Below are 57,671 nucleotides of genomic sequence, written 5' to 3' on the forward strand. Positions count from 1 at the left end.
AACAGCAAAGTGAGCCAGAATATTGGCGGGGCTATGCTACAGGTCAAGGGCTTGAAGGTGTCGTACGGCGGGATCCAGGCGGTGAAGGGCGTGGACCTGGAGGTGCGCGAGGGCGAGTTGGTGACGTTGATCGGCGCGAACGGGGCGGGCAAGACCACCACGATGAAGGCGATCACGGGGATCAAGAGCTGGGCGGGCGGCGATATCGTGTATCGGGGCGAGTCGATCAAGGCGGTGCCGTCCTATGAGCTGCTCAAGCGCGGCTTGGCGATGGTGCCGGAGGGCCGGGGGATCTTTGCGCGCATGACGATCCTGGAGAACATGCAAATGGGCGCGTACTTGCGCAACGACACGGACGAGATCCAGAAGGACGTGGAGCGCATGTTCGGGTTCTTCCCACGCTTGAAGGAGCGTGCGGCGCAACTGGCGGGCACCTTGTCGGGGGGCGAGCAGCAGATGCTGGCGATGGCGCGCGCGATCATCAGCCGGCCCAAGCTGTTGTTGCTCGACGAGCCGTCGATGGGGCTCTCGCCGATCATGGTGGAGAAGATCTTCGAGGTGGTGCGTGAGATAGCCAAGGAGGGCTTGACGGTGTTGCTGGTGGAGCAGAATGCGCGCCTGGCGCTCAAAGCAGCTACCCGTGGCTATGTGATGGACTCGGGGCTGGTGACCATGTCCGGTGATGCTAAAGACATGCTCGATGATCCCAAGGTGCGCGCGGCTTACTTGGGCGAATGAGTGGGCGAATGAGTGGGTGAGTTGGTGAACAAGTACGTAAATGCGTCGGCGTATGAGTGAGTCGCTAAATACGTAGATGAATGAGCCGGTGTAAGAGTAGACGAAGGAGTAAAACATGGAATTGCTCGACGACCGCACACCGCCCTACTCGCCTGCGTATTCGACCACGCCGTCGACTACGCATCCTGCTGCAGCGAAACCGTCGCCTGCAGCGAAGGAACATGCAGCGATACCAGCGACCGAACCGGCCGCATCCCAACGCGACGCCACCTCCACCGCAGTATCTCAGGGCAACGCGTCCTCTAGCCTGTCGGTGAAAGCGACCTTGCGGCTGGCCTTCGCCAGCCTGTTGGTCGGCACCGTGTTGATCGGCAGCATTGCGCTGGTGCAGATTCATAGCATCGGCAGTTCGACGCAATTGATCTACGACCAAGGCTATATCGCCAGCACCGCCGCCGAGGAAGCGCGTGGCTACGTGCTGCGCGCCAGCCGCGCGCAAAAATCGTTGCTCACGGCGTCCACGGCCAAGGAGCGCGACGAACTGGGCGCCGAGATTTCCGGCGACCTGAGCAACATCAATCAGCAGCTCGCCACGATCCAGGCACTGTCACGCGACGCCGACAACATCGATCTGGACAAGCAATTGGCCAAAGCGGTGGGCGGCTGGAGCACGGACCTCAGCGCCTTCGTCAAGCTGGTGAAGGATCAACCGCTCGATCTCTCGCAGATGAACTGGCAGGTCGGCATGATGGATGTGTCCTTGCTGGTGGAAACCGGCAAGCTCGAAAAGATCGTCGATCAGTTGGTGGCCAAGCGCGGCACCGCGGCCAAAGGAGCGCTCAATAGCGCCAATCAGATCTACGGCACCTCCTTCCTGTTGATGGCGGTGATGACCGGTGTGTTGATGGTGCTCACCTACTTCGTCAGCGCCTGGGTCGGACGGCGCTTGACGCGTCAATTGGGTGGCGAGCCGATTTATGCCAAGAAAATCGCAGGACACATCGCCAGCGGCAACCTGGCGGGCGAAATCGCGCTGGGGCCTAAAGACCAATCGAGCATGTTGCATGCGCTCAAGCAAATGCAAGTGGGCCTCTCGACAACGGTAGGAGAAATTGCCGCGAGCGCCGAGGCCATCGCACTGGCTTCGAGCGAGATTTCGACGGGCAACGTCGACCTATCGGACCGCACCGAACAGCAAGCCGGTTCACTGGAAAAGACCGCGGCCAGCATGGACCAGCTCACCGCGACCGTGCGCAGAAACGCGGACAATGCGAAACAAGCGAGCGTGCTCGCCAGCAACGCCTCGGACATCGCAGCCAAAGGCGGCGTCGTGGTGAACCGCGTAGTCAGCACCATGACCGAGATCAACGACAGCGCGCGCAATATTCGCGACATCGTGGGCGTGATCGAAAGCATCGCGTTTCAGACCAATATTCTTGCGTTGAATGCCGCCGTGGAAGCGGCCCGCGCCGGTGAACAAGGGCGCGGCTTCGCCGTGGTTGCGACCGAAGTGCGCAACCTGGCACAACGCAGCGCCACCGCCGCCAAGGAAATCAAGACATTGATCGGGACCTCGGTGTCGCGAGTCGCGAACGGGTCCACCTTGGCCGAAGAGGCCGGGCGAACCATGAGCGAAGTCGTGGCCGCAGTGGCGCATGTCACGGCCATCATCGGCGAGATCTCGGCGGCTTCGACCGAGCAAAGCGCCGATATCGACGAAATCAACCACGCCATCGTGCAAATGGACGCAAACACGCAGCAAAACAGCGCCCTGGTCGAGCAAGCCGCAGCGGCGGCGCAATCGCTCGACGATCAAGCCAGGATACTGAAGCGCTTGGTCGGTAAATTCCAGCTCGGGGCACGGCAATAGGGTTGAAACAGCGGCCGTCGCACTACGTCATCACGAGGGCTTCCCAAACGGCTTTCTCTTTGGTAGAATCGCTGGCTCTGTCGTAAGGCGTTTTTTTACGGCGGGAACGGTAAGCCGAAGTAGCTCAGACGGTAGAGCAGCGCATTCGTAATGCGAAGGTCGGGGGTTCGATTCCTCTCTTCGGCACCAGTAGAATTAAACACTTAGCCCAGCCATCGAGCTGGGCTTTTTGTTTTCTGGAATCCGCGTAATCGCTGTGATGCCTACCCGCGCTGTGATGCCTACCCGATTACCCCGTCGACTTGACCGAGGAGTCCCATGCCTCGCGCGTGTCGCGATCGATGAGCGGTGCCAGCGCCGGCGCGAGCGACTTGAGTAACTGCACGGCAAGCGCACTCGTATAATCGTAGCGCGCCGCATAGGGCTCGTGCACAGACGCGGTAATCACGCCAAAGAAACGGCCGCCGATCACGAAGACGAAGGTCGCAGTTCGGTTGACCTTGCGCGATTCGATCAAGCGTCCGCCGCGCGCGAAGATGCCGAAGCGCTGATCGCCAGTCCCGGTCTTCCCGTACACCTCAAGCGTGCGGCCGTTCGACATCGGCATGCCATCCGCCAGCCGTTTCGCGGTGCCGCCAAGCACGACATCGCGCAACAAGCCGTGAACCACATCGACAATCTCAGGTGGCAGCATTGCGGGCCCGGTGTCGGGCGATCGCGCGAAATGGGTCTCATAGGGCGTACTCTTCGCGAACTCCAACTCTGTGACCATCTGCGACGGCAGCATCTTGCCGCCGTCCGCAATGATGCCGATCAGTTGCGCGAGAGCCGCAGGCCGGTCACCCGACGCCCCGATCGCCGCAGCATACGATGGCGTCACGGTTGCAAAGGGATAGCCGAGTGCGCGCCACGATTTGCCGATTTCATCAAACGCGCGCAGTTCGACCATGCGTTTGATTCGGCGATCCTGCGTTGCGTGGTAACGCGTCTTGAAGAGCCACGAATACGAAGCGAACCGCACATCGCCGCTGGCAGTCTGCACTTCCTGCTCCGTCACGCTCGGATGATCGCGCAGGTAGTTAGCCACCCACAGCTCAAGCGGATGCACGCTTGCGATATAGCCACGGTCGTTCAAATTGAATTTATCGACGCCGTATTTCACATACAGCTTTGCAAGGTCCTCGGGCGACAGTGACGCCGCCGGCGTGCCTTTCAACGCGGCGCGCATATGAGCGTCGAACCACGCCTCGGATTCATCAGGCGCCACGCTGCGCAGCACCGTGGCTATCTTCGGCGGCGACTTGCGCACATTCACCAGCAGCGCGGCAAGCGCTCCGTCCGGTGTCTTGCCGTGATATTTGGCGTAGAACCGATGCACATACACGCGGCTTTCCTGATCGGCAAAGCGCGTGAGATAGGTGCGCCGCGACGCGGGGTCGTCGAGCCATTGCGATGTGGGACCCGCGGTCTGGATCATTTCGTAATGCACGATGTCGCGCATCAGGCGCACGAACACCAGGTTGACCGAATGTTGGAACGCACGATGCAAGGTCAGGATGCGGCCATTGTCTGTCGCCTCGAAATTGGTGAAAGCCTGCGCACCGCCGCCTGTATAAAACGTCTCGCCGGCACCTGCAGAATACTTGCGCTCGACGGCCGCTTCGAGCATCGCGCTCAGTGTACGGTTCGACGTGTGCGACAAATAATCGAGCGCCCAGCGCGTCAATAGGTCCAGCTTGTCGGGTTTGACGGCGCGCAGCTCATCGACGCTCATCGCCGCATAGCGCTTGTGCAGCGTTGTCATGATTTGCAGGTAGGTGATCAGCGTGCGCAGTTTTGCGGTTGAACCGAGATTCAGGCGCGCTCCCTGGTTGATATCGAACGGCTGATTCACGCTGTCGGTTTGCACACGTACGAGGTTTGCGCCGTCGTGCCGCTCGAACAGCGTGAAGCTGTACGCGATTTTCGACGTGTCGTCCTTGGTACGCAGCATTTCGTAGCCGTACAGGCCCGCCGCTCTCGCGCCGCCGGGTGTGGTCGCGAGTGCAAGCCGTTCGCTGACTGCCTGCTGCACGGAGTCGTCAAGCGCCGCCCGGGCGGTGAGGTCGAGGCGGTCGAGCGCGTAGAAGCTCTGCACGCCGAGCGCGGCAAGCAGGTTCGCGCGCACTGCCGTGACCGCCTTGCGCGTGACGAAGGACGCTTCCGGGGGCGCAGGCGTCGTACGCTTGAGCTCAAGATGGGCTGCCAGTGCGGCGTCGCGCAGAGCCGGCGAAATGATCCCGTTCGTGGCGAGCAGGCGTAGATAGCTGTTTGTCGAGCGTTCCAGCGCAGGGTTGCTATGGCGCAGAAAGTACGACGGTGCGCGCTGCGCGACGATCAGCGACAGTACCTGCTTGAATGCGAGCGCCTGGGCGTCGAGGGTGCCGACGGGGGTGTCGGCAGAAGCGGGTGCCATCAGGAGGCGGTTGATCTCATCGAAGTCACGCCCATACCAAGCGGAAAGGCCGTCGCCCAAACCGGCGATTTCACCGATGCCGGGCTGCGCGGCCAGCGGCACCGAGTTCAGGTAATGCACCACGATCTGCTCACGCGCCGGCATCGTTTCCGCTCCACCGAGGTAGGCGCGCACCGATGCAGAGGCGATTTGCCGCAATTTTTCCGATGGTGACACGGTGCGTCCGCCCGGCGAATGGCGGAATTTTTCGAGTTGGGTGGCAAGCGTGCTGCCGCCTGGCGTGGACTGCCGATTATTGACCAGCCGCGCACCTTGGTCGAGCAGCGCATGGCCAAAGCGGCCCCAGTCGATTGCCGGGTTGCGGTTGGGCTGATCCGCATCGAGTAGATTGCGGTCTTCAATGAATGTCAGCGCGTTGACGATCAGCGCAGGAACCGCGTCGAAGCTACCGTAGATCCGCGCCGGATAACGTGCGTCATAAAGCAGCGCGCCGGTCTCATCGAAGAGCCGAAGGCCCGCCTGATCCTTTTCGTCGTACGGTAGAAAGAGGCCTTTATCGGCCACGGACGCCATCGTCGCGGAATCATGCGCTTGGGCGGTTACACCGAGGCCACGTTCGAGCAACCGCTTTTCGAAGATCGGTAACGACGCATAGCCCAGACGCTCGTCGTAGGGCCCCTCTGCTGAGGGAAACCGGATGGTGTCGCTGGGGCCGTCGGCGACGGCGAAGTTAATGTCTTGCCCCAGTTCGGACAGATAAGTCGCCTGCAGCCGGGAGGTTTCAACTTCGATCTGGACGAGTCGGCCCGCGATCACAATGGCTGCCAGGAAAGCGACGAGCAATACCCATTTGAGCCACCACAAGAGTGGCACGGTGCCTATGGTGCGAAGCGGAAACCGGACCGATAGCCGATTCATGATGTGTTGCCTCGAGGCAGCTAGACCCAAGCCTTTTCCAGTCTAGCGCTTCCGCTCAGCGAACGACTACGGAATTTCCCTTGTGTTGTCCCAAAAACACTGTATTGATCCGGCCCCCTGCTGCGTGCCGGCTTTCCAGGCTATGCGAATCAATCGCTGAATGAGCGTGAGAATGAGGTGAGACGGGTCTGGGCGAGCTCGCCTCGCCTGTCACGCCGGCTCCATGCCGTGGGCAAGCTTGGCGGAGTCCGCCTGGGATGAAGCCAGAAACGAGAGCAGCGCCTGCGCAGCTTCTTGCTGCTGAGACGTCGCGCATAGGGCCCCCGAGAAGACGGTGATGATCTGGATCTCAGGCGGCAAAGAACCAATGACGTCGATTCCTGGCAGGTGCATCAACTCGCTCAATTGCTGGAAACCGAGTTCGACATCCCCTCGCGCTACGAGTGCCCCGACCGGAACACCAGGCGGCGCCTGTACGATACGCGGCGCGATGGTCTCGGCGATGCCCCAGTGCTCGAACAGGCGAGTCAGATGCACACCGCTGGGCCCGGTTGAATACCCAATGCTGCGCGCAGCCAGGACGGTGTCCCGCATCGCCGCTTCAGTGTCGATAGCGGGCCGCGGCGCGCCGGCGGCCACCGCAATCGCCACGCCCGAACGGACCAGGTCGACTCGGCTGCCCGGAACAATCTGGCCAGCTGCGTCCAACTTATCGATCGCGTCGGCGGCAAGCACGACGATATCGAAGGGCTCGCCGCCCTGAACGCGCCGAGCCGCCTCGACGCCGCCGACCGATTCGATGACCACTCGTTGTCCTGACGACCGTGCATATTGTTCGACCAGCTCAGTCAGCACAGCGCGAGTAGCCATCGACGAGATGCCGGTGACCGCCGTACCTGCGACTTGATCGTTGACCATGCTTACACCCCATTTAAAATGACCGATTCGATTACCTGCCTGATCCCACGCTGGCCATAAAAGCCATAAGCGGCAGCGCCGCCGCCCTTCTAGAAGGTGTGCTGTACGCCAACGCCGTATGTACTGCCCGATGGGTTACTCGTCAGCTTATCGTAGGAGTAAACCACATACACCTGCGTGCGCTTGGACAAAATGTAATCGTAGGCGATGCTGCCGGTATTGCGCACATTGCTGCTGGCGAGCAGTGCGGTATTTTTCGTGCGCGCCCATTCGGCAAGAATCACCGCAGACGGCGAGAGCGGCACGGATAGGCCCAGTTCATAAGTATGCGAACCGGTATCCACCGTGTTGTTACTGGTCGTTTGCGCCGCGCCGTAGACCTTGGCGAACCCGGCATCGTACGCGGCACCGAGCAGGTACAGGTACTGCCCGCTCGAAGGCGCGATCGCGGCCGTACGGTCACGCTGTGCGGAGAAAACGGCCGTCAGCGGTCCATTCACGTAAGTCAGATGGAGACCCAGATCGTCGCGTCCCTGCTGACCCACCGTGGTGCTCACGCCATAGATGACCGTACCCGTCAGGCCACTGTAATTGGGCGTCACATACTCGATGGCGTTTTGCCATACCGAGTCGCCGATCTGCGTATTGCTATAGCTCGCCGTGTACGACTGCACGATCAATGGCGAAAACACCACCGACGAGCCGAACGGGTTGACGAACTGCTGGTTGAGATAGGTCGGATTGGTCTGCTCGCCCAGCTTGAGCGTACCGTATGCGCCGGTCAGGCCGACATATGCATTGCGCGAAAAAAAGCCATCGGTCGTGTTCCGTCCCATCTGCCCCGTGTTCGGTCGAAAAAAGCTTTCGAGCGAGAAGATCACCGCATTGCCGCCGCCGATATCCTCGCGCCCGCGTATGCCCCAGAACGACGTCGTCAGCCCCCCACCGCCTAACTGCACGGTGCTCGAACGTGTCGAGCTGAGTTTTGAGTTATCGACATACGAGCCGATCAAGCCATACATCTGCACCGACGATGTCGACATCGTCGCAGCGCCTGCTGCCGCCTGTGAAGACTGGGCGTGCGCGACGCCAGTGGTCGCCGCCAGCCATGCCGCTGCGGTACAGGCTGCAACACAGGCGGTATTGAAACGCGAACCGTGTCGCGGGCCATTATTTTTTTTATATTTCAAGTGCGTCTCCAAGCGAGTTATTTTTTTTGGGCGCAAGTGTCTCCGCTGCGTGCCGGGATTGCACACGCAGACTGCGGGACCCTCATACGTTTTTTGGGTTGGCTAGCCGGTCACCCCGTGCGTCGACGTGACATCTCGGCATTGAGCTTCGAACGATCGAGCTCGTGTTCCCATGCGGACACCACCAGCGTTGCGACGCCGTTACCGATCGTGTTGACGATCGCGAGCCCCGTCCCCATGAAGCGGTGAATGCCGAGGATCAGCACCATGCCGGACACGGGAATGAGCGGGAACACCAGCAGTGTCGACGTCAGCATCACGAATGCCGCGCCGGCGACGCCGCTCGCGCCTTTGGAGGTCAGCATTGCCACGCCGACCAAGGTCAGTTGCTGCGTCAGACTGAGTTCGATATTGAACGCTTGCGCAATGAACAGCACTGCCATCGCCAGATAGATGTTGGTACCGTCGAGATTGAACGAATAACCGGCTGGAATCACGAGGCCCACCACCGATTTCGAACAACCCAGCCGTTCGAGTTTTTCGAGCATCTGCGGCAGCGCAGCCTCGGAGGAACTCGTGCCCAGCACGATCAGGATTTCTTCGCGGATATAGCTCATGAAATGCAGGATGCTGAAACCGAGCAGCCGCGAAATCAAGCCCAGCACGACCAGCACGAAGACGACGAGCGTCACGTAGAACGAGCCGATCAGCTTGAGCAAAGGCAGCACCGCGCCGATGCCGTAGGTGCCGATCGTGAACGCAATCGAGCCGAAGGCGCCGATCGCGGCCACCTTCATGATGATGTGAACAATGCCGAAAAACGTGTGGGCAATACGATCGATCATCGCGGTAAGCGGGCGCCCCCGCTCACCGGTAGCCGCCAGCGCGGCGCCGAACAGTACCGAGATCAACAGGATCTGCAGCACGTTGCCGCTCGCGAACGCACTCGTGACAGTGTCCGGAATCAGGTGCATCAGAAAATCGACGGTGTTCTGCTGCTGCGCGGCCGTGGTGAACCCGGTCAGCGCTTTCGTGTCGATCGTCGCCGGATTCAGGTTGAAACCGGCGCCGGGCCGGAATATATGTCCGGCCACGAGTCCGATCACGAGCGACAGCGTCGAGACAACTTCGAAATACAGTAGCGCCTTGCCGCCGACACGTCCGACCTTCTTCATGTCACCCATCCCGGCAATCCCGGTAACGACGGTGCAGAAAATGATAGGGCCGATCACCATCTTGATCAGCTTGATAAACGCGTCGCCAAGCGGCTTCATCTTCACCGCGAGCGACGGCGCAAAATGGCCGAGCAACACGCCGAGAATGATCGCGACGAACACGTGGAAATACAGCGTCCGGTAGAAGGGCTTCTTCGCGACGCCCGCAAGCGGCGTCATGACTGCACTGTCATTCATGACGCCACTCCTGGACGCATGGCGTGGTGGTGCATGTACATCATCGTTGTCTCCTGACTTTGGGTTGTTGGCGCAAAGACGGTCTATCCCGGCTTTGCGCCTGCCATCTTGGCGTGGCAGTTCGAATGTTGCGATGTTGCTGTTCCGATGGGTTCGCTCAGAACCCGTAAAGGCGTGCCGGGTTGATTACCAATAGTTTCTCGCGCAGCGTGGCGTCGGGACAGAAACGGAACAGCAGATCGACCAGTTCACCGTCGTTGGGCATATCCTTGGTGATGTTCGGATGTGGCCAGTCGGTGCCCCACAGCACGCGGTCGGGCGCGGCCTCGATCAGCGCGCGCGCGAAGGGAATCGCATCGTCAAACGGTCGCTGGCCGGCGGATACCCGCTCGGCGCCGCACACCTTAACCCATGCGAGCGGATTGCGCATCAGTTCGAGCAGTTGCTTGAACGGCTGCTGATCCAACCCCGCTTCTGCACGCACGCGGCCCATGTGGTCGATCACAAACGGCACCTTGATGCGTGCGATCCGCTCCGCGTATTGCAGGATGTCTTGTGCGTCGAGATGCAGCACCACATGCCAGCCGAGCCGCTCGATACGTTCGAGCACACGGTCGAATACATCGAGATCGGGCGCACCGCCCAGATGCGCAACGAAATTGAAGCGCACGCCGCGCACGCCGCGTGCGTCGAAGTCAGCCAGTTGTTCGTCGGTGACGCTGCCATCGACGATCGCGACGCCGCGATAGCGCCCGTTACCGCGCGCGATCGCGTCCAGCATCGCGGTATTGTCTGTGCCGTGGCAGCTTGCCTGCACGATCACCCCCCGGGGCGCGCCCAGAAAATCATGCAGGGCGACCAGGCGCTCGAACGGCGCGTCGGGCGGCGTGTAGCTGCGATCCAGCGCATACGGGAAGACGTCGGCGGGGCCAAATACGTGGCAGTGCGCGTCGCACGCGTTGGCGGGCAAGGTTTGAACGGGCCGAACGGGATGGGGATCGGGCGGTAAGCAGGATTTCATCGAGCGTTGTCTCTTTGTGCATGGACCGCGCAACGCGGTTTCTATTGGGTGGGTGGATTGTGGCTGTCGATGGGTTCGGCTACAATCGCCATACCAAACTAGCTGATATGTAAATTTCACATAACTAAAGAAATGGACCTCAAGCAACTTGAGGCGTTCGTTCATGTCGCCGAACTTGGCAGCTTTACGCGCGCCGCCAATACGATGGACACCAATCAGCCGGCGTTAAGCCGGTTGGTACGGCATCTGGAAGTCGAATTGCGCCACACGTTGCTCGAGCGCAATGGTCGTGGCGTCACGCTCACCCAGGCCGGTCAGCGGATGTTGGCGCATGCGAAGGGCATCCTGCAGCAGGTGCAGCGCGCATCGCAGGATCTGGACGAATTGCATGGCGTGCTCGGCGGCCATTTCGGCATAGGCATCACACCCAGCTTTGCCAAGGTCGCAACGAACGAGCTCGTGCGCGGCTTTCGCACCTCGTTTCCGGGCGCGACCATCTCGGTCGCTCAAGGCTTGTCCACCTATCTGATCGAATGGCTGATGATGGGCCGCATCGACGCGGCGGTACTGTACGACACGTTCGATACGCCGTTGATCGACAAGCGAACCATCTTCACTGAAGAACTGTTCTTGATCGGTCCGCACACCGGCGACGACACCAGCGCCGTTGCCAACGTCAAACACGAAGAAGCCGCGCCCTCGCCCTTGACGGCCATCCCGTTGCGGGAAATCACGCGTTATCCGCTCGTGATCCCGGGCCGCATGCACGCGATCAGGCGGATGGTCGAAGCGGCCGCAGCGGAGCAAGGCGTGAGATTGCGCATCGAGCTGGAGGTCGATGCGGTCACATCGATACTCGATCTGGTTAGCGAGGGCATCGGCTATGCGGTACTGTCGCTCAACGCGACCGCCGGCGACGCGCTCAAGCGGCGCTTCCAGGTCACGCGTATCACCGAGCCGACGCTCTTGAGTCGCCTGGCGATCGCGACCAGCAGCAAGCACCCGTTGTCGCAATTGGCCATACAAGCGATCGCGATGCTCGAATCGAAAGTACTGCCGCTTTACGGCAACGCTGCCTGAGTCCGCAATGCCGCCATTTCGGCGAGCTTCGACCAGGCGCTGGCGGCCGTCACTTTTGCCGAGAGCATTTTCAGTGAGGTGTCCCGTTGCGCCTCGACGCTGACAAACCGCCCTATCGCCAAGCCCACGATGCTGAGGATCGCGACAAGCAGCAAGGCGGTAACAAGGGGTTTGTTTGACGTAAGCCATCGACAAGGCGATGGATGGCGGAAGGCAGCAGGAGTCGAACCTACCTGGGAGCGGCTGACGCCCCCAACTGGGTTTGAAGCCCAGCCGCACCACCGGATACGAATGCCTTCCTCTGCTTCGGGCCGGTGTTCGCGCCGGTGTTCACTGAGTGGACACGATGGCTTTTGCGACCGGCTACTTATCGCTTTGCTACCGCTGGAACCCTTGTTCTCGGCCCCCGGTATCAGTTCGCAGCCAGTGCAAATCGCTGTAGAAACGAGTATAGGCGACCCTGTCAAAGAACTCCAAGATCTGGATCGCGCGCTTGCGACCTAGCCCTGTGGCGTCACGAAACGCAATCGCACTAACGCCGCTTTCCCGCTGTGCCGCGAGTTGCGCAATGATGTCGGCCAACCTACCCACCGCGTCAGGACTATAAAACAGGTCGCGCACCACCTGAAACAGCTCGCCCTGACGCGTAAGCTTGCGCAAGGTCTCGCGTACCGCGTCCTCGCCTGCACCGCTCGTGCTCGACAGATCCCGTACCCACGGCGGATCAAAGCCGCCCGCGACGAGCAGCGGCAGCAGCGTATCGGCAAGCGCGCGCTCGGCTTGACTCAGCGTGGGCAGATGCTCGGGTAAATGCAGCCACGGACCGCCGCGCTGCACGGTGCCCTGCGCGAGCAGCGCATCGAGCCGCGCGCGCCAGATCGGCTCGGGCAGCAGCGGCGCAACGATACGATGCAGCCTGGCGCTGGCGGGCCCGAGCTCATCAGGTGAGCGCGTATGAAACTCACTTAGTGCACCGACAATCTCGGCACCGAGCGCCTCCCAATGTGCGGGGAGAAACAACCAAGCATTGGCGCCGTCGACCACCGTTTGAGTATCGGCAGGCAGGTTCAGCCGCGGCGCCGGCAAGCCGCTCAGATGCATCGCCAAGTCACGCGACAATCCATGAGGTGCCACCTGCAACAGCGGTGTGAGCGAGCCGTGCTCGAGCAGCGCTGCAAGTGCATCGAGCCAAGCCCGTCTAGCCGGAGTGCGACGCCTGCGAGCCGGCCCAAAAGGATCGAGCACGCGCCCACCTCCAACCGTACGTGTCGCTTGCGCGTTGCGCGCGATAAAGCGATCGCCAGGCTGGCAGCAAAGCGGCGTTTCAAACACCAATTGCACGCGCGCGGTTTGCCCCGGCACCAACACGTCGCCGTCCAGCAGTGCGACACGCGCCAGATGATGCGCGGCACCCATGTGCACATGCAGTTGCGCCCAGTGACCCAGCGGTGCATGGGCATCGTCCAGCAACGTGAAGTCAGTATCGATGCGGGTCGAAGTGGCCGCGGCCCGCTGATCGACAATCCAGTCGCCCCGAGCGATCTGCTCGCGCTCGATCCCGCTCAGGTTGAGCGCACAGCGCTGGCCGGCGTGGCCGCTTTGCGCGGCGCGGTTTTGTGCATGGATGCTGCGCACCCTGACCGGCAATCCGGCCGGCGCGAGCACCAGCATATCGCCCTGCTCGACGCATCCGGCCAACACGGTGCCGGTAACCACCGTACCATGCCCGGCCAGCGTGAAAACGCGATCGACAGCGAGGCGGAACAACCCGTCGTCGCGCCGCTGCTGTGCGTGGCCCGCGGTGTCGTCCAAATACGCCCGCAATGCGGCGACACCGGGGTCCTGCGCTGCGCTCGCGTTCAACGCGAAACGCGGCGCGGCGGCTAATGCGCTGCCGGCAAGGAGCGCGTCGAGCTGTGCATGGACCTCCGCAAGCCGTGCGGCATCGACGCGGTCGGTCTTGGTCAGTGCGAGCGCGCCTGCGCCGACGCCCAGCAGTTTCAGGATGGCCAGGTGTTCGACGGTTTGCGGCATCACACCGTCATCGGCTGCAACCACCAGCAGCGCGAAATCGATACCGCTGGCGCCCGCCGCCATCGCGTGGATGAAACGCTCGTGCCCGGGCACGTCGATGATGCCCAGCACCTCGCCGCTGGCAAGCGGCGTGTAGGCATAACCAAGCTCAATTGAAATGCCCCGTGTCTTCTCTTCCTTCAGACGATCGGTATCGACGCCGGTCAGCGCACGCACCAGCGTGGTCTTGCCGTGGTCGATATGACCGGCCGTACCGATGATCATTGCGACAGCTTCGACAGTTGCCCCAGTTGCGCCAGTTGTGCCGCAAACTCGGCTTCTTCGTCAGCCTCAAGGCAGCGCAGGTCGAGCTGCAATGCGTTGTCGGCGATGCGACCGATAACCGGACGCGGCAGTGCGCGCAGCATGGCTTCGAGCCGCGACAGCATGCGCCCGCCCGGCTTGCCGTCGGCGCGCCGCACTACCAAGCCGGCGCTGGGCAATTGATCGATCGGCAGCGCACCGCTGCCGATCTGACTGAACATGGCCACGCTTTCCACCGCGTAATCGCTACCCAGCACCTGCTGCAACGGCGCTTGCAGGCGCGCGGCCGCAGCCTGCATCTCGGCAATCGGGCGGGTCAGCAACCGCAGCGTGGTGAGCCGTTCGCGCAGGAGTTCGGGTGCGCGATATAACTGCAGCACCGGTTCGAGCGCGGCCAGCGTCAGCTTGCCTACGCGCAACGCGCGTTTGAGCGGGTGTTTCTTGATCTTGGCAATCAAGTCGGCGCGGCCGACGATCAGGCCCGCTTGCGGGCCGCCCAGTAGTTTGTCGCCGCTGAAGGTGACGAGGTCGGCACCGGCCGCGAGAGTATCGCGCACGGTGGCTTCGCGCGGCAGCCCGTAGTCGCCCAGGTCGACCAGCGTGCCGCTGCCCAGATCGACCGCCAGTGGCACGCCGTGTTCGCGCGCGAGCGGCGCGAGCTGCTCGATCTCGACGCTGTGAGTAAAGCCCTGGATCGCATAGTTACTCGTGTGCACCTTCATCAGCAGCGCGGTGCGCGAACCGAGCGCCTCTTCATAGTCGCGCAGATGAGTGCGATTGGTGGTGCCGACCTCGCGCAGCTTCGCGCCCGCGCGCGACATGATGTCGGGAATGCGGAACGCGCCGCCGATCTCGACCAGCTCGCCGCGCGACACGATCACCTCGCGGCGCGGCGCAAGCGCAGCAAGCATCAGCAACACCGCCGCAGCGTTGTTGTTGACCACGGTCGCAGCCTGCGCGCCGGTCAGCTCGCACAGCAGCTCCCCTACCAAGTCGTCGCGGTCGCCACGCGCACCGCTGGCGAGATCGAATTCGAGGTTGACCGGGCGTGTCAGCACATCGACCACCGCTCGCACCGCCTGCTCGGGCAACAACGCGCGACCGAGGTTGGTGTGCAGTACCGTACCGGTCAGGTTGAAAACGCTGCGCAACCGCGGCCGGGCGCGCTCCTGCAAGAGGCTGCAGGCGCGCTCGGCCAAGGTCGGATCGTCGGGCACGACGGATTGCGCGCCCGAGCGCAGTGCGCCGCGCAGTGCCTCTAGCACGGCACGCACCGCCGCGAGTGTCTGCGTGCGTCCGTAGACCTCGCTTAATTTTCGGCACGCCTGCCCGGACATGAGCCGCTCGACCGACGGTAAGTGCGCCAGCGTCGACGCTGGCGCTGGCGCAGCCGTAGCCGCTGTCGTAGTCGTAGTCGTAGCCGCACCCGCAGCCGCCGTCACCGGCATCGGTGCGACATCTCCGACACGCGTATCGACCTTGCTCATGTCTCGTCTTCCTGCCCGGCTGCGGGCCACAAGAATGGATGCGGCGCGCTGCGGCGGTAGCCGGCTTCGTTCATCAGCAGATCGAGCGTCAGGCTCGCGAGGTCGTCCGAGTAAGGCTCAACATCGAACGCCTTGTCCTGGTAGAAAATCTTGCGATAGGTATGACAGTGTTCGCACGATTCCGCTTTGGCCCAGTCGGGCTGGCCGTCGATCGCGTGATAGAGGATGCCATGGGTCGAATCGCAGTGCGTGCATTTGACGCGGACCACGTGCGATTCGGTTCCGCACAGTCCGCACGCGACGAATCGGTAGCCCTGGTAAATGCCGCCGACGCGCACCACGCTCGCGACCGGCTGTGTACCGCAGACAGGGCACAGGCCGACGGTGTCGAGGTAAGGCACCTGCGCTTGCGTCAAGCGGCTTGCCAGATCGGTCCACACCACTTGCAGCGCGGCCATGATGAACGGCGCGCATGCGTTGTCCAGCACTTCGCCACCGGGCATGAGCAGTGCATCAGCCTCGCGTTCGAGCGCGCTTTGGTCGAGCGCTCGCAGTCGCGCGAACGCAGCGGCGAGCGGCGGCGGGATCTCACTGCTCGCTTCCAGATGCGACAGCAGCGACGCCAGCACATCGCGCCAGGCGGGATCGCGTTGCGTAGTGCGTGCCGGCAGGATGGGCATCGAGTGCTGCTGGGCGCGCGTGATCGACTGCGCATCGACCGCAGGCGCAGTGAATCGGGCTAGCGTGTCATGCTGAGCCTGCGCCAGGTTGGCCATCAGCCGCAGGTAGTCGCCGATCGGATGGGTGTCGGTTGCCAGCGTGCGCAAGCGCTGCGCGCGCGAAGCGAATAGGTCGGCGCGCTGCGGCAGCCGTATTCGCGGGATCGCCGAGTGGTCGATTGTCTGTATTTCGTTGGGTTCGAGAATACGCTGCAAATCAGCCCCCACTCAAAAGCTGTACTAATCACGCGGCGACGACCTGACGATGGAGCGGAACCAACGCCGATGATGCTTGCGCGCCCAGCCAAGCGTCACGGTGCCGCGTACCATCGCGCCTATCGAACCCTTGACCCAGATCCCCGCATAGATGTGGATGATGATGCTCGCGATCAGCACAAAGGCCACAGCCGCGTGGACCACGGCCGAAAAGCGGATCACGCCAATCGGGAAATACGCCGAAAAATAGCGCCGCCAAATCACAATGCCGCTGGCAAGCAACAGCAGCAAGCAGACGATCAATACAAAGAATAGCAGCTTCTGGCCGGCGTTATACCGGCCCACTTCCGGTAGATCGTCTTCGCGGTTGTTCACCACGTCGCCGATCTGCCGGAGCCACTGGACATCATCGCGATCCAGCACGTTGTGACGCCAAAAGCGCAGCGCCAGCAGCGCGAACGACACGAACATCACCAGCCCGATAAACGGATGAAGAATGCGTGTCCACTGACCGCCGCCGAACAACGCGGACAGCCAGAACATCGCCGGATGGAACATCGCGAGGCCGGACAAGGCGAGCAACACGAAGCTGATTGCCGTGATCCAGTGGTTGGTGCGTTCGTTGGCGGTATAGCGCTCGATCAGTTCGCGGTGTTCGCGATCGTACTTAACGTTGTACTTAGTGTCGTCCTTATGCATCGTCGTGCTCCCGCTCATGCTCCCGTTCACGCTTCGCCTCGTCTTCCGCGGCCTGCTCATCGACCTCATCGACCTCGTTCGGACCGATCCGGGTGTAGTGGAAGAAACCCGTCAGCGCAGTCAACGCCAGGGCGGCCAGCGCAAGCGGTTTCGCCACGCCCTTCCAGATCCGCACCATCGGGCTGATCCGCGGGTTATCCGGCAACCCGTGATACAGCGAGGGCTGGTCGGCATGATGCAGCACGTACATCACGTGCGTGCCGCCGACCCCCTGAGGATCGTACAGGCCGGCATGCTCAAAGCCGCGCTCATTGAGGTCGACGATCCTGTCCTGCGCCTGCTGCGTCATGTCCTCCTTGGTGCCGAACATGATCGCGCCGGTCGGACAAGCCTTCACGCAGGCCGGCTCCTGGCCGACCGCGACGCGATCGGAACAGAGCGTGCACTTGTACACGCGATGGTCCTTCTTCGAAATGCGCGGCACGTCGAACGGGCAACCGCTGATGCAATAGCCGCAACCGATGCAGTTTTCCTCGTGGAAGTCGACGATGCCGTTTGTGTACTGGACGATCGCGCCCGGCGAAGGGCACGCCTTCAGGCAACCCGGGTCTTCGCAATGCATGCAACCGTCCTTGCGGATCAGCCATTCGAGGTTCCCATTCGGGTTCTCATACTCCGCGAAGCGCATCACGGTCCACGAATGCTCGCTGAGGTCGCGTGGGTTATCGTAGACACCGGTCGTGATGCCGATTTCATCGCGCAAGTCGTTCCACTCCATACAGGCGGTCTGGCACGCCTTGCAGCCGATGCACTTGGAGACGTCGATCAGCTTGGCGACCGTGCCGGTCACCGGCTCGCGCACGACGGGAGGTTGCACCGTAGTGGCCGACATGCGCTTGATATCCAGCGATTGCAGAGCCATATCCTGCCTCCCTCCCCTTATGCCTTCTCGACCTTGACCAGGAACGATTTGAATTCCGGGGTCTGCGTATTGCCGTCGCCCACACACGGCGTGAGCGTGTTGGTGAGGTAACCGGGCTTGGTCAGGCCTTTGAACCCCCAATGCAGCGGCATGCCGACGGTCTGCACCTTTTTGCCATCCACCATCAGCGGCTTGATGCGTTTGGTCACCACCGCAACGGCGACAATAAAACCTCGCTTGGACGAGACCTTGATCATGTCGCCCGCCACCACGCCCACCTCGCGGGCAAGGTCCTCGCCAATTTCGACGAATTGCTGCGGTTGGATGATCGCATTCAAACGCGCATGCTTGGTCCAGAAGTGGAAGTGCTCGGTAAGCCGATAGGTGGTGGCGGTATGGGGGAACTCCGCGGCTTTGCCGAAATTCCCGCGATCGTCGGGGAACACGCGCGCGGCCGGATTATTGATGGCCTCGGGATGATCCAAGTGCAGCGGGTTATAGCCCAACGGCGTCTCGAACGGCTCGTAGTGCTCGGGGAACGGTCCTTCTTCCATATGAGCGCGGGCAAAGAAACGCGCCACGCCTTCCGGGTTCATGATGAACGGTCCCATACCCAGGTCGGGTGCCTCGTCCGCCTTGTAGTCGGGAACGTCCGCGCCGCTCCAGGCGGAACCGTTCCAGCCGATCAGCTTGCGGCTCGGGTCGAACGGTTTGCCTTTGGCGTCGCAGGACGCCCGGTTGTACAGAACCCTGCGGTTCGCCGGCCACGCCCATGCCCAGTCGAGGGTCTGGCCGATGCCGGTCGGATCGCTGTTGTCGCGGCGCGCCATCTGGTTGCCCTCCTCGGTCCAGGCGCCGCAGAAGATCCAGCAGCCGCATGCGGTGCTGCCGTCGTCGCGCAACAGCGCGAAGCCGGGCAACTGCGTACCGGCTTTTGCGAGTACCTTGGTCGCGTCTTTCGGATCGGTCAAAGCGCTCAGCGCACGGCCGTTATATTCGCGGGCCAGTTCGTCAGGGCGTGGGCTCAAAGGATCGGCATAGGGCCAACTCAGGTTGACGATAGGCGCCGGGAAGGCACCACCCTGCTGCATGTACATCGTACGTATGCGCGTGTAGATGCCCGACATGATATCGAGGTCGCTGCGCGCCTCGCCCGGCGGCTCCGCGCCCTTCCAATGCCATTGCAGCACGCGCGACGAACTGACGATCGAGCCGTCCTCCTCGGCAAAGCACGAGGTCGGCAGGCGGAATACCTCCGTCGGGATCTTGGACGAATCCACGTCGTTGTGCTCGCCGTAGTGCTTCCAGAATTCGGACGTCTCGGTCGCGAGCGGGTCCATGATCACCAGCCATTTCAACTTGCTTAAGCCCTCGATGGACTTGGCCTTGTCCGGTGCCGATGCCAGCACGTTGAAGCCCTGGCAGATATAGCCGTTGAGCCGGCCCTGCACCATCAGCTCGATGGCCTGCAGCAGGTCGTAGGATTTGTCGAGCTTGGGCAGGTAATCGTAGCCCCAGTTGTTTTCCTTGGTTGCCGCATCGCCCCACCACGACTTCATGAAGCTGACGAAGAATGCAGGGTAGTTCTGGTAGTAGCTGAGCTGGTTCGGCCGCAACGGCTTGAGCGTGCGTGCGGCGATGTAATGTTCGTAGTCCTGTTCACTTTCCATCGGCAGCGTCATGTATCCGGGCAGCGAGTCGGTCAACAGCCCCAGATCCGTCAGGCCCTGGATGTTGGAGTGCCCGCGCAGCGCGTTCATGCCGCCGCCGGCGATGCCGATATTGCCCAGCAGCAGTTGCACCATCGCGCCGGTACGGATCATCTGCGAGCCTACCGAGTGCTGGGTCCAGCCCAGCGCGTACATCACCGTGGCGGCCCTGTCCGGCGTAGCCGTGCTGGCCATCATCTCGCACACGTGCAGGAACTTGTCCTTCGGCGTGCCACAGATCCGCTCGACCATCTCCGGCGTGTAGCGCGAGTAATGCGCCTTCATCAGCTGATATACGCAGCGTGGATGAGCCAGCGTCGCGTCGGTCTTCACGTAGCCGTCGCTGCCGAACTCGTAGTCCCAACTGGCCTTGTCGTAACTGTGCTGCTCAGCGTTGTAGCCCGAGAACAGACCGTTCTCGAACGTGAAATCCTCGCGCACGATAAAGCTGAAATCGGTGTAATTGCGCACGTACTCGTGCTGCACCTTGTCGTTTGTGAGCAGGTAATTGATCATCCCGCCCAGAAAGGCGATATCGGTGCCGGTGCGGATCGGCACGTAATAATCTGCGACCGACGCCGTGCGCGTAAAGCGCGGGTCGACCACGATCAGGCGAGCTTTGCGATGCGCCTTGGCTTCCACGACCCATTTGAAACCACACGGGTGCGCCTCGGCAGAATTGCCGCCCATGACCAAAATTACGTCCGTGTTCTTGATGTCGACCCAATGGTTCGTCATCGCACCTCGGCCAAACGTCGGGGCAAGACCTGCCACCGTCGGGCCGTGTCAGACACGTGCCTGGTTGTCGAACGCCAGTATTCCAAGACTACGCATCGCCTTGTGGGTTAAATAGCCCACTTCGTTGCTGGCAGCGGACGCCGCCAGCATACCGGTGGTCACCCAGCGATTGACGGTCTTGCCATCCGCCGTCTTCTCGACGAAATTGGCGTCGCGGTCCTGCTTCATCAGCTTCGCGATGCGGTCGTAGGCGTCGTCCCAGGTAATGCGCTGCCATCGGTCGGAGCCCGGTGCGCGGTACTCCGGGTATAGCAGACGGGTATTGCTGTGGATCATATCGAGCAGGCTGGCGCCCTTCGGGCATAGCGTGCCGCGATTGACCGGATGATCGGGGTCGCCCTCGATATGGATGATGCTGGATTTCGCGTTTTTTGCGCCGTCGCCCAAGCTGTACATCAAAATGCCGCAACCTACCGAGCAGTAGGTACACGTATTACGCGTTTCCGTGGTGCGTGTGAGCTTGTATTGGCGGACTTCGGCGAGCGCCGGGGCTGGAGAATAGCCCATCAAAGCCAAACTCGACCCCGCCAGAGACGTTGCCGAGACCTTGAGAAACTGTCGCCGAGTCATGTTGAGCATGAGACAGACCTCCAGCTATATCCGGAACTATCATCATAGGACAATATTTCGCGGTATGTGCTCGTCTTCGCCCTGGCCTAACCGAATCTACGACCGTACCAGCCCGCGCGCGAGGTCGCCGCTTGTGGAAACCTCGCGCGTCGAGAAACTAACGCGCTGCGCGCAGCTTAATGTGAGTCTGGATTGAACCCGTCGTCGAGCGTCTTCACGAACGCGATGATGTCGTGAATTTCATCATCGGTCATGGCCGGTTTGTCGCCGAGCTTGCGATCGAACGGTGCGTCGAGAACATCCATGTTCGCCTGGTATTGCGGCGGGATATCGTTGTACTTGAGGACCTTGCCCGAGGCGTCGTGCGGATAGATTTTTTCCGGATTGGTGTTACGCAGGTTATAGAAATCCATCACCTGCTGGAGCGTGGTGTAGACGGCGTTGTGGAAGTACACCGGACGCTTGGATGAATTACGCAGCGTGGGCGTGAGGAACATCCCGCAGTATTGCGTCTGGCTTGCAAGGTCCGTGCGGTACGGTCCGCAGATACCCATGTCGAAGTATTTCGGATCCTTGTTCTCCGCCAGCGCCGGATTGCGCGGCGCACCGAGCGCTTCGTACTGGGTATCGGTGAACAACGGCGGCAAACCGTCGCGACCGGGCTGGCTCAGGTGACAGCCGGCGCAATTGGCTTTGTCGGGGTCGTTGAATAGCTGCATACCGTGCAACTCGGCCTGGGTCAGGCGCGTGCGGCCTTCGAGCCAGTAGTCGTACTTGCTGGTGAACTCGTGAAACGATTGGTCTTCGACCTGATACCTGCCGACCGCGGACATCGCCTCGGCGACCAGCATATCAGGCTGGTTGAGGATGTTCGGGCCAAACAGTTGCTTGAACAGGTCGTGATACTTCGCTTGCGCAAGCTTGCGTGCCACTTCGTCCTGGCTGGTGTTGGCCATTTCCACGGGATTGAGCAAGGGGCCGTAAGCTTGCGACTGCAGCGTGTCGGCGCGGCCGTCCCAGAACAATCCGCCTTGCGGCACTACGGCCGGTGCAGCGGGCGCCACGCCGGCGGTCTTTTGCGACCGGGTGATCCCCAGTGCCTGCGCCGCCGTGTCGGCAAGGCTAGGCGGCGGGGCATCATTGTCCGCGGCTTCGGGGCCTATGCTGAACGACGCCTGGCGATACAGATAAGCGAGCGACGGAGGTGGCCGGTATCCGGGCAGCGTCATATGGGGGCCGCCAAGCTGCACGGGAAACGCGTTGGGGGGGCCGTATGAACGCTGCGGACTGTGGCATGACGCACAGGATTGAACACCGGACGCCGAGAGCGAGGTGTCATAGAAAATTTCTTTACCGAGCGTCGCCAGCGCGCTCAATGGCGCGGTGGGTGGTCGCATCAAAACGACCGGGCTCGGATTGGCGCCAGTCAGGTTCTCGACTGCGAGCCCTACAATGGCCGGCACTTTTGCCGGGTAAGCAAGCGCATAGGCGCTGAACGCGACCAGCGCGAGCACCACACCGAGGCCACCCCACAAGGCGATGCGGCGACGTGGCCGCTTGACGATATCGGGAGCAGGTTTGCCTGTGAGAGTTGGGTTCGACGGTGGGACGGCATTCGAGCGATCGGTCATGGGAATAGTCAGGTCAATCAGGTAAATCGGTGAGTAATAAAGAAGTCGAGCCAGCAAACTAGCTGGCTCGACAGCACGACGATTATCAGGTGCCTCCCATCGGGCGTGACATGGTGCGGCTTATGTCACACCCGAGCGGGGGCCTTAATAACGGTCAGTTGAACTGCGCCGTCGGCAATGCCGGGGCTGCCGTCAATGCGGTACCCAGGGTCGGGTCCAGGAACAACGGAGTGGTGTTGGGCGTGCCTGCGAAATTGAACATGCTCATGATGCTGCCTGCGGAGGCATCGAAGGAACCATTGCCGATCCGCGTGCCGCCCAGCCAGTTGTCTTCGATGAACCTCGTGACGGACGCTTGGGTAATTGCCGTGTTGTCCACGAAATTCGCCTTGGCCCACGGCGAAATCACGATGAACGGTGTACGCGTACCCGGGCCGCATCGGCCGTTGACCGCAGAGCCTGCTACACCCAGCGGTTGCGTGGTGCCCGTACCCGTGGTCGCGCTACAGGTACCCGCGGAGACCAGTTGGTCAGCGAACAAATCGAACGAAGCGCTGGTCGGCGGCGTGAACTGATGGTCATACCAGCCATCCGAGTCGTCGTAGGCGACGATCACGGCGGTGTTCTTCCAGTCCGGCTGCTGCTCCAGGAAGTTGACCACCTTGGTCACAAAGGCCTGTTCGTCGAGCGGGTCCGAGTTGCCCGGGTGTGCATCCTGGACGGCCGGGGCCTTCAGGAAGCTAACGGACGGGAAGTTGCCGGCCTCCACTGCGGCGAAGAAGTCTTCCGTATCGTACTGGTGATGAACCGCCGTTGCCTGCGTGCTGTCCTTCGGATCGGTAAAACCGACCAACGCGAGTGAAGTCGGGCGGGAGTGCGCAAAGTTGGCCGTGCTCGGGTAGTACTGGAACCACGCGTGATGTTGGACGTAGTCCGTTTCTGTCGCGTTCAGCACCGACGAGAAAGTCGAGCGGCTGCAGCTCGTGCTGCCGTTGGGGTTAATGAGCGAGAGATTGAAACCGCCCATGAAGCCGCCCCACGTGATGTTCTGCGCATTGAGCAGGTCACCGATATTCTTGTTCGAGGCCGACATCTGCCCGACGACTTGGGTAGCGGAGTCGTGCAGGATGGTACAAGCGTCTTGCGCCGGATCCAGGTCACCGACCATCGTGAAGCCGCCTACGCCGTCTGCAACGACCGACGCGGCTTGGTTCAGCGAAGTGCCGGTGAGACCGTCTTCAGTGGTACCCGCAGCGTTGGTGGCGGCTACCGAATAGGGCACCTGGCTACCGGTGATGGCGGTGCCGCCGGCTTGGCTCAAGATCACACCGTTGTTCTGCCCGGAGACCACTTCAATCGCGCCCGGCGTCGACGGGCCGAAGGTGCCCGTGTACGCGTTCTGGTTCATCGCGTAATGTTGCGCATAGTTCCACAGCGCGGTAACCGTGTTGCCGTCGAAGTAGCCCATCACCATGCCCTTCGTACCGAACACACCTGCGCCAAGCGCGGTCGCCTTACCGGTATTCACCGGGAACGCGTCCATCAAGCCGTTGTCTTCCGCTTTCTGCTCGGGGGTGTAGCTATGGTTCTGGCTCGCCGTGTTTGCTTGGGCGCGGTCGATACGGAACGGGGTCGCTTGAGCGGCCGTCAAAGGAATGCCAAGGTTGGCCGCATTGGTGCTGTTCGGGTTGCCGCCTACACCCGGATTCAGCAAGTTGGGCACGGTGGACGGGGTAGCCGGCGTCAAGCCGTTGACCGTGGGCGTTCCGGCGGCGGCCGTGAACACCGGTTCACCGGCCAGGTTCGACGCAGTCGGATAGGTAGCGAAGTAATGGTCGAACGATTCATTTTCACCGTAGACAACCACCACGTGCTTGATCGGCGTAGCCGTATTCAAAGCATCTTGTGGCGAGACGGTGGGCGTTGCGGCCGCTGGCGGGGCGTTGTTGTTGTCGCCGCCGCAAGCGGCTAGCGCAAGCGTCATCGCGGTAAGCGATAAAGGTAAAAAGGCTCTACGAAACATGTTTTCACTGCTCCAGATTCTAAGTCGCTGTTCGGCATTTCCGCGCAGGCCGCACGCGGCAATGCAGGGGGAATATTTATTGTTGGAGGTGCAGCAGGCCAGACATACCACTTGAAACTGAGCGCATTGAATCATCGGAGGATTAATGTTTCGGGACACTTCCCTTTCTAATGCCTTTCGAAGATCGACAATATCGAAAACATAAAAAAAGCCCGCTTAAAGCGGGCTGTATGTAATTTGAGTGTGTTAAACGCGTGGGAAGCAATGTCGGAAATCTTCGCAACCGGGACAGCCCGGCGCGGGACCCGGCTCCAAACCCAAGGACAGCGCAAGTTCACGCGCCAGGAATTTCTTCCAGCGCAACTGATCGACGTTGCGCGCGACCAGTGCAGGAAAATAACGCACCAACATCTCTGTGACATCCTCTCGACCGTTGAGACCGAGGTCGCGCCACAGATGGTCAGGGCGCAGGCATGCGTGCGCGATGATGCTTGCCAGGCACGCCGCGTCTTCCTCGCGCACTGAAGCGCCGATGTGGGTCAGCAGCAGCTCGCGTAGCTTGGTGACAAAGTCCATCTGCTCCACGGCTTGGATTACCACGCGCTGCGTGGCCGGCAGTTGCGATAGTCTCGGTAGTGGCGCGTTCCGCCGTCCGATCACGGCAATTGGCGCACGAGCACGCATGAAATGCCGTTTGCACAATGCGCTTAGGTCATCGTTGGTCATGCCGAGCAAAGGTAATTCATCGCGCGCTTCACGCGCTGCAATCAGCTTCGCAAACAAAACAGCGTCCGGCGCATGCGCGTCGGTGGCACCCGCCATCAGTTCGCTCACCCGTACCGCGCAAGCAGACGCTGCATGGATATCAGCAACCGCCCTCGTGCTCCTGATGGAAATGTCTTCGGACATGGTATCGACGCCGCAAGCGTAAAGTGGATAATGCGTCATCTATCATACGCTTGGCGCGACCGCCGGCATCCCTATAGGAGAACCTATGCGTCGGTCACTCTCATGCATCCGCTTGGCCGCTTCGTGGTTGCTACTTGGTACGCTGGCGAGTTGCGTTTCGACACCGACGGTGCTGACTCCATCGGCGGTCGTCGAGCTGCCGCGCATCGCGGTGGATGCACGACCCAACGGCATTGCGATCCGTGCGACCGACGGCGCCGTGTTCATCGCGGACGATGCAAGCAACACCGTATTGTCGTCAAGCGATGGCAAGCGATTTGTTCGTTATGCTGCGGTCCCGGTTGTTGCGGGTCAGCCCAACAGTCTGAGCCAGTTGACGTTCGCCCACTCCGGCTCGCTGTGGGTGGCACGTTTCGGGTTCGGCACGACGGGCACGGTATTCGAAATCCCCGCGCTCGACACGGCACGCGCAATATCCGGCCTGAATCCGACGCGTCGCAGACTGGGTTTGGCCGCCATTGGCCCAGGGCAATTCCTGTCGACCTGGTTCGTCAAGAACGGCAGCCTTCCGGCGCAGGGCGGTCTGAGCCTGATCACCTACGATGAGGTAGCGGGCAACGCAATGGGTGCGGCCGAGGAACGCGACGTGATGAGAGGCCTGGGCAAACCCATCGGCGTCGCGGTGTCGGGAGACAAAGTGTTCGTGTCCGATCAGGCCGGCAACACGATCGTCGGGGCAAGCCTGGCCGCGCTGCTGCGTCGACGCAAGCTATCGCGCCGACCGACATCGTGGCGCGTGTCAACGATCCCGATCTGATGGCCGTGGACGAGCACGCAACGCTATACACGAAGTGCAACGCGCACAGTGTGTGCGAGATCGCATCCAACGGCGCGATCACGATTCTGGCCAACGATTTCCATGACGCCCGCGGCATAGCGATCGATCCGACGCGTCATTTGCTCTACGTCGTGGACCGCGCAGCCACGGGCAGAACCAGCTACGTGCGCACCTATCGGCTGAAATGAAGCCAAAAGCCGAAACCAGCAAACGACCCTAGAAGCGCGCTACCGGCAATTCGAAATACAACGTCGCCCCCGTGCCAGCGCGTTCGATCAAGCGAATCTGGCTATGATGCAATTGCAGCATGCGCTGCACGATCAGTAATCCGAGGCCCCCGCCTGTGCTCGGCCCGCTGAAACTCAACGGGCGACGGAACAAGTTCTCGTGTAGTTCGGCAGGGATGCCGGGCCCCGAGTCGCTGACGGTGACTGCAACCTTGCCGTCGCGATGGCGCAAATCGACGTCGACGCTACCCGCGCTCGGCGTGTGCCGTATGGCGTTGTCCAGCAGATTGGTCAGCACGCGTTCGATCATCGCGAGATCTGCACTGACCATCGGCAAGGGGGTCGACAGGTTCGCCGTCAAGCGCACCTGCTTGGCTTGCGCGCCCAGCTCGAACTTCTGGAACACGTCCTGCACCAGATCCGTTAGCGAAAAATCCTCGAGCACCGGATGGACAAAGCCATGTTCCAACCTGGCCAGCTCGAACAGCGACTGCGCGAGTAGTCCCACTTTGCGGCTCTGGCTCAGTGCGATGTCGAGATAGCGCCGGCGGTCGGCGTCGCTCAGGGTATCGGCTTTGAGCGACAACGTTTCCAGGTAGCCGTGCAGCGATGTCAGCGGCGTGCGCAGGTCGTGCGAAATATTCGCCACCAGTTCGCGCCGCTGCTGATCCTGCTGCCTCAGCGCGCGCCACTGTTCGCTGATGCGACCGGCCATCTGGCCGAATGCAGCTTCCAGCACGACGATTTCATCGTGCCTGTCCAGGCTGTCTGGCGGCTGCGGCTTCAGCACTGGCTGTAGTTCGGCCGGTGGCACAGTGGGTTCGGCATCCGTATCGAAATGGCGCATCTTCTCGGTCAACCGCCGCAGCGGCCGCGTGATCAACGCAAACGCCATCAATCCGGCCAGCAGGCCGAGCAAGGCGACCAGCCCCATGGACAGCAGCGTAGTGCGCAAGATCGTGCTCGCGGCCACGCGTGCGTCCAATCGCGCGCGCGCTTCGCCCAGCAGTACGACATAGACATACCCCAGATCCCGCCCCCCGGCGCGCAGCGGCGCAGCGCTGAACACCTTGCGCGCGTTCACGCTGCGCGGATCGTCGCCGAGTATGGGTAGCGGATCGCCGTCGACAAATTGGCGCACCGGTGCGAGGTCCACACGTTCCCGTTTGACGCTGCCGGCCGGCGCATCCTGCCCCGTGATGCGTCCATCCTTGTCGAGCAAATAAACCTCGACGCTGGGGTTGACCACCATCAGTTGTCCGAACAGACGGCGCACGGCATCGGGCCTCAGACCATCGTCGGTGATCAGCTCGGTGCTCAGCGCGATGTGCTCGGCCAGATCCTTCGACAACGCCTGCACGACCTCTTCTTCATGAAGATCGTTCGCACGGATCTGCAACCACGCCGACGCACCACAGCATGCAAGCAACAAGACCGAGAACACCACGGACAATCGCTGCGATAGTGTCAGATTTGGAGTGAAATTCCGACTGAAATTCAGCTTCATGGCGCCTCCGTGTGCGGCGCGCCCGGTAGCGGCGAAAATTTGTAGCCGTGCCCCCAGACGGTCAGGATCCTGCAGGGCTGCGCGGGGTCGGCTTCGATTTTGGCGCGCAAGCGGTTGATGTGGGTGTTGACCGTATGTTCATAGCCATCGTGCTGGTATCCCCACACCTGGTTCAGCAGGTCCATGCGCGAAAAGACCTTGCCTGGGTTTCTCGCGAAGAAATACAGCAGGTCGAATTCGCGCGGCGTCAGCTCGATATATTTGCCGCCCACCGCAGCCTCTCGCGCAAGCGGATCTATCGTCAAACCGTTGATCTCCAGCGTGCCTGCATCGATGCGTAAATTGCGCGACATGGCATCGACCCGCCGCAACAGCGCCTTGACCCGGGCGACCAACTCGAGAATGGAAAAAGGTTTGGCCAGGTAATCGTCGGCGCCGAGCTCCAAGCCGAGAATACGGTGTACCTCGCTCGAACGCGCGCTGGTGATGATGATGGGCGTATAGCGCGTCATGGCTCGCGCACGCCGGCAAATCTCGAGGCCATCGACGCCCGGCAGCATCAGATCGAGTATCAAGGCGTCCCAGCCGCCCTGCTCCAGTTGCCGCAACCCGTCGCGGCCGTCCGCGCAATGCGTGACTTCATACCCTTCGTCCTGCAGATGCAAACGCAACAGCCCGGCAATATGAGCATCGTCTTCGACGATGAGTATGCGCTTGGGTGTGTCCATCGATTACCTTCGGGTCTGGATTTGCCGTGCCGGACCGGGGGACCGGGCGACCGGGAAAACGGCCATTGCCTCATTGTGCGCAATTCCGGCGCGGGCAAGTATCACATTTAATTTAAGTTTACGTGAGGACTCGGCGATCACGCGCGCGCAACAATGGTTATCACCTCCTCCACTCAAAGCTGCACACCTGACCATGCTATTAATTATCCTGGCTTATCTCGGCGGCGCGTTGACCATACTCAGTCCCTGCATTCTGCCCGTGCTTCCGTTCGTATTCTCGCGCACCGACCAGCCCTTCGTGCGCAGCGGCTTGCCGTTGCTGGTCGGCATGGGGCTGACCTTCGCCGCGGTGGCAACCCTGGCAGCGGTGGGCGGCAGTTGGGTCGTGCAGGCCAACCAGTACGGACGCTGGGTGGCCATCGCGCTCTTGGCGGTATTTGGCGTGACCTTGCTGTTCCCAGCCCTGGCGGAGCACCTGACACGTCCGCTGGTCGCGATCGGCGACCGGCTTTCGCAATCGGCGCAGTCGGGCCAAGGTGGCGATCGCCCGCGCATCAGCTCTTCGTTCCTGCTCGGCATTGCCACTGGGCTGCTTTGGGCGCCGTGTGCAGGACCGATCCTGGGCTTGCTGCTTACGGGTGCAGCGCTGCACGGCGCCAACGTCGGCACCACCTTGCTGCTGTTGGCGTATGCGGCTGGGGCGGCGACCTCGCTGGCGGTTGCGCTGTTGATCGGCGGCAAGGTGTTCGCCGCGATGAAACGTTCGCTGGGTGCGGGCGAGTGGATCCGGCGTGCACTGGGCGCAGCCATGCTGTGTGGCGTGGTCGCTATCGCGCTGGGCTTGGATACCAGCGTGCTCGCGCAGGTTTCCACCATCGCCACGGCTGGCATCGAACAGAAGCTGGTCGATCATCTGTCGTCCAAACCGGCCCCGGCGAATGGCGGTGCGATGACCGCAAACGATACCGATAGCGCAACGGCAAACGGTGCACCGAGCAACGGTGCCGCCATGACGCAAGTGGCTCAGATCTCGCAACCGACCTCGCTACCTAGCCCCCAACCTGCACTGCCGATCGAAGGGGCATTGCCGCCGCTTTCGGGCGCCGTCCAGTGGTTGAACACCGCACCGTTGACACCGCAAGAACTGCGCGGCAAGGTCGTGCTTCTTGATGTCTGGACGTACTCGTGTATCAATTGCTTGCGCACGCTGCCGTATGTCAAAGCCTGGGCACAGAAGTACCGCGATGCGGGTCTGGTCGTCATCGGCGTACATGCGCCGGAATTTGCGTTCGAACGTAATGTGGACAACGTCAAGCGCGCCGTACACGATCTGGGCATCGACTACCCAGTGGCCATCGACAACAATTACGCGATCTGGCGCGCACTGGATAACCAATATTGGCCGGCCGACTACCTCGCCGATGCCCAGGGGCGCATACGCTATCACCAGTTCGGCGAAGGCGACTATGCGCATACGGAGCAAGTCATCCAGCAATTGCTGGCCCAGGCAGGCAGTAAGAGCGTGGCGACAAGCCTGGTCAGCACGACGGACCAGAACGGCGTGCAGGCGGCTATAGACGGCGCTGACATGCGTTCGCCGGAAACGTACATCGGTTACGCTCGGGCGGAAAATTTCGCCTCTCCGGGCGGCGAAGCTGCGGACAAGTCGCATGCCTATTCAGCGCCGGCCACGCCGACACTCAATCAATGGGGGTTGGCCGGCACCTGGAAAGTCGATCAGGAACACGCCACCCTCGGGCAAGAGCCTGGCAGCATCGTGTATCGCTTCCATGCGCGTGATCTGCATCTGGTGCTCGGTCCGGGCAAAGATGGCAAACCCGTACGGTTTCGCGTGAGCATCGATGGCGCGGCGCCCGGCCAAAACCATGGCACGGACATAGCGGCCGACGGCAGCGGTACGGTCACCGATCAGCGGCTTTATCAATTGGTACGTCAGAGCGGCAAGGTGGTCGACCATACCTTCACAATCGAATTCCTGGACCCGGGCGTGCAAGCGTTCGCCTTCACGTTCGGCTGATGCCCCCAGAAATGATTGAATCGATCAAAATTACTGATCGAATTGCGCAATAACCGCGATCGCATTACACTCCGATTTGATTGTTTCAATCAAAATAGTGACCGAGTCCAACATCGGCAATCAAATCGGAGACCGTATGGCCCAAATTTATATCAAGCGCGCGATCGAACGCGTTCCTGGCGGCATGATGATCGTCCCGCTGTTGGCGGGTGCGCTCGTCGCCACGTTTCTGCCCAACATGCCGAAATTCTTCGGCTCGTTTACCAGCGCGCTATTTACCGGTGCACTGCCCATCCTTGCGGTTTTCTATGTTTGCATGGGCGCCAGTATCGATGTCAAGGCCACGCCCTATTTGCTCAAGAAAGGTGGCGCGCTGTTCGCCGCCAAGGTCGGGTCGGCCATTGTGGTCGGCATCGTACTCGGACACTTTCTGGGCGAGCAGCCGGTCGCATCGGGGTTTTTTGCGGGAATTTCCACGCTCGCCGTGGTGGCTGCAATGAACGACACGAACGGCGGCCTTTACATGGCGTTGATGGGCCAGTACGGCAGGTCGGAAGAAGTGGGCGCCTACACCATCATGTCGCTGGAATCGGGGCCTTTCCTCACCATGGTCACGCTGGGCGTTGCCGGACTTTCGGCGTTTCCGTGGCAGACGCTGGTGGGCAGCATCCTGCCGCTTGCGTTGGGCATGTTGCTCGGCAATCTCGATCGCGAGATGCGCGATTTCCTGGCTCGCGCAGTGCCCGTGATGATTCCTTTTTTCGCGTTGGCGCTCGGTGCAGGCCTCGACCTGCATAAGGTGTGGCAGGCCGGCCTGCTCGGCATCGGGCTCGGCGTCATCGTCGTGATTCTGACCGGCATTCCCTTGTATTTGATCGACCGCTTCACGGGCGGCACCGGCGTTGCGGGGGTAGCGGCAGCCAATACCGCCGGCAACGCTGCAGCCGTGCCGGCGTTGATCGCCGCAGCGAACCCGGTTTATACGGAGGCCGCGAAAAGCGCGACCCTGCTGGTCGCCGCTTGTGTTGTCGTGACCGCCATCGTGTCGCCGTTGTTGACTGCCGCGGTCGCCAAACGTGTGGGGCAACGTCGCTTGATCGAGAAACCCGCTCAATGAGTTTGCTGATCATCGCTGACGATTTGTCCGGCGCCGCCGATTGCGCAATCGGCTTTGCGAGCGCCGGACGCAGCACCGTGGTGACGCTGGCCTCGGGCGCGGCAACATCCGGTGCGGCTCACACCGCACAGATTCTGGCAGCCGACACGGACACGCGGCGGCTGACCCCGCCAGAGGCCGCGCAACGCAGCGTTGAAGCCTGGCAAGCGTTACACGCGCCGGGGCGCCGCCTCTACAAGAAAATCGATTCGACCTTGCGCGGCAATTGGGCCGCTGAAGTCGCGGCGCTACAATCGCTCGCCGGATTGGCGATCGTCGCGCCGGCCTTCCCCGCGACCGGAAGAACGCTGCGCGCAGGGCGTGTGCTGGTTCATGGCGCACCGCTCGAAACAACCGAAACGTGGCAACTCGAAGGCTTAGACAAGCCCGCGGATGTCAGTGCCATGCTCGAAGCGGCCGGGCTGCGCACCGCGCAGATCGACGTCGCTGCGGTACGCGGCGCCCCCGACGCGCTGCACCAACGCATCGTCGCGCTCTCGCGAGACGGGATACAGGCGCTCATCGTCGACGCCGAAACCAGTGAGGACTTGCTCGCGCTCGCGCAAGTGACGGCCGCCGTGACCGAGCCGCTGTTTTGGGTCGCCTCGGGCGGACTGGCGCGCGAACTCGCGACGCTGCACGCGCTGTTTGACGCCGTGCCTGGCCGAGTCGAGTCCGCAGCGGAACCGGCGCAACAAGGCGCGATCCTGATTCTGGTCGGCAGTTTGTCGGCCGTCTCGGAGCGTCAATGCGCGATGCTGCGCGAACGCGCCGGCGTGGAGGAAATGATCGTGCCGCCGGCCCTGCTGCGAGCGGGGCGCAGTGATCGAAACTGGGCGATATGGCAAGCGCGAATCGGTGCACAATTAGAGGCGAGCGCGGACTTGCTGCTGCGTATCGGTCGCGACGACGCATTCGATCCCGCGCAAGGCGCGCAGCTATCGACGGCCCTGGCGGCCCTGGTAGCGCCGCATTTTGCGCATGTCGCGGGCTTGATCGCCACGGGAGGAGAGACCGCGCGCGCCATGTTGAGCGAAGCCGGGATCGACAGCCTCGAATTGCTCGCCGAAATCGAAGCCGGCGTTGCGGTGGCGCGCCCCTGCCGATCGCCCAGCGAATTGCATCGCGAGCCGCACGGGTTGTCTCATGACCCGTCTCATGACTCGTCCCACGACGCGGCGCCACGCTCATCGCACCGTCCTGCCGTGGTGACCAAGGCTGGCGCATTCGGCACCGAACACGCGCTATATGCCGCTTATCTACATTTACGCAAGAACGCGGGCAAGGTCATGGATCAGCCCGCAGGCACCTCCGAATAGATTCCGCGATACCGTGGTCACTCACTGAGCTAGCAAAACATTATGAGCAATTATCTTCCTGTAATCGGCATCACGATGGGCGACGCCACCGGCGTCGGTCCGGAAATCATCGTCAAGAGCCTCACACATGACAACGTCTACCAGCAATGCCGCCCACTCGTGATTGGCGACGCACGCAGGCTGGAACGAGCGAACCAACTGGTCGGCGGCAATGCCCGGGTGCGTGCCATCGAGCATGCGTCGCAGGCGCTTTACGAACCCGGCGTGATCGATTGCATCGACCTGGGCCTGATCCCCGACGACCTGCCATTCGGCAAGCTATCCGCACTGGCCGGCGACGCCGCCTATCGCTACATCGCCCGCGCCGTGGAGTTGGCACAGGCCGGCGCGATCGATGCGATTTGCACGGCACCGCTGAACAAGGAAGCCCTGCATGCGGGCGGCCACAAGTATCCCGGCCATACCGAAATGCTGGCGCACCTGACCGGTATCGCGGAAGTGTCGATGATGCTGGTTGCGCCGCAATTGCGTGTCATTCATGTCACGACCCACATCGGCATCATCGATGCGATTCGCAAGATCGAGCCGGGTCTGGTGCAACGCACGATCGAACGCGGCCACGCCACGCTCGTCAAAGCGGGTATCGCCCAGCCACGCATCGGCGTGTGCGGCATCAACCCGCATGCCGGCGAGAACGGCTTGTTCGGTTACGGCGAGGAAGAAGAGAAGATCGTGCCGGCAGTTGAACTGCTGCAAAAACGCGGCCTCGATGTCACCGGCCCGTTGCCGGCCGACACCTTGTTTTTCCGCGCCGGCCGCGGCGATTTCGACCTGGTCGTCGCGATGTATCACGATCAGGGACACGGACCGATCAAGGTGCTTGGCCTTGAAGCCGGCGTCAATGTCACCGTGGGCCTCGATGTGATCCGCACTTCGGTGGACCACGGCACCGCGTTCGACATCGCCGGCACGGGCATCGCCGACGAACGCAGCTTGCTCGAGGCGTTGCGCCAGGGTGCCGAACTGGCAACCCGACGCGGCTGAACGATAGCTTGCAGCGCGGTTGCCGCCGCAACCGTGCTGCACAAATAGCGCTCGTGTAAGATCGGTGCCTTACTATCGTCGGCCATTTTTACATTGCTCATGAAAGCTTCCGATCGCCACCGTGCCATTCTCGATCTGCTCGTAACGCGCGACACCAGCGTCGAGCAACTCGGCGCCGTGCTCGGCGTGTCGGACGCCACGGTGCGTCGCGACCTGACTATGTTGGCCAAGGAGCGTCGCCTGGTTCGTACCTATGGCGGCGCAACGGCGTTGGTCGGCGCGCACGAACCGGAAGCGTCGCTGGAAGAGCGCAAGTCGGTGCAACGCGACCAAAAGGAAGCGATTGCGCAAGCCGCGGCGCTCCATGTGCATGATGGCGATACCGTATTGCTCGATGGCGGTACGACATGCGCCGCGCTGGCCCGGCACTTGTGTGCGCGTCGCGATCTGCACGTAGTGACGAACAACCTGTTGGCCATCGCGACGCTGGCCAACGTGCCGGACATGCATGTGACCTTGATCGGCGGAAGCTTGCGTGCATCCAGCATGAGCACGCTAGGGCCGCTGGCCGAACTGACGCTGAGCCGCTTGAGCGTGGACAAGGTGTTTCTCGGCGCAGACGGCGTAGTCGCCGATTTCGGATTATGCGAAGGCAGCGCCGAACAGGCGTATCTGAAGGAGTGCTTCGCACGGCGTGCGGCACAAATCTTTGTGCTTGCGGACCCGAGCAAACTCGGTCGCGCGCGCCAGCAGCATTGGACGCCGCTGGAGCGGGACTGGCACTTGATCACCACGACCATAGACGACGAGACGCTGCTTGCGCCCTTTCGAGCGCTCGATCGTGTCGTGGTGGAAATGGTGCAGGTTGGCGGTCTTGCTAGCGCACCCGCATCACGATGAGCCGTGCTTTACCGTCTTCAGCAAATCATCGAGTTTGTCCGACCAGAATTTCGCCTGAGCGGCCGTGCCGTGACCTCCGGTATCCCCGCTCGCAGGTATCAAGTAAAACTGGCCGTTTTTCACCTGCTTGATCGATGGCGCCAACACGCCCAGTTCCGGCGGATTACGCTCGTCGTCCATCGAGTTGATCGCCAACAGCACGGCCTGTATCCGGCTCAAGCCCTGCGAAGGATCGTAGTCGCGCGATGAAGCCCATTGATACAGGTAGTCGTTGGCGTCGCCATCGAACGGCGCATGAAGTCGATCGTCGATAATACGGTCGGCCTTCTCGCTAGTCGGAGCGATCTTGTAGTCGTGCTGGCTGCCGCCGTTGGTGGCGACGGCGAAATACACCGAGGCAAATTGCGCGCTGGGCGGTTGTGTCTTGTAGTTGCCGCCCATCCATGCCGGGTCGTTGCGGATCGAATCGACGATGAAACGGCGCAGCATCCAGTTGCGCCCCGACATGGGCGTGGGTAAGGAGGCCATCGGCACCGCGATATCCATGAAGGTTGGGTACTTCTCGGCCCACATCCACGTTTGCATGCCGCCCATCGAATTACCGAGTATCAAGCGGACGTGATGCAATCCCAGGTGTTCGGTCAGCAAGCGGTACTGCGCGCTCACCATATCGTCGTAGTCGTAGTTCGGAAAGCGGGCGCGCAGGCCATCGGACGGCTTGCTGGAGCGGCCCGTACCGATCGAATCAGGCAGGATGATGAAATAGTGCCGCGCGTCCAATGGCTGGCCGGGACCGAAAAGCTTGCCGGCAAAAGCCGGTGTGAGCATGCTGTCGCCGGACCCGGTGGTACCGTGCAGGATCAGTACGGGTTCGCCGCTAGGGTCACCCACTGTCGTATAGTGCAGGCGCAGTTGAGGGAGCACATCGCCCGTATGGAAGTGGAAATCGGGCGCTACCCAATCATGCTCTTGCGCGGCGGGATATTGAACTGCATCGGCCCCGTGAGTTGCGTCGGCGCCCTGCGCGATCGCGGCAGATACGGTGAACGCCGCAAACCCCAACGCCCACCCGAGTTGCTTCAGCATTTTTATGATTTGCATGTCCCCTCCCCGGCTCGTCCCGCACGCTCCCTAAGCCGCGGGGAGCTGCATCGCGAAATCGCCACGCGGTCGCGGCGACCCCGTCGGCGTTTTTTTTTGGCACGCTTATTTTCTGCGACTCGTTGTGCTTATTTGCTGCGCTTGGTCGTGCTTATTTACTAGGCTTCGTCGCGCTTATTTTGCTACGAGTCGTCGCGCGCACGCCGAGCAAATTCCGACCGAGACGGTTCCTCGGACAACTGGAATACCGCGATCGTCGCGTGCAGGCTACGCGACTGTTCATCGAGCGCCTGCGCCGCAGCCGTCGCTTGCTCGACCAACGCGGCATTCTGCTGCGTGATCGAATCCATCTGGCTGACCGCAATATCCACCTGTTCGATGCCGCTGCGCTGCTCATGCGCGGCCGATGCAATTTCGTTCATCAGCGAGGTGACCTGACGTATCGCATGCAGCACTTCCTGCATCGTCTTGCCCGCGTCGGCCACCAGCTCCGTTCCTTGCGTCACGGTATGCGCAGACTCGGCGATCAGGTCCTTGATCTCCTTGGCGGCTGACGACGAACGCTGTGCAAGATTGCGCACCTCGGTCGCCACGACCGCGAAGCCGCGGCCTTGCTCGCCGGCTCGCGCCGCCTCGACGGCCGCGTTGAGTGCCAGGATATTGGTCTGGAACGCAATGCCTTCGATGATGCCGGTGATATCGGCAATCTTGCGTGAGCTTGTATCGATGCCGCCCATGGTGCCGACCACGCGCCCGACCACATCGTTGCCCTTGGCTGCGACTATCGAGGCATGGTCCGCGAGAGAACTGGCTTGCTGCGCACTATCCGCGTTCTGCTTCACGGTCGCCGTCAACTCGCTCATGCTGGCCGCCGTTTCCTCCAACGAGGCCGCCTGCTCCTCGGTACGCGACGACAAATCCATCGTGCCCGACGCGATCTCGCGCGTAGCGGTCGCAATCGACTCGCTGCTGGATCGCACCGCGCGCACCGTATCGGCCAGGCTGGCCTGCATATTGGCGATGCCGCGCAACAGCAGGCCCATTTCGTCGGCACTGCGTACTTCGATATGCCGGCTGAGGTCGCCTGCCGCGATCGCATCGAAATGCGTCAAGGCCGCGTTCAGCGGCGTCATGATCGCGCGACGCAGCCCGAGCCAGCTCATAGCCGCCGCGATCACGCCAATCGCGATCATCGCGATGGACAACATGAAGAAGGTTTTGAAACTCGCTTGCGAGCTGTCGTAGTTGCTCTTGGCGTTGGCATACAACGCTTGCTTGAGCTTTTCGTTGCTCGCGTTCATGTCGTTGTAGCTGTGCCGCGTCATCGAGATGTTGTCGACCTGCTCTCGATTCTGCGCCTTGAGCGCGGCGATCAGTTCGGTCACCTCGGCACGCAGCGCCCGACGACGCGCGGTGGCGTCCTCGATCAACGGCGTCTCACCCGGCTCGTGCGCCTGATCGACAAATTTTTGCCACCAGGTGTCCGAGTCGGTGAAAAACGCCAATGCGCGCTTGATCTGGTCAGCGGCGGTGGGATCGTCCGGATGCAATGCGACACGATCCAGTACCAAACGCGTGCGGGCAATATAGATCTCGGCATTGCCGATATTGGTCGCCGCTGTCAGTTTGTTCTCGTAGGTGTCGCGATTCGCTTCATTGGCTCGCAAGGTGCCGAGCAGACCCAACACGCCTATCGCCACCATCAGTGCTGCGAGGAACGTCATCGTCAATGCGATACGTGCCCGCAGCGTCAACTTCGCGTTATTCGAACTCACGTTTTAAGCTCCGCTTTGCGCATGGGATTCCTTGTATTGAATGTAGCTGTACACAGCTCAGGTATACAGGCCACGCGCATCGCGGGTGGCTTTCATCGCCTGAAACTTTTTGCTTCGGCCAGCGACGGCAAATCGAAGAGCTCGTTGCACCAGACCCGCGCCGCTTCGACCAGAGTGTCGTCCCAGCCGCCATAACGTAGGTTATCGGCACATTTCGCTTCAAGTTCAGTCGCCGACAGCGGTTCGCGCGCGCCCCCACGCATATGGGGCTGACGCGTTTCCACCACCGTGCCGTCGACCAGCGTGGCACGCAGGTGGCCAGTGAAGTTGTTCGGATATTCGTTCTCGGGATCGATCCGATAGCTGATCTTGCCAGCCAGTTCGAGCACCGCCGGGTCTTTGATCCGAGTTTCGGTGAATTGGGTGAGCCCGGCCTTGCGATCGAAGAAGCCGACTGCCATGCAAAACGGTGTGCTGAACTTCGCCGCGTACGCGGTCGGCGGCCGATGCTTGACGGCCAATTCTTCCCACAAGCGATGCACGATGCCTTCGGCCGTGTCGCAGACGATCTTGCTGATTTGCTCGGCGCGCACGCCGCGCTCGGCCAGCGCGATCGCGCAATCGATATACGGTTGGGTCATCGTACCGCATGCATAGGGCTTGAAGGCGATGGTCTCCATCACCCAGGTCTTGCCCAGATCGTTAAGCACCGGGTTGAAATCGGGCTTGCGCGACGGCGCGAATGCCTTGAAGAAACCGTGCGTGCCCTCGAACACCGTGCGCGGGCCGGCAAAACCGCCGCGCGCCATCAATGCGGCGCGGATGCCGGACTGCGCAGCCCAGCCAGCATGCATGCGCTTGGTCGAGGTGCCTTCGGCGAGGTATTCGATGATGCCCGACGCCATGCTACCGGCGATACCGAGCGCCGAGGTGGTTTGCTTGGCATCGAGCTTGAGCGCTGCGGATACGCCTGCGGCAGCGGCGACCGCGCCGATCACGGCCGTCGGGTGAAAACCGGCGGTATGGATGGCGCGCGGCGCCACCAAGCTCAGTCGGCACATCAGTTCGGCGCCAACCGCCACGCCGCGCAGCAACGCGTCACCGCCGAGCCCTTCGCGCTCGCAGATCGCCAGCACGGCCGGCACGACAACCGCGCCCGAATGCACCGGACCACCCTCGAAGGTATCGTCGTAGTCTTCGCCATGCGCTGCGGTGCCGTTGATCAACGCCGCATCGAACGCATTGAAACTCCCTTGATGACCGAACGCTGTGCACGCACCGCCCTGTTCAGTCGCGGCAAGCGTGGCGTGGATGTAGTCTTCGTCACGGGCGGAGACACACAGGCCCAGTACATCCAGCACCAACAGCCGCGCCATCTGCGCCGGCACCGTTGTCGTATCTAGCCCGGCAATCCAGGCGCCGAGTTGTTCGGCGACAAAGGGGGTGGAGGGTGCAGCGGCGTCGTTCATCTTGGGGTACTCCTATTTGTTCAAATTCGGTGGCGGCGTGGCCGCAGCGTGAGCGGGGTCGGCCTTTTTGGCGCGCGCACGGCGTACCGGCGGCTCTGGCTGCAGCAGCGGGGACTGGGATTTAGCTTGAGGTCCAGCTTCAGACGAAGACTCGGCCAGCGGCGACAGCGAGCCCTGGGCCTGTGCGCTGATCGCCCGATGTAGGCCGCTGAGCACATGCTTGCGCATGGCCAGCGCCGACGCATCGGCATCGCGCGTGGCCAAGGCGGCCAAGATGGTTCGGTGTTCTTCATGCGAAGCGGCCGAACTGCCGGAAGCCGAGAAGCCGCGGCGGCGACGCAAATGCATGCGGTTGACGACTTGCCGATACAGCGCGAGCAAGGTCGCGTTGCCGGTCATTTCGACCAACCGATCGTGAAATGCGATGTTCAGCGGGAAGTAGTGGTTTACACCACCACTGATCGAACTGGCTTCAAGCGCATCGAGCGCCGCGCGCAACTCTTTGAGTTGCCGGTCGGTAATCGTGGCCGCCAACAAACGGCCTGCCATTTCGTCCAGTCCGGCTCTAACTTGATAGAGCTCGACGGCTTCTTCATCGGAAATTTCCCGGATGAACACGCCGCGATTTTTTTCCAGCCGGGCCAGCCCCGCTTCCTCGAGCGCGCGAAACGCCTCTCGCACCGGGCTGCGACTGATGCGCAGATGCTGCGCAAAATCGACTTCATTGAGTTTGGCCCCCGCTTCGAGCTCACCTGTCTTGATACGGCGCAGGATTTCTTCCTGAACTAAATCGGACAGAGTGACCGAACGCAGCAGCTCGAGTGAGTTAGTGGGACGCGTCATAGGAGGAAAGAGTAATAAGTGGTGCGCAATTTTAAGTCTTTCGCAACCCTAGCCCCGGTTAAATTTGTTGTCATCTGTCGACACTAATTTTACAGATTGTCGACAATATGTATAATACGGTGAACCTTGGCCGAACGCAAGCAGTTGGGAGTGTTTAGGACAACGAGGTCTCGCGATTTACCACTTTAAAGCAAGTACAAATGGAGATGGGCAACATGAAGAAGGTATCAGTCATTCTACTGGGAATGGGCGCATGCATGGGCGTAGCGCACGCCCAAAGTAGCGTCACGCTCTACGGCCTCTTGGACGAAGGCGTGATGTTGAATACCAATAACAAAGTTACCGTAAACGGCGTCAATGTCGGCGGTCGCCAAGTTCTCATCGATTCGGCCAGCGGTACGCAAGGTAGCCGTTGGGGCTTGAAAGGATCAGAGGATCTGGGCGGCGGCCTCAAAGCCATCTTCACGTTGGAGTCGGGCTTGAACCTGAGCAACGGCGCGTTCGGCCAGGGCAACACCCCGTTCGGTCGCCAGGCTTTCGTCGGCTTGAGCAGCGACAAGTTTGGCGCTGTCACCTTGGGTCGTCAGTACGATAGCATCAACGATTACGTCGGCTTGTTTGGCTATGCACTCGCATACGGCGGTTCGGCTACCGAACACCCGGGCGACCTGGATAACGTGAACCATACGTTCCGAGCCAACAACACGATCAAGTATACGAGCCCGAACTTCAACGGCGTTACCTTCGGCGGCACCGTGACACTAGGCGGCGTTGCCGGTTCGGTGTCCACACAAAGCGGTTATACGGCGGGCGTAGGCTACAACGCAGGCCCGATCGGCTTGGGCGCTTCGTATGAATTCTTCAAGAACCCGTCAGCCGTCGGTGGGTTCCTGAGCGACAACGTCAACGCCACCTCGTTCAACTCGTTGAACGCAGGCTACCTCGGGACGAATCCGGCATCCTCGCTGCAGATCATCGCGGCAGGCGGTCGTTATTTCATCGGCCCGGCTACGATCGGGGTTGTCTATTCCAATACGAAGTACCTCAACATCGGTGCTTTCAAGGGTGCGACCGCAACGTTCAACGACATCGAAATCAACGCGAAGTATCAGTTCACCCCCGCGCTGTATGTTGCTGGCGAGTATAACTACACCAAGGGCAATGCTGTAACGGGCAACACCGGCAATCAGAAATACAATCAGTTCAGCGCGATTATCGACTATGCGCTGTCGAAGCGTACCGACGTGTATCTCCAAGGTACGTTCCAACAAGCTAGCGGCACGAACTCGAACGGTACCGCAGCGGTTGCAGACATCGGCAGCCTCGGCGATTCGTCGAACAACCATCAGGCCGTCGTGCGCGTGGCCGTTCACCACAAGTTCTAATCGGGCTTGATTGCTGCGGGATGCGTTACGTATCCCGCAGCTTGGCCGTCGCGGATTGAAGTTGATTCGCTACGGCCTGCCTGCTTCACCTCATCCTGCTTTACCAACCACCCTGCTTTAACACTCTCCTTCACCCTCTGCTCCAACACCCTGCTTCACACACCCTGCTACATCTCATCCCGCTTGCTCCAGTCAACTCGCGCCATCCTGACTCTGAGGCCCACGCCGGAGCCCCTCTTCAAGTCAGCAGGTTCAACCCGGATTCCTGAACCCGGCGCTCACCGATGAACTCACTACCGAAGCCTCTCTCCAAGTCACCTGGTTCACGCCGGATTCCCGAACCCGGCGCTCCCCCCTGATCGAGCCGCTTATTGCCGCAAAGGCTGACCCGCGGTTTCCGGCGCCCAGATAACAAACACCGAGCCAACCAGATAAATCAGTGACACTACGCTGATTGCAGCCGGATACGACCCGAACACCGCCGCCAGCGCACCGACCACAGTCGGGCCCAGCGCGCCGAGCACGCGACCGAAACTAAACGAGAAACCCGAGCCCAGCGACCGATGCGACGTGGGAAACATTTCCGGCAACCAGATGGTGAACAAAGAGAACACGCCGCTGGTGAAAAAACCCAGTAGCGGCAACGTCACCATGAACAACCAGAAGTTCTTCAGCACCAGCACGAACAAGCAATATGACGTCAGGTTGCAAATCAGGCTGCCGAAGAAAAACACGCGGGCGACCGCTTTGCGGCGTGGAATCCAACGCACGATCCAAGGCATCCCGACACAACCGGCCAGCGTGCCGAAACTGAGGATCAATCCGCTCCACGAACCTAATTGCTGTGCCGCGGCGGGCGACATGCCCAACCCCGTCTGCCAGGTGATCACCAAAGTGGGAATCCAGAAGGTCGACGACCACAGCCCGAAAATCAAACACGTCATCATCAAGGCAGCGGCCCAGGTAGAGCGCGCTTGCGCACCCTGGAACAGCTCGGCGATGCGGGGGCGAGGCGCGTTCGCGCGTTGCTTTTCCACCCAGCGGCGGGATTCCGGCACACCGAGGCGCAGCCATACTGTCAGCAGCGCAGGCACGCTACCGAGCAGGAACAGACCGCGCCAACCGAACACCGGCAGTATTGTCAATGCTGCCACCGACGCGAGCAGGAAGCCGATCGGCGTACCGGTATGCAGCCAGCCTGAAAGCCGCTCGCGCAAATGCTCGGGCACCGACTCTTGAAGCAGCGGCGCACCGGCCGCCCACTCCCCGCCGATCCCGAAACCCGTGAAAAAGCGGAATATGCCGAACGCCAGGATGCCTGGAGCGAGACCGCACAGGCCGGTGAACACGGAGTAGATCAAGATGGTCAGGCACATCGCAGGAATCCGACCGTAACGATCGGCACACCAGCCCCAGAACATCGAACACGCCCAACCCAACATGAAGACGCTGAACATCAGGCCGCCGAACTGGGCGATATGAGCATGGGTCGCGGTGATGCCGCTTTTGGGCAGCAGCTCGGTCAGCGCAGGAATGATCACGTAAATGTAGATCGCGTTGTCGAAACCGTCGAGCATCCAGCCGAACCAGGTGGCAGCGAATACGCGGTACGGACTCGCTGCGGGGGCCGGCACGCCGGCTTGCGTAGCTATTTTGGGCATCTACCCATCTCCTCTATTGTTATTGGATCGAATCGTTGTGCTTCTCGACGGCACGATTCGGTGCGCCCCGCTGCGTCGCAAGCCGATGGGGTAGGGTGACTCATACGCAGTAGGGTTGTTGCTGCATCGGGCAGTGGGGATTTCCTGGCGAGGTAAGCCGTATTTTTAGGGGTATTTTTCAGCCGTATTGGGTGGTATTCAGGGCCGGAATGTATCCGCTTATCCTCAAGCTTTCCCTATACTTTCCCAATGCTTAGCGTCTAGCGGTTGGAACTCGCCGTAACCGCAACCGAATTGTGTGCTTTGTCGACAATATGTATAATACTAACCATATTCACAGGAGTATTCAATGTCTCAAACCTCATCCGCCACGCCAGTCGTTCCCGAAGCAATCACCCGCACGCTTGCCAAGTATCTGGTCAATGCGCGCGCAGCCGACCTGCCGCAAGCCGTGCGCGACCATGCAGTGCGCACCTTCCTGAACTGGCTCGGTTGCGCGGTTGGCGCGTCGCGCCATGAGGCCGTCGATATCGCCATCGCCACGCTCTCGCCGTTCGCAGGCCCCGCACAAGCCAGCGTGCTCGGACGCAAGGAACGCGTCGACGTCATCAGCGCGGCACTGTTCAACGGCATCAGCTCGCACGTCTTCGACTTCGACGACACGCACTTGAAAACAGTGATCCATCCGGCAGGCCCGGTCGCTTCCGCCATTTTCGCATTGGCTGAATACCGTCCGGTCAGTGGCGCTGAATTCATACACGCGCTGGCACTCGGCGTCGAAACCGAATGCCGGATCGGCAACTCGGTCTATCCGAATCACTATGATATCGGCTGGCACATTACCGGAACCGCCGGTGTATTCGGTGCAGCGGCTGCCGTGGGCAAGCTGCTCGGCCTCAATGAACAACAGATGGTGTGGGCGCTCGGCCTGGCCGCAACGCAGCCCGTTGGCCTGCGCGAAATGTTCGGCACCATGACCAAGAGTTTCCACCCGGGTCGTGCTGCACAAAACGGCTTGACCGCTGCATTCCTGGCGGCCGGCGGTTACACCAGTTCAGAACAGGGCATCGAAGCCAAGCGCGGCTGGGCAAACGTGACCAGCACGCATCGCGACTACAGCGAAATCACCGAAGGCCTCGGCGAGCGTCACGAAAGCCTCTTGAACAGCTACAAGCCGTTCGCTTGCGGCATTGTGATCCACCCGGCTATCGACGGCTGCGTGCAGTTGCGCAACGAGCACAACCTGACCGCAGAAATGGTGGCATCGATCGCGCTCAAGGTGCACCCGCTGGTGCTCGAACTGACCGGCAAGCGTACGCCGAAGACCGGCCTGGACGGCAAGTTCAGCGTGTACCACTCGGCCGCTGTTGCCATCATCGACGGCCGTGCCGGCGAGCATCAGTACAGCGACGCCGCGGTACATGATCCCAAGACCGTACGTCTGCGCGACAGCATCACGGCAGAAATCGATCCGAAGATGGATTCGGATGCGGTGCATATCACCGTTACCCTCACGGATGGACGCAAGCTGGAGAAGTTCGTCGAACACGCCATCGGCAGTATCAAACGCCCGATGAATAACGACGACTTGGCAGTCAAGTTCACCGATCTGGTCGACCCGATTCTGGGTGCGGCACGCTCGGCGACGCTGCTCAAGGCATGCTGGGATATGGAAGGCCTGGCCAACGTTGCGGATCTCGCAGCGCTCGCACGTCCTTAATAAAGTAGCTAAAGTAGCTTCGGCTGCGGCGAACTCCCGGCACCGCCCGGGCTTCGCCGCAGCGCAAGGCCCTGGATCTCGGCCCCGCATTTTGGCCTGCTTTTCGATCCCGCATTTTGGCCTGCATTTAGACCCGTAGCGCATAAATTCGAAGTCCTAGGAGACGAGGATGCACGAAGACCATCCAGGAGGACCATCGCAGTGAAATCACGCATGTTCGCCGGCACGACCGGCAAAGTATTCATGTTGATCTGCGCGATGTATTTCATCGAGTACGTGGATCGGGTCAATCTATCCGTCGCAGCACCGCTGATCAAATCCGAGCTGCATCTGAGCAACACCCAATTGGGTTTCGCGCTTTCCGCGTTCGGCTATTGCTACGCACTTTTCCAGATCGTCGGCGGCTATGCCGGCGATCGCTTCGGCCCGCGCAAAACGCTGGCTTTCTCAGGTTTACTATGGGGCGTGGGTACTTTGCTGACCGGTGTGGTCGGCGGTCTAGCCACGCTTGTGATGGCGCGCATGCTGGTGGGTCTCGGTGAAGCAGGAACCATTCCGACATCGACGCGCGCCATGACCAACTGGGTGCCGCGCGCCAAACGCGGCTTCGCCCAGGGCTTCACCCATTCGGCAGCACGCGCGGCGGCGGCCATCACACCACCGCTGGTCGTATTGATGATTCCGCTGGTGGGCTGGCGCGGCGCTTTTGTCGTGCTCGGCTGCGTCAGCTTGTGCTGGGTCATGGCGTGGATATTTTATTTCCGCGACGATCCGCGCAAGCACCGCTCGATCACGCCGGAAGAATTGTCCGAACTCGAAATCTACGCCGACTCGCGCACGCGCAACAAGAACGTGCCATGGGGCCCGCTGATCCGCCGCATCATGCCGGTCACGCTAGTGTTCTTTTGCCACGCATGGACGCTTTGGCTGTATTTGAGCTGGCTGCCGACCTTTTTCGTCGGGTCCTACGGCATCGACCTCAAGCATTCGGCCTTGTTCACCTCCGGCGTCTTCCTCGCGGGTGTGATCGGCGACACGGCGGGCGGCTTGCTTACCGACGCGATCTACCGCCGCACCGGCAATCTCAAAGTGGCACGCCGCAACGCCATCATTTTTGGTTTTACCGGCTCGCTGATATTGCTCAGCGGCGTGGTGTTCATTCATGACCAGACGCTTATCACGCTGTGCCTGGCAGGCGCCCTGTTCTTCCTCGAAATGACTGAAGGCCCCATCTGGGCAGTGCCGATCGACGTAGCCCCGGCGTATGCAGGGGTGGCGAGCGGCTTCGTCAGTACCGCGGCAGGACTTGCCGCAATCGCTTCACCGGCGGCGTTCGGCATCATCACCGACTTGACGGGCAGCTATCGCCTGCCGTTCGTGTTGTCGATCTTCCTGCTGGCGGTCGGCATCGTCCTGTCGTTCTGGATACGCGCCGACCGGCCGCTGCAAGAACCCGGCGAGAGCGCTCCCCGTCCGTTAAAAACACTAGGAACTTGATCATGACCGCAGAACTGTCCGGCCGCGTGGCCGTCGTTACGGGCGCAGCCCGCAATATCGGCCGCGCCATCGCGGTCGCACTGGCGAGCGAAGGCGCGTCGGTCGTCGTCAATGCCCACAGCTCCGCCGCGGAGGCCGCGCAAACGGCGGCAGCGGTGGAACAGGCCGGCGGCCGCGCGCTGGTTCACCTTGGCGACGTCAGCACCCCGGCTGGCGCGCAAGGCCTGATCGATGCCGCCGTCAAGCAATTCGGCCAGATCGACATTCTCGTCAATAACGCAGCAGTGCGCAGGCATTCGACGTTCGAGGCGCTGAGCTGGGAAGAATGGCGCGAAGTGCTGGGCGTGATTCTCGACGGCTCGTATCTCTGTTCGCACGCGGCATTGCCCTACCTGCGCCGCTCCACTGCTGCCGCCATCGTCAATATCGGCGGCATGTCGGCTCACACTGGCGCGACCGAGCGTGCCCACGTGGTGGCTGCGAAATCGGGCCTGGTTGGCCTCACACGCGCGCTGGCACACGACCTCGGTGCCGATGGCATCACGGTGAACTGCGTTGTGCCGGGCTTGATCGACACCGTGCGCGGCGCCGCCGCAGGTGGCACGCCGGCGCACCACTCTACAGCCAAGACCCTGCTCGGCCGTCGTGGCGAGCCCGAAGAAGTGGCAGCGCTGGTGCAGTTCCTGTGCGGTCCGAAAGCACGCTATTTGACGGGACAATCGATGCACGCCAACGGCGGCGCATTTTTGCCCTGAAGCTGATGCGTCAGCCATAGTCTGACGCGTTAGTCGTATTCGATTGTAAGCATTCGGTTGACAGTCCAAGGGCACGATGCGAGCATGTAGATTGTCGGCAATATGGAATAAACCGACAATTCGCATTTCCAACCGGCTGGTGAACCTCGGATTGCTTGGACTTGGTCTCATGGACTTGTCACCGGGCTCGCCTCCGGGCTGGTTTCTTGACTCGCCCCTTCGCCGGAGCGTCGGGGTGAGGTCCGCAATAGCCGCGAAATAAAATATAAGGGAGAGTTGATATGTCGAAATTGGGTGTGACCTCGCTATTCATCGCCGCCAGCCTGGCAAGTTTTTCGGCTTTTGCACAAACCCCGCCAGCGCCAACGGCCGGCGGATTGCCTGCGCGTGCACCGTTCGATGTTCCCTACGGCATGCCGATCAATCTTGAAAGCGCGAATCAGGCGCTCGCCGCGGCACAAGCTGAGGCGGCACGGCACGGCTGGCCCGAAGCGATTGCCGTCACCGGCCCGAACGGCGAATTGATCGCCTTCGAAAAAATGGACGACACCCAGAACGCCTCTCCCGGCATCGCACTGCGCAAGGCGAAAACCGCCGCGCGCTTCCGCCGCGACACCCGCGCGTTCTATAACGGCTTTGAAACCGGTCACACTTATTCGGCTACGCTGGATCCGTCGCTCGCCGCGTCCCCGGGCGGTTATCCGCTGGTGATGAACGGCAAGATCGTCGGCGCGATCGGTTGCAGCGGTGGTAGCGGCGATCAGGACGCCGATATCTGCAAAGCAGGCGCGGACGCGGTCAAATAAGGCGTGATGCCATTGACCACGGCACGGGTGCCATCCTCTCAAGGCGCCGGTGCCGTCCGGTAAAGCCGTGAAGTAACGCAGCGAAATAAGGCTATCGAGTCAGCAGGGCCGAGACCGCCCCTGCTTTCCACCGGTTCCTTTTGCCGTCCTTAGCTCGGACATGTTCTGGATCGCTAAATGACAGAAAAATCTAAATCCCCACCCCAGGAAGTACCGCAAGCGCAGGTGCAAGCGTCGCGGCGCAGCTTCCTGTTCAAGAGCGTTGCGATCCTGCCCGCTGCCGGTGCTTTGGCCGGGTGCGACGTGTCCACCTCGGGCAATGCCGCCGCAGCGACATCCGCGGCCGACACCACGCCCTACCAGACCCGCTACTTCACGGCCGACGAATGGCGCTTCATCGAAGCGGCCGTCGACCGGCTGATTCCCGCGGATGCGGAAGGCCCCGGGGCGCTGGAACTGAATGTGGCCGTTTTCATCGACCGGCAAATGGACTCGGGCTTCGGCCACGCGTCCACGTGGTATATGCAAGGCCCCTTTCACCCCGACGCGCCGGCCTTGAGCGGTTATCAAAGCCCGCTGACCCCGCGCGAACTTTACCGCGCCGGCATCGCATCGCTTAACGAATACTGCAAGGCCCATTTCTCGGGCAAGAGTTTCATGGAGCTGACGCCGGCCGACCAGGACAAGCTGTTCCACGGTATGGACGGCGGCACCGTCAAGCTCGAACACGTATCGGCCGGCAAGTTCTTCGCGCTGCTGTTGCAGAACACCAAGGAAGGCTATCTTGCCGACCCGATACACGGTGGCAACAAGGGCGGCGGCAGCTGGAAAATGATCGGCTTTCCGGGCGCACGCGCGGATTACCTCGACTGGGTCGCGCAACCCGGCAAGGTCTATCCGCTGGGCACCGTCACGATCGCCGACGCGACCTAATCCGCTGGACCGCGGCCGGGTACGGCGCGGCGGGTAGGAACGGGCCAAGCGCGCTGGTCAAGCCCGCGCAGCCAACCCAGATCGAGCCGACGCAACACGTCGACCCAAGCAAAAGAGCAAATCAGGAGACCTGCATGGCAGATATCAAGAAGCCCAAAGTGGATGCGGTGGTGGTCGGCATGGGCTGGACCGGCGCGATCATGAGCATCGAATTGGCCGCGGCCGGCCTGAACGTGGTTGCGCTGGAGCGTGGCGAAAACCGCGACAGTGCCTCGTTCGCGTATCCGAAGGTAGCCGACGAACTGAGCTACGTGCAGCGTTCCAAACTGATGCAGAGTCTCGCGCGCGAGACCGTGACCATCCGCCATACCGCGCAGGACGAAGCGTTGCCGTTGCGCCAGTACGGCGCGTTCCTGTTCGGCGACGGTGTCGGCGGATCGGGCGTGCATTGGAACGGCTTCACGTATCGGGCCACCGACGCGGACCTGAAAATCCGCAGCCATTACGAAGCGCGCTACGGCAAGAACTTCATTCCTGCCGACATGACGATTCAGGATTGGCCGGTGACCGTTGCTGAACTCGAGCCGTTCTACGACCAATTCGAATATATGGCCGGCACCTCGGGCCAGGCCGGCAACGTGCAAGGTCAATTGATCGCCGGCGGCAACCCGCTGGAAGCGCCGCGCTCGCGCAACTATGCGCTGCCGCCGTTGCCCACGGCCTACCCGGCGCAGTTGTTCGACAAAGCCGCGCGCGACTTGGGATACCACACCTATCCGACACCCGCCTCCATCGCATCGAAGGCCTATACGAACCCGTACGGCATGGAGATGGGGCCGTGTAATTTCTGCGGCTACTGCGAGCTGTTCGGTTGCTATATGTACTCGAAGGCATCGCCGCTCGCCTGCATCGTGCCGGCGCTGCTCAGGAAACCGAATTTTGAATTGCGCGACCGCTCGCAAGTGGTACGCGTCAATCTCGATGCCGGCGGCAAACGTGCCACGGGCGTCACGTATATCGACGCGCAAGGCCGCACCGTAGAGCAACCCGCTGACATCGTCGCGCTGTGCGCCTACCAGATGCACAACGTGCGCTTGCTGCTGCTCTCCGGCATCGGCAAACCGTACGATCCCGTCACAGGCGAAGGCACGGTCGGCAAGAATTATGCGTATCAAAAGAACAGCAAGCTGCCGCTGTTCTTCGACAAGGACGTAGCGATCAACCCGTTCATCGGTTCCGGCGCGGGCGGCGTGGTGTATGACGATTTCAACGCGGACAACTTCGATCACGGTCCGCTGAATTTCGTCGGCGGCGCGATCACCTTTGTCGCCGTCACCGGCGGGCGTCCGATCGCGCAAGCGGCGGTTCCCCCGGGCACGCCGAAATGGGGTTCCGGCTGGAAGAAGTCGCTCAAGGACCACTACCTTCATTCGTTCTCGATCGCGACCCAAGGCTCGGTGATGTCCTACCGCGACAACTACCTGGACTTGGATCCGACCTACAAGGATGCCTACGGGCAGCCGCTGCTGCGCATGACCTTCGACTGGAAAGATAACGAAGGCAAGATGACGCAATTCGTCAGCCAGAAAGCCGCCGAGGTCGGCCGCGCGATGAATCCCGCGCCCAAGCTCGTGACGATGAACGCGGGCAAGGTCGGCGACCACTTCGATACGGGACCGTACCAGAGCACGCACACGACCGGTGGCGCCATCGCGGGAGACCGGCCCGATAACAGCGTGGTCAACAAATATCTGCAATCGTGGGACGTGCCCAATGTGTTCGTCGCCGGCGCATGTGCATTTCCGCAAAACCTCGGGATCAATCCCACCGGCACGATCGGTGCGATGACGTATATGGCCACCAAGGCAATTCGCGAGGTGTACTTGAAGAACCCCGGTCCGCTGGTCCAAGCGTAAGAGTTCTCAAATGAAAACATATATGAACTGGATGTCGCTCGCGGCGACGCCTCTCGCGGCGCTTGCACTCACTGTCTTCGCTGCCGGCTCGGCGCAGGCGCAAAGCGCCTCGTCGTCGGCAGTGGCCGTAGCCGCCACGGGCGATGCGCAAATCATGCGGGGCGCGTATCTGTCCAAAGTGGGCGATTGCGCGGCCTGTCACACAGTCGACAAGAGCAAACCGTTCGCCGGCGGCCTGCCGCTGGCCACGCCATTCGGCACGCTGTATTCGACCAACATCACGCCGGACAACGCTACCGGCATTGGCGCTTACAGCTACGACGATTTTGCCCGGGCGCTACGCGAAGGCGTTGCCAAGGATGGTCGCCGGCTTTATCCCGCGATGCCCTATCCGTCGTACGCCAAGATCAACGACGACGATATGCATGCGCTGTATCGCTACTTCCTCGGCGGCGTGCAACCGATATCCGCGGCGAATCATGAAAATGGCTTGAATTTCCCGTTCAACATCCGCCCCTTGATGACGGTCTGGAACACGCTCTATCTGCCCAAAGGCATCTATCAGCCGGACCCGCAGCAAAGCGTCGAATGGAACCGTGGCGCGTATCTTGTGCAAGGCCTGGAGCATTGCGGCGCATGTCATACGCCGCGTGGGGTTACGGGCCAGGAGCTGTCGTTCGGCGAACAAGGCAACGGCGTATTTCTGTCCGGCTATACGCTGGCGGGATGGTACGCGCCGAATTTGCGCAGCGTAGTGGCGGACCATGGCGGCAACTGGTCGCATCAGGAGGTCGTGGCTTACTTGCGCAGCGGCCGTAGCAAAGACGGCGCAGCGTTCGGTCCGATGTCCGAGGTGATCGAGGACAGCACCCAATATCTGCACGACGACGATTTGAATGCGATCGCCACTTACCTGACCTCGCCCGCAGTACAAACCGTGGCCTCTACCGTCACGCAACCGACGCCGCCGGCCGCTGGTGCGCAAGATGTCGTGGCGACCGAATTGCGTGCCGGCCATATTGGCTCGACCGGTGCCGCCGTGTATCTGAACAGTTGTAACGCGTGCCATCGATCCGACGGTACCGGCGCGATGGCGGCCTTCCCCGCTTTGGCAGGGAATGCAGCGGTCAATACGACGGATCCGAGTTCGCTAATTCATATCGTGCTGACCGGCTCGCATATGCCCGCGACCGATGCGGCTCCCACGCCTGTGGCGATGCCCGGGTTCGGCGCGCGGCTGTCGGATCAGCAGGTGGCCGACCTGTTGAGCTTCGTGCGCAGCAGTTGGGGCAACCATGCGCCGGCCGTTACGCCGGATCAAGTGGCGAAGGTACGGAAAGTCGCGTCCAGCGCGCCATAAATCGGGCTCAAAGCGGGAACACAAGCGGGAACGTAAAGCAGGGACGCAAAACGGGGACGTATCTGGCGTGCGACGGGTAGACGGCGAGCACTTCGCCTAAGCAACAGGCGGTTTTACTGCACTGCAATATATGGTTATAATAGGGTTTGTGTTTAGGTATTAACCCTAGGAGCCATCATGCAAGCCTTAGCCAATGTTGTTACTGCCATGCCAGCCCGTAAGGTGCTGCAAATCTGCGCGGACAGCTTGAGCGACGCGTTCACGTGGGTGCGGGAACTGGCCGAAGAAGTGCGCAAGGTACGCAGCGAAGCACTGAAGCGGATGCCCTGAGCGAGTTGTCGCGCTGCATATAACGGTTGCTGGCTGGCGCAATGCCAACCGCAGCCGTGCGAGCCACTTGCTTTGCTGTGTTTTGCCGCTTTGCGTTGTTTTGTCGCTTTATTGATTGTCCTGACCCATCAGGCTTTGTTAGCTCGCGTTTAACTCGTACGCTAATGCGCCGCGCCGTTACGCGCCCAGTGCGGCATCATGCCCGCGCCATCTAGAAATCCCCCGAATCGACACTCATATAAGGCCAAAAGCCAGTCAGGGCTTGGTCACGCGGCTAGCCATCGAATTGCAATTGTTCGACTGTTGACAGTTTCCATATATCAGCCGATGATATGCTAATGCATACTGAATATACTTCCCTGATAACGGTCGCTGAGTTGCGTTCGCAAACGTTGACCGGCGTCGTTCAGCGCGAAATCGAACGCATGATCCTGAGCGGCGAACTCGCGCCAGGCGAGCGTTTGAACGAAAAACTCGTGGCTGACAAGCTGATGGTAAGCCGTGGGCCGGTTCGGGAAGCCTGCCGAGCGCTAGCGGAAATGGGTCTGGTTTATTTGGTGCCGAATCGCGGTGTCTTCATCAATCAATTGACCAAGGCGGACGCGGTGGAGGTGTACGACTTGCGCGCCGGGTTGACCGCGCTGGCGTCCTCACTACTGTGCTCGATGCTCACGGCACCCACACTTGCCGCGCTCGAAGCGCTCGTCGCGGATATGCAAATCGCCGCCGAAAATGGCGACTTCGCCAAGTTCTATCCGCTGAACGTCGAATTCCATGATTTCATCGTTCGCTCGACCGAAAACGGCCGGCTGATCAAGATGTACCGCTCGCTGGTGAAAGAGTTTCACCTGTTTCGTACGCATGGACTCATGGAGCGCGATGCGCTGCTGGCGTCCAATCTCGAGCACCACGGGATCCTCGCGGCGCTCAAGGCCAAGGATCCCCAGGCCGTGTACACCGCCAGTTTCGAGCACGTGAACTGCGGGAAAAATCGGATGCTGCTGGCGCTCGATGGCTTGCGGCTCAACTCCGCAGAAAAACGTCACGACGTCGCGACCACCCCAATCGCGTAACTATGCGCCCATAGCTTGGGTCACCACGCACCTCATCGATCAGTAATCGAACATATTACTGCGCACATTGACCAAGTGAGTGACGACCCGATTCCTGGCCGTGTCGGCATCGCGATCGCGCAACGCATCCAGCAAGGCGCGGTGCTCTCGCTGATAGGCCGCGCGCCGCTCCACGGTCATGCTCTTCTTCTTCAATAACCCCCACTCGCTGCGCTCACGCACCTTCAGCATCAACTTGAACACGCCGATGACGAAGTTGTTGTGCGTCGCGTCGGCGAGCTTCTGATGAAACGCGCCATCCCAGTACTCGAACTGCTCGAGCGTTGTCGCTAACTCCGCGTTGCGGCAGCACGCCTCCAGTTCGCCGAAGTCCGCAGCCGTGCCGTTTCTCACGACCAGATCCGTCAAACCGGGTTCGAAGATCAGCCGCGCTTCCATCAACTCGGCCGGGCTTACTTCCTCTTGCGTCTGCGGCAGCTTCTCCAGCATGTCGGCAGCCACGTACGTTCCGCTTCCCACCGTCTGCGTAATTAGCCCCAACTCCTTTAACTGAGCCAATGCGCGACGCACCGTCGAGCGCCCGACCGCATACGATTCGCTCATCTGGCGCTCGGTGGGCAGCTTCTCGCCGGGATGCCAGAGCGCGTCGCGCAGATTCGCGAGCAGCGCTTCTTTCAAGGTGTAAGCGGGGTCGGCCGATAGTGACATCGTTGGATCGCCTGAGGTTGATGAAAACGTGATCATAATATAGCGCGCAATCGATTGGTGTAAATTGGTCTTATCACTACCATAAGCGCAAGCTTCTACATCACGCCTACTCTCTCGCCCCTGACCCATCGCCCTATACATCCCAGCAGATATGTACTCATTGACGAGGCTTCGGTCGATTGCTAGTATGGTTAACTTGGTTCTGTAAAAAACCCAAATACAACCAATTGGAGAATTAATGCGTTTCGCTACTCTCGACATCGACGGCCGCGCACGGCCGGTCGTCATTTCCGACGATGCCCGCAGCTACTGCGATGTTCGCCATCTGCTGCCGGGTTTCGACGGCGACATGATCGATCTCATCGCGCAGGTACCGGCGCCCGCGCAAGCCGCGGCCTTCGCTCATATCGAGAGCTGGCAGGCGCTCGATGGCCGCCCCACACTTGCACCGCTGAACGTGCGCCGCAACATCTTTTGCGTCGGTAAAAACTACCACGAGCACGCAAAAGAATTCAGCCAGTCCGGCTTCGACAGCTCGGCCCAGACCGGCGAATTCGCACCGCCCGCGCCCGTGATTTTCACCAAACCCGCTTCGACCGTCGTCGGCGATATGGCGCCCGTGAGCGCGTTCGAACATCTGACCGAACAGCTTGACTACGAGGTCGAACTCGCCGTGGTGATCGGCAAGCCGGGGATCGGCATTACAAAGGCGCAAGCCTTCGATCACGTGTGGGGTTACACGATCGTCAACGACGTCACCGCGCGCGACCTTCAACAAAAACACCGCCAGTGGTTTCTCGGCAAATCGCTCGATACGTTTTGCCCGATGGGCCCGTGGCTCGTCACCGCCGACCAGGTCGACGGTGCCAACCTCGACGTGCGTTGCTGGATCAACGGCGAACTGCGCCAGAACGCCAACACGCGCGACCTGATTTTCGACATTCCCACGATCATCGAAACGCTGTCCGCAGGGATTACCCTGCTGCCCGGCGACGTCATCGCCACCGGTACACCAGCAGGTGTCGGGATCGGTTTCAAGCCGCCGCGTTTCCTAAAGAAGGGCGATGTAATGAAACTTTCGATCGATATGCTCGGCACACTGACTAACCATGTAAAGTAGTCATTGGCCGCTGCCCATCACGCTCTGCGCTACTGCACGAATCCAGATTGTGGACAATGGGTCGAAGCGGCAAAGCCCATAGCAATTCCGATACGAAGAAAATAAGCCAGCACAGTGCGCGCGTTGCCGTTTTGCGCGCGCTGTGACTTTATGGGCAGCTCGTGTCGAGTCACTGGAGACAGGCAACGTGAACATCAAGTCCGGATTCCCTCTACCGTTCGCCAAGCGATACGGCAAGGATCTCTACGCAGGCGCCTTGATTTTTCTATTCGGCATAGGCGCCATTTCCGCCGGTATCACTTATAACATCGGCAGTTTGAGCCGCATGGGGCCAGGATTTTTCCCGGTTGCCGTCGGCGCGATCCTTGTGTTGGTCGGGCTCGCCATCGCTTTTACCTCCAAGCGTCCCGACGCCCATGCTGAAGCGAAAGAGCATCTGCCGCCCGAATGGCGCGGCTGGATCTGCATCGCGGTGGGCGTGCTCGCCTTCGTCGTGCTCGGCAAGTACGGCGGCTTGTTGCCGGCCACCTTCGCCATCGTATTTATCTCTGCGCTTGGCGATCGCCAGAACAACGTGAAAGATGCGCTGATTCTTGCGCTCGGGATGTGCGTCATTTGCACGGTCGTATTCTGGTGGGCCCTGCAACTGCAGTTCCCGCTGTTCACGTGGGGCTGATCATGATCGAACAATCTCTACTGAATCTGATGCAGGGTTTCGGCGTGGCCCTACAGCCGCATAACCTGATGTGGTCGTTCTTCGGGGTGCTGATCGGCAACCTGATCGGCGTGCTGCCCGGCATGGGCGCGCTGTCCGCGATTTCCATGCTGCTGCCGCTCACCTACACCATGCACCCGGTGCCGGCGATCCTGATGCTCGCGGGCATTTTCTACGGCTCGCAATACGGCGGTGCGATCGGCGCCATCCTGCTGAACCTGCCGTGCCATCCTCCGCACGCGGTCACCTGCCTGGACGGCTATCCGATGACGCTGGCCGGCAAGGGCGGCACCGCGCTGGGCATTACGATGATCTCGTCGTTCTTCGCAGCCTCCGTCGGCATTATCGTGATGATCTTCGCCTCGCCGCTGCTGGTCAGCATCGCCTTCAAGTTTGGGCCGACCGAGTTGTTCTCGATCATGCTGCTCGGTCTGCTCGCGGGCGGCACCATGTCCAAGGGCTCGGCGCTCAAAGGCGTGGCGATGACCGCCATGGGGCTGCTGATCGGCATCGCGGGCACCGACGTCAACAGCGGCGTCATGCGCCTGACGTTCGGCCTGCCGGAACTCTCCGACAAGGTCGAACTCGTCGCGCTGGCGTTGGGGTTATTCGGCGTAGCCGAATTCCTGCGCAACGTGAACCGCATGCAGGTCATCGGCAGCGGCACCAAGGTCCGCTTGCGCGACATGCGTCCGAGCATCGCGGAACTCAAGCAATCGTTTCTGCCCATGGTGCGCGGCACGGCGATCGGCACCTTGTTCGGCGCCATGCCGGGCACCGGCCCGACCATCACCACGTTCATCGCCTACGCGCTCGAGAAGAAAATCTCGAAGACGCCGGAGCGCTTCGGTCATGGTGCGCTGGAGGGGGTGGCAGCTCCTGAAGCCTCCTCGCACTCGAAGACCCAGGTCGACTTCATCCCGACCATGAGCCTCGGGATCCCGGGCGACGCGGTGATGGCGCTGATACTCGGCGCCTTGCTGATCCAGGGCATACAACCCGGTCCGCAACTGATCAGCGAACACGCCGATCTGTTCTGGGGGCTCATCGCAAGCTTCTGGATCGGCAACGTGCTGCTGGTGATTTTGAACGTGCCGCTGATTGGCATCTGGGTCAAATTGCTGC

46 protein-coding genes and 2 tRNA genes (1 of these 48 cut by a window edge) are annotated in these 57,671 nt (G+C 61.2%); 24 read left to right on the forward strand and 24 right to left on the reverse strand.

Going from position 1 to position 57,671, the window contains the following annotated elements; genetic code table 11:
- The first annotated feature begins 33 nt into the window (after positions 1–33).
- The 3 genes from GSQ77_RS19470 (at position 34) to GSQ77_RS19480 (ending at position 2,797) form a co-directional block, all read left to right on the forward strand.
- Positions 34–738 carry an ABC transporter ATP-binding protein gene (locus GSQ77_RS19470; RefSeq protein ID WP_158906360.1) on the forward strand — a complete coding sequence of 235 codons (705 nt, stop codon included), beginning with the start codon at positions 34–36 and terminating at the stop codon, positions 736–738.
- Positions 739–853: 115 nt separating this feature from the next.
- Entirely contained in the window at positions 854–2,608 is a 1,755-nt protein-coding gene (locus tag GSQ77_RS19475; RefSeq protein WP_158904426.1) for a methyl-accepting chemotaxis protein, read from the forward strand.
- 113 nt (positions 2,609–2,721) lie between these two features.
- Positions 2,722–2,797, forward strand: a tRNA-Thr gene (locus tag GSQ77_RS19480).
- A 100-nt stretch (positions 2,798–2,897) separates the two neighbouring features.
- Here the strand turns inward: GSQ77_RS19480 and GSQ77_RS19485 are convergent.
- From GSQ77_RS19485 to GSQ77_RS19505, 5 genes are all read right to left on the reverse strand, one after another.
- Positions 2,898–5,981: a transglycosylase domain-containing protein gene (locus GSQ77_RS19485; protein WP_158904427.1), complete on the reverse strand. Its 3,084-nt coding sequence runs from the start codon at positions 5,979–5,981 to the stop codon at positions 2,898–2,900.
- 210 nt (positions 5,982–6,191) lie between these two features.
- Positions 6,192–6,899 (reverse strand): substrate-binding domain-containing protein, encoded by a 708-nt coding sequence (locus GSQ77_RS19490; RefSeq protein ID WP_254067705.1) that lies wholly within the window; start codon positions 6,897–6,899, stop codon positions 6,192–6,194.
- Positions 6,900–6,988: 89 nt separating this feature from the next.
- Complete coding sequence (locus GSQ77_RS19495) at positions 6,989–8,089, reverse strand: porin (RefSeq protein WP_254067706.1); 1,101 nt, start codon at positions 8,087–8,089, stop codon at positions 6,989–6,991.
- A 110-nt stretch (positions 8,090–8,199) separates the two neighbouring features.
- Entirely contained in the window at positions 8,200–9,501 is a 1,302-nt protein-coding gene (locus GSQ77_RS19500) for a dicarboxylate/amino acid:cation symporter (RefSeq protein ID WP_158904428.1), read from the reverse strand.
- A 157-nt stretch (positions 9,502–9,658) separates the two neighbouring features.
- On the reverse strand, positions 9,659–10,522 hold the full coding sequence (locus tag GSQ77_RS19505; protein ID WP_158904429.1) for an amidohydrolase: 864 nt from the start codon (positions 10,520–10,522) through the stop codon (positions 9,659–9,661).
- A gap of 132 nt (positions 10,523–10,654) precedes the next feature.
- Between GSQ77_RS19505 and GSQ77_RS19510 the strand changes: the two genes are divergently transcribed.
- Positions 10,655–11,602 carry a LysR family transcriptional regulator gene (locus GSQ77_RS19510; RefSeq protein ID WP_158904430.1) on the forward strand — a complete coding sequence of 316 codons (948 nt, stop codon included), beginning with the start codon at positions 10,655–10,657 and terminating at the stop codon, positions 11,600–11,602.
- Here the strand turns inward: GSQ77_RS19510 and GSQ77_RS19515 are convergent.
- From GSQ77_RS19515 to GSQ77_RS19565, 11 genes are all read right to left on the reverse strand, one after another.
- The gene (locus tag GSQ77_RS19515) at positions 11,584–11,757 is read right to left on the reverse strand and encodes a hypothetical protein (RefSeq protein ID WP_158904431.1); all 174 of its coding nucleotides are present in this window, start codon (positions 11,755–11,757) and stop codon (positions 11,584–11,586) included. The genes GSQ77_RS19510 and GSQ77_RS19515 overlap by 19 nt on opposite strands.
- Before the next feature lie 49 nt (positions 11,758–11,806).
- Positions 11,807–11,902, reverse strand: a tRNA-Sec gene (locus GSQ77_RS19520).
- Positions 11,903–11,980: 78 nt separating this feature from the next.
- Positions 11,981–13,900, reverse strand: a complete 1,920-nt coding sequence (selB, locus tag GSQ77_RS19525) for a selenocysteine-specific translation elongation factor (RefSeq protein WP_158904432.1) — start codon at positions 13,898–13,900, stop codon at positions 11,981–11,983.
- Positions 13,897–15,426 carry an L-seryl-tRNA(Sec) selenium transferase gene (gene selA, locus GSQ77_RS19530; protein WP_301951174.1) on the reverse strand — a complete coding sequence of 510 codons (1,530 nt, stop codon included), beginning with the start codon at positions 15,424–15,426 and terminating at the stop codon, positions 13,897–13,899. Before selA ends, selB begins: the two co-directional genes overlap by 4 nt.
- Positions 15,423–16,361: a formate dehydrogenase accessory protein FdhE gene (gene fdhE, locus GSQ77_RS19535; RefSeq protein WP_158904433.1), complete on the reverse strand. Its 939-nt coding sequence runs from the start codon at positions 16,359–16,361 to the stop codon at positions 15,423–15,425. Before fdhE ends, selA begins: the two co-directional genes overlap by 4 nt.
- A 24-nt stretch (positions 16,362–16,385) precedes the next feature.
- Positions 16,386–17,060 (reverse strand): formate dehydrogenase subunit gamma, encoded by a 675-nt coding sequence (locus tag GSQ77_RS19540; protein WP_158904434.1) that lies wholly within the window; start codon positions 17,058–17,060, stop codon positions 16,386–16,388.
- Positions 17,053–17,982 (reverse strand): formate dehydrogenase subunit beta, encoded by a 930-nt coding sequence (gene fdxH, locus GSQ77_RS19545; RefSeq protein ID WP_158904435.1) that lies wholly within the window; start codon positions 17,980–17,982, stop codon positions 17,053–17,055. The genes GSQ77_RS19540 and fdxH overlap by 8 nt, the downstream gene beginning before the upstream one ends.
- Before the next feature lie 17 nt (positions 17,983–17,999).
- The gene (fdnG, locus tag GSQ77_RS19550) at positions 18,000–21,068 is read right to left on the reverse strand and encodes a formate dehydrogenase-N subunit alpha (protein ID WP_158904436.1); all 3,069 of its coding nucleotides are present in this window, start codon (positions 21,066–21,068) and stop codon (positions 18,000–18,002) included.
- Positions 21,069–21,235: 167 nt separating this feature from the next.
- The gene (locus GSQ77_RS19555) at positions 21,236–22,690 is read right to left on the reverse strand and encodes a cytochrome-c peroxidase (RefSeq protein WP_158904437.1); all 1,455 of its coding nucleotides are present in this window, start codon (positions 22,688–22,690) and stop codon (positions 21,236–21,238) included.
- A gap of 154 nt (positions 22,691–22,844) precedes the next feature.
- Positions 22,845–24,713: a phospholipase C gene (locus GSQ77_RS19560; protein ID WP_158904438.1), complete on the reverse strand. Its 1,869-nt coding sequence runs from the start codon at positions 24,711–24,713 to the stop codon at positions 22,845–22,847.
- 246 nt (positions 24,714–24,959) lie between these two features.
- Positions 24,960–25,535 (reverse strand): nitrogen fixation protein NifQ, encoded by a 576-nt coding sequence (locus GSQ77_RS19565; protein WP_158906366.1) that lies wholly within the window; start codon positions 25,533–25,535, stop codon positions 24,960–24,962.
- A gap of 172 nt (positions 25,536–25,707) precedes the next feature.
- Between GSQ77_RS19565 and GSQ77_RS19570 the strand changes: the two genes are divergently transcribed.
- A complete protein-coding gene (locus GSQ77_RS19570) occupies positions 25,708–26,439 on the forward strand; it encodes a hypothetical protein (protein ID WP_158904439.1) in 732 nt (243 codons plus the stop codon).
- The gene (locus tag GSQ77_RS19575; protein WP_158904440.1) at positions 26,412–26,648 is read left to right on the forward strand and encodes a hypothetical protein; all 237 of its coding nucleotides are present in this window, start codon (positions 26,412–26,414) and stop codon (positions 26,646–26,648) included. Before GSQ77_RS19570 ends, GSQ77_RS19575 begins: the two co-directional genes overlap by 28 nt.
- A 28-nt stretch (positions 26,649–26,676) precedes the next feature.
- On the opposite strand, the gene GSQ77_RS19580 is transcribed toward GSQ77_RS19575, so the two are convergent.
- Complete coding sequence (locus tag GSQ77_RS19580; protein ID WP_158904441.1) at positions 26,677–28,194, reverse strand: HAMP domain-containing sensor histidine kinase; 1,518 nt, start codon at positions 28,192–28,194, stop codon at positions 26,677–26,679.
- Entirely contained in the window at positions 28,191–28,922 is a 732-nt protein-coding gene (locus GSQ77_RS19585; protein ID WP_158904442.1) for a response regulator transcription factor, read from the reverse strand. Before GSQ77_RS19585 ends, GSQ77_RS19580 begins: the two co-directional genes overlap by 4 nt.
- Before the next feature lie 193 nt (positions 28,923–29,115).
- Between GSQ77_RS19585 and GSQ77_RS19590 the strand changes: the two genes are divergently transcribed.
- From GSQ77_RS19590 to GSQ77_RS19610, 5 genes are all read left to right on the forward strand, one after another.
- A complete protein-coding gene (locus tag GSQ77_RS19590; protein WP_158904443.1) occupies positions 29,116–30,960 on the forward strand; it encodes a cytochrome c biogenesis protein DipZ in 1,845 nt (614 codons plus the stop codon).
- A 136-nt stretch (positions 30,961–31,096) separates the two neighbouring features.
- On the forward strand, positions 31,097–32,077 hold the full coding sequence (locus GSQ77_RS19595; protein ID WP_158904444.1) for a 2-keto-3-deoxygluconate permease: 981 nt from the start codon (positions 31,097–31,099) through the stop codon (positions 32,075–32,077).
- Positions 32,074–33,435: a four-carbon acid sugar kinase family protein gene (locus GSQ77_RS19600; protein ID WP_158904445.1), complete on the forward strand. Its 1,362-nt coding sequence runs from the start codon at positions 32,074–32,076 to the stop codon at positions 33,433–33,435. The genes GSQ77_RS19595 and GSQ77_RS19600 overlap by 4 nt, the downstream gene beginning before the upstream one ends.
- 42 nt (positions 33,436–33,477) lie before the next feature.
- On the forward strand, positions 33,478–34,479 hold the full coding sequence (pdxA, locus tag GSQ77_RS19605) for a 4-hydroxythreonine-4-phosphate dehydrogenase PdxA (protein ID WP_158904446.1): 1,002 nt from the start codon (positions 33,478–33,480) through the stop codon (positions 34,477–34,479).
- Between the two features lie 99 nt (positions 34,480–34,578).
- Positions 34,579–35,379: a DeoR/GlpR family DNA-binding transcription regulator gene (locus GSQ77_RS19610; protein ID WP_158904447.1), complete on the forward strand. Its 801-nt coding sequence runs from the start codon at positions 34,579–34,581 to the stop codon at positions 35,377–35,379.
- Here the strand turns inward: GSQ77_RS19610 and GSQ77_RS19615 are convergent.
- The 4 genes from GSQ77_RS19615 to GSQ77_RS19630 form a co-directional block, all read right to left on the reverse strand.
- Entirely contained in the window at positions 35,371–36,480 is a 1,110-nt protein-coding gene (locus tag GSQ77_RS19615; RefSeq protein WP_158904448.1) for an alpha/beta fold hydrolase, read from the reverse strand. The genes GSQ77_RS19610 and GSQ77_RS19615 overlap by 9 nt on opposite strands.
- 182 nt (positions 36,481–36,662) lie before the next feature.
- Positions 36,663–38,255, reverse strand: coding sequence for a methyl-accepting chemotaxis protein (locus GSQ77_RS19620; protein ID WP_254067707.1), 1,593 nt, complete (start codon positions 38,253–38,255; stop codon positions 36,663–36,665).
- Positions 38,256–38,347: 92 nt separating this feature from the next.
- A complete protein-coding gene (locus tag GSQ77_RS19625) occupies positions 38,348–39,724 on the reverse strand; it encodes an MmgE/PrpD family protein (RefSeq protein ID WP_158904449.1) in 1,377 nt (458 codons plus the stop codon).
- 12 nt (positions 39,725–39,736) lie between these two features.
- Positions 39,737–40,567, reverse strand: coding sequence for an FCD domain-containing protein (locus tag GSQ77_RS19630; RefSeq protein WP_158904450.1), 831 nt, complete (start codon positions 40,565–40,567; stop codon positions 39,737–39,739).
- Positions 40,568–40,782: 215 nt separating this feature from the next.
- Between GSQ77_RS19630 and GSQ77_RS19635 the strand changes: the two genes are divergently transcribed.
- Positions 40,783–41,952, forward strand: a complete 1,170-nt coding sequence (locus GSQ77_RS19635) for a porin (protein WP_158904451.1) — start codon at positions 40,783–40,785, stop codon at positions 41,950–41,952.
- Positions 41,953–42,320: 368 nt separating this feature from the next.
- On the opposite strand, the gene GSQ77_RS19640 is transcribed toward GSQ77_RS19635, so the two are convergent.
- Positions 42,321–43,613: an MFS transporter gene (locus GSQ77_RS19640; protein ID WP_158904452.1), complete on the reverse strand. Its 1,293-nt coding sequence runs from the start codon at positions 43,611–43,613 to the stop codon at positions 42,321–42,323.
- Between the two features lie 349 nt (positions 43,614–43,962).
- Between GSQ77_RS19640 and GSQ77_RS19645 the strand changes: the two genes are divergently transcribed.
- The 9 genes from GSQ77_RS19645 to GSQ77_RS19685 all read left to right on the forward strand — a co-directional run bounded on the left by GSQ77_RS19645 (position 43,963) and on the right by GSQ77_RS19685 (position 54,003).
- Positions 43,963–45,333 carry an MmgE/PrpD family protein gene (locus GSQ77_RS19645; RefSeq protein ID WP_158904453.1) on the forward strand — a complete coding sequence of 457 codons (1,371 nt, stop codon included), beginning with the start codon at positions 43,963–43,965 and terminating at the stop codon, positions 45,331–45,333.
- A gap of 201 nt (positions 45,334–45,534) precedes the next feature.
- The gene (locus GSQ77_RS19650; protein WP_254067708.1) at positions 45,535–46,830 is read left to right on the forward strand and encodes an MFS transporter; all 1,296 of its coding nucleotides are present in this window, start codon (positions 45,535–45,537) and stop codon (positions 46,828–46,830) included.
- 2 nt (positions 46,831–46,832) lie between these two features.
- The gene (locus tag GSQ77_RS19655; RefSeq protein WP_158904454.1) at positions 46,833–47,585 is read left to right on the forward strand and encodes an SDR family NAD(P)-dependent oxidoreductase; all 753 of its coding nucleotides are present in this window, start codon (positions 46,833–46,835) and stop codon (positions 47,583–47,585) included.
- Positions 47,586–47,866: 281 nt separating this feature from the next.
- The gene (locus tag GSQ77_RS19660; RefSeq protein WP_158904455.1) at positions 47,867–48,391 is read left to right on the forward strand and encodes a heme-binding protein; all 525 of its coding nucleotides are present in this window, start codon (positions 47,867–47,869) and stop codon (positions 48,389–48,391) included.
- Positions 48,392–48,568: 177 nt separating this feature from the next.
- A complete protein-coding gene (locus GSQ77_RS19665; protein WP_158904456.1) occupies positions 48,569–49,324 on the forward strand; it encodes a gluconate 2-dehydrogenase subunit 3 family protein in 756 nt (251 codons plus the stop codon).
- A 134-nt stretch (positions 49,325–49,458) separates the two neighbouring features.
- Positions 49,459–51,240: a GMC family oxidoreductase gene (locus GSQ77_RS19670; protein WP_158904457.1), complete on the forward strand. Its 1,782-nt coding sequence runs from the start codon at positions 49,459–49,461 to the stop codon at positions 51,238–51,240.
- 10 nt (positions 51,241–51,250) lie between these two features.
- Positions 51,251–52,600: a c-type cytochrome gene (locus tag GSQ77_RS19675; protein WP_254067709.1), complete on the forward strand. Its 1,350-nt coding sequence runs from the start codon at positions 51,251–51,253 to the stop codon at positions 52,598–52,600.
- Positions 52,601–52,777: 177 nt separating this feature from the next.
- Complete coding sequence (locus tag GSQ77_RS19680; RefSeq protein WP_158904458.1) at positions 52,778–52,930, forward strand: hypothetical protein; 153 nt, start codon at positions 52,778–52,780, stop codon at positions 52,928–52,930.
- Between the two features lie 338 nt (positions 52,931–53,268).
- Positions 53,269–54,003: an FCD domain-containing protein gene (locus GSQ77_RS19685; RefSeq protein WP_158904459.1), complete on the forward strand. Its 735-nt coding sequence runs from the start codon at positions 53,269–53,271 to the stop codon at positions 54,001–54,003.
- Positions 54,004–54,042: 39 nt separating this feature from the next.
- Here the strand turns inward: GSQ77_RS19685 and GSQ77_RS19690 are convergent, their stop codons facing one another.
- Entirely contained in the window at positions 54,043–54,711 is a 669-nt protein-coding gene (locus GSQ77_RS19690) for a FadR/GntR family transcriptional regulator (protein ID WP_158904460.1), read from the reverse strand.
- Positions 54,712–54,949: 238 nt separating this feature from the next.
- Here GSQ77_RS19690 and GSQ77_RS19695 point away from each other — a divergent pair, with 238 nt between their 5' ends.
- From GSQ77_RS19695 to GSQ77_RS19705, 3 genes are all read left to right on the forward strand, one after another.
- A complete protein-coding gene (locus GSQ77_RS19695; RefSeq protein ID WP_158904461.1) occupies positions 54,950–55,831 on the forward strand; it encodes a fumarylacetoacetate hydrolase family protein in 882 nt (293 codons plus the stop codon).
- A gap of 187 nt (positions 55,832–56,018) precedes the next feature.
- Positions 56,019–56,507 (forward strand): tripartite tricarboxylate transporter TctB family protein, encoded by a 489-nt coding sequence (locus tag GSQ77_RS19700; RefSeq protein ID WP_254067710.1) that lies wholly within the window; start codon positions 56,019–56,021, stop codon positions 56,505–56,507.
- Positions 56,508–56,509: 2 nt separating this feature from the next.
- Positions 56,510–57,671 carry the 5' portion of a tripartite tricarboxylate transporter permease gene (locus GSQ77_RS19705; protein ID WP_158904462.1) on the forward strand. The gene runs 392 nt beyond the window's last position, so 1,162 of the gene's 1,554 nt are visible here — the first part of the coding sequence; the start codon lies at positions 56,510–56,512; its stop codon lies off the right edge, out of view.

Origin of the sequence: Burkholderia sp. L27(2015), from assembly GCF_009765705.1 — a bacterium.
Taxonomy (GTDB): Bacteria; Pseudomonadota; Gammaproteobacteria; order Burkholderiales; family Burkholderiaceae; genus LMUX01.

What these genes read in the sequence shown, in the direction of transcription:
- GSQ77_RS19470 (WP_158906360.1), top strand. Translation starts at nt 34, where the DNA reads ATGCTACAGGTCAAGGGCTTGAAGGTGTCGTACGGCGGGATCCAGGCG.
- GSQ77_RS19475 (WP_158904426.1), top strand. Translation starts at nt 854, where the DNA reads ATGGAATTGCTCGACGACCGCACACCGCCCTACTCGCCTGCGTATTCG.
- GSQ77_RS19485 (WP_158904427.1), bottom strand. Translation starts at nt 5,981, where the DNA reads ATGAATCGGCTATCGGTCCGGTTTCCGCTTCGCACCATAGGCACCGTG.
- GSQ77_RS19490 (WP_254067705.1), bottom strand. Translation starts at nt 6,899, where the DNA reads ATGGTCAACGATCAAGTCGCAGGTACGGCGGTCACCGGCATCTCGTCG.
- GSQ77_RS19500 (WP_158904428.1), bottom strand. Translation starts at nt 9,501, where the DNA reads ATGAATGACAGTGCAGTCATGACGCCGCTTGCGGGCGTCGCGAAGAAG.
- GSQ77_RS19505 (WP_158904429.1), bottom strand. Translation starts at nt 10,522, where the DNA reads ATGAAATCCTGCTTACCGCCCGATCCCCATCCCGTTCGGCCCGTTCAA.
- GSQ77_RS19510 (WP_158904430.1), top strand. Translation starts at nt 10,655, where the DNA reads ATGGACCTCAAGCAACTTGAGGCGTTCGTTCATGTCGCCGAACTTGGC.
- selB (WP_158904432.1), bottom strand. Translation starts at nt 13,900, where the DNA reads ATGATCATCGGTACGGCCGGTCATATCGACCACGGCAAGACCACGCTG.
- selA (WP_301951174.1), bottom strand. Translation starts at nt 15,426, where the DNA reads ATGAGCAAGGTCGATACGCGTGTCGGAGATGTCGCACCGATGCCGGTG.
- GSQ77_RS19540 (WP_158904434.1), bottom strand. Translation starts at nt 17,060, where the DNA reads ATGCATAAGGACGACACTAAGTACAACGTTAAGTACGATCGCGAACAC.
- fdxH (WP_158904435.1), bottom strand. Translation starts at nt 17,982, where the DNA reads ATGGCTCTGCAATCGCTGGATATCAAGCGCATGTCGGCCACTACGGTG.
- GSQ77_RS19555 (WP_158904437.1), bottom strand. Translation starts at nt 22,690, where the DNA reads ATGACCGATCGCTCGAATGCCGTCCCACCGTCGAACCCAACTCTCACA.
- GSQ77_RS19560 (WP_158904438.1), bottom strand. Translation starts at nt 24,713, where the DNA reads ATGTTTCGTAGAGCCTTTTTACCTTTATCGCTTACCGCGATGACGCTT.
- GSQ77_RS19565 (WP_158906366.1), bottom strand. Translation starts at nt 25,535, where the DNA reads ATGGCGGGTGCCACCGACGCGCATGCGCCGGACGCTGTTTTGTTTGCG.
- GSQ77_RS19570 (WP_158904439.1), top strand. Translation starts at nt 25,708, where the DNA reads ATGCGTCGGTCACTCTCATGCATCCGCTTGGCCGCTTCGTGGTTGCTA.
- GSQ77_RS19580 (WP_158904441.1), bottom strand. Translation starts at nt 28,194, where the DNA reads ATGAAGCTGAATTTCAGTCGGAATTTCACTCCAAATCTGACACTATCG.
- GSQ77_RS19585 (WP_158904442.1), bottom strand. Translation starts at nt 28,922, where the DNA reads ATGGACACACCCAAGCGCATACTCATCGTCGAAGACGATGCTCATATT.
- GSQ77_RS19590 (WP_158904443.1), top strand. Translation starts at nt 29,116, where the DNA reads ATGCTATTAATTATCCTGGCTTATCTCGGCGGCGCGTTGACCATACTC.
- GSQ77_RS19595 (WP_158904444.1), top strand. Translation starts at nt 31,097, where the DNA reads ATGGCCCAAATTTATATCAAGCGCGCGATCGAACGCGTTCCTGGCGGC.
- GSQ77_RS19600 (WP_158904445.1), top strand. Translation starts at nt 32,074, where the DNA reads ATGAGTTTGCTGATCATCGCTGACGATTTGTCCGGCGCCGCCGATTGC.
- pdxA (WP_158904446.1), top strand. Translation starts at nt 33,478, where the DNA reads ATGAGCAATTATCTTCCTGTAATCGGCATCACGATGGGCGACGCCACC.
- GSQ77_RS19610 (WP_158904447.1), top strand. Translation starts at nt 34,579, where the DNA reads ATGAAAGCTTCCGATCGCCACCGTGCCATTCTCGATCTGCTCGTAACG.
- GSQ77_RS19615 (WP_158904448.1), bottom strand. Translation starts at nt 36,480, where the DNA reads ATGCAAATCATAAAAATGCTGAAGCAACTCGGGTGGGCGTTGGGGTTT.
- GSQ77_RS19625 (WP_158904449.1), bottom strand. Translation starts at nt 39,724, where the DNA reads ATGAACGACGCCGCTGCACCCTCCACCCCCTTTGTCGCCGAACAACTC.
- GSQ77_RS19630 (WP_158904450.1), bottom strand. Translation starts at nt 40,567, where the DNA reads ATGACGCGTCCCACTAACTCACTCGAGCTGCTGCGTTCGGTCACTCTG.
- GSQ77_RS19635 (WP_158904451.1), top strand. Translation starts at nt 40,783, where the DNA reads ATGAAGAAGGTATCAGTCATTCTACTGGGAATGGGCGCATGCATGGGC.
- GSQ77_RS19640 (WP_158904452.1), bottom strand. Translation starts at nt 43,613, where the DNA reads ATGCCCAAAATAGCTACGCAAGCCGGCGTGCCGGCCCCCGCAGCGAGT.
- GSQ77_RS19645 (WP_158904453.1), top strand. Translation starts at nt 43,963, where the DNA reads ATGTCTCAAACCTCATCCGCCACGCCAGTCGTTCCCGAAGCAATCACC.
- GSQ77_RS19655 (WP_158904454.1), top strand. Translation starts at nt 46,833, where the DNA reads ATGACCGCAGAACTGTCCGGCCGCGTGGCCGTCGTTACGGGCGCAGCC.
- GSQ77_RS19660 (WP_158904455.1), top strand. Translation starts at nt 47,867, where the DNA reads ATGTCGAAATTGGGTGTGACCTCGCTATTCATCGCCGCCAGCCTGGCA.
- GSQ77_RS19665 (WP_158904456.1), top strand. Translation starts at nt 48,569, where the DNA reads ATGACAGAAAAATCTAAATCCCCACCCCAGGAAGTACCGCAAGCGCAG.
- GSQ77_RS19670 (WP_158904457.1), top strand. Translation starts at nt 49,459, where the DNA reads ATGGCAGATATCAAGAAGCCCAAAGTGGATGCGGTGGTGGTCGGCATG.
- GSQ77_RS19675 (WP_254067709.1), top strand. Translation starts at nt 51,251, where the DNA reads ATGAAAACATATATGAACTGGATGTCGCTCGCGGCGACGCCTCTCGCG.
- GSQ77_RS19680 (WP_158904458.1), top strand. Translation starts at nt 52,778, where the DNA reads ATGCAAGCCTTAGCCAATGTTGTTACTGCCATGCCAGCCCGTAAGGTG.
- GSQ77_RS19685 (WP_158904459.1), top strand. Translation starts at nt 53,269, where the DNA reads ATGCATACTGAATATACTTCCCTGATAACGGTCGCTGAGTTGCGTTCG.
- GSQ77_RS19690 (WP_158904460.1), bottom strand. Translation starts at nt 54,711, where the DNA reads ATGTCACTATCGGCCGACCCCGCTTACACCTTGAAAGAAGCGCTGCTC.
- GSQ77_RS19695 (WP_158904461.1), top strand. Translation starts at nt 54,950, where the DNA reads ATGCGTTTCGCTACTCTCGACATCGACGGCCGCGCACGGCCGGTCGTC.